The organism is Kosakonia sp. MH5, assembly GCF_009935945.1.
GTDB classification, from domain to species: domain Bacteria; phylum Pseudomonadota; class Gammaproteobacteria; order Enterobacterales; family Enterobacteriaceae; genus Kosakonia; species Kosakonia radicincitans.
In genome coordinates this window covers 420,421-478,091 of record NZ_QODH01000004.1, presented here as the reverse complement: position 1 = coordinate 478,091, position 57,671 = coordinate 420,421, and the positions used below count along the sequence as shown (strand labels likewise).

At 53.1% G+C, this 57,671-nt stretch carries 53 protein-coding genes (2 of these 53 only partly in view); 34 read left to right on the top strand and 19 right to left on the bottom strand.

The window, feature by feature from the left end:
* The 4 genes from rbsC to kup form a co-directional block, all read right to left on the bottom strand.
* Window positions 1–663 carry the 5' portion of a ribose ABC transporter permease gene (rbsC, locus tag DK872_RS14470; protein ID WP_007369355.1) on the bottom strand. 303 nt of this gene lie to the left of the window's left edge, so the window shows 663 of its 966 coding nt (coding positions 1–663); its start codon is at window positions 661–663; the stop codon falls past the left edge of the window.
* Window positions 664–668: 5 nt separating this feature from the next.
* Complete coding sequence (rbsA, locus tag DK872_RS14465) at window positions 669–2,174, bottom strand: ribose ABC transporter ATP-binding protein RbsA (RefSeq protein ID WP_007369356.1); 1,506 nt, start codon at window positions 2,172–2,174, stop codon at window positions 669–671.
* 7 nt (window positions 2,175–2,181) lie between these two features.
* Window positions 2,182–2,601, bottom strand: coding sequence for a D-ribose pyranase (gene rbsD, locus DK872_RS14460; protein WP_007369357.1), 420 nt, complete (start codon window positions 2,599–2,601; stop codon window positions 2,182–2,184).
* A 204-nt stretch (window positions 2,602–2,805) separates the two neighbouring features.
* Complete coding sequence (gene kup / locus DK872_RS14455) at window positions 2,806–4,674, bottom strand: low affinity potassium transporter Kup (RefSeq protein WP_007369358.1); 1,869 nt, start codon at window positions 4,672–4,674, stop codon at window positions 2,806–2,808.
* A 222-nt stretch (window positions 4,675–4,896) separates the two neighbouring features.
* Here kup and ravA point away from each other — a divergent pair, with 222 nt between their 5' ends.
* Window positions 4,897–6,393, top strand: a complete 1,497-nt coding sequence (gene ravA, locus DK872_RS14450; RefSeq protein ID WP_161518471.1) for an ATPase RavA — start codon at window positions 4,897–4,899, stop codon at window positions 6,391–6,393.
* The gene (gene viaA / locus DK872_RS14445; protein ID WP_007369360.1) at window positions 6,387–7,838 is read left to right on the top strand and encodes an ATPase RavA stimulator ViaA; all 1,452 of its coding nucleotides are present in this window, start codon (window positions 6,387–6,389) and stop codon (window positions 7,836–7,838) included. The genes ravA and viaA overlap by 7 nt, the downstream gene beginning before the upstream one ends.
* Here the strand turns inward: viaA and asnA are convergent.
* Entirely contained in the window at window positions 7,835–8,827 is a 993-nt protein-coding gene (gene asnA / locus DK872_RS14440) for an aspartate--ammonia ligase (protein ID WP_072440502.1), read from the bottom strand. The genes viaA and asnA overlap by 4 nt on opposite strands.
* Window positions 8,828–8,977: 150 nt before the next feature.
* Here asnA and asnC point away from each other — a divergent pair, with 150 nt between their 5' ends.
* From asnC to DK872_RS14375, 13 genes are all read left to right on the top strand, one after another.
* On the top strand, window positions 8,978–9,436 hold the full coding sequence (asnC, locus tag DK872_RS14435; RefSeq protein WP_007369362.1) for a transcriptional regulator AsnC: 459 nt from the start codon (window positions 8,978–8,980) through the stop codon (window positions 9,434–9,436).
* A 119-nt stretch (window positions 9,437–9,555) separates the two neighbouring features.
* Complete coding sequence (mioC, locus tag DK872_RS14430; RefSeq protein WP_007369363.1) at window positions 9,556–10,005, top strand: FMN-binding protein MioC; 450 nt, start codon at window positions 9,556–9,558, stop codon at window positions 10,003–10,005.
* Window positions 10,006–10,377: 372 nt separating this feature from the next.
* Window positions 10,378–12,267 (top strand): tRNA uridine-5-carboxymethylaminomethyl(34) synthesis enzyme MnmG, encoded by a 1,890-nt coding sequence (mnmG, locus tag DK872_RS14425; protein WP_007369364.1) that lies wholly within the window; start codon window positions 10,378–10,380, stop codon window positions 12,265–12,267.
* A 94-nt stretch (window positions 12,268–12,361) separates the two neighbouring features.
* Window positions 12,362–12,985 (top strand): 16S rRNA (guanine(527)-N(7))-methyltransferase RsmG, encoded by a 624-nt coding sequence (rsmG, locus tag DK872_RS14420; protein ID WP_144134644.1) that lies wholly within the window; start codon window positions 12,362–12,364, stop codon window positions 12,983–12,985.
* Between the two features lie 617 nt (window positions 12,986–13,602).
* A complete protein-coding gene (gene atpI, locus DK872_RS14415; RefSeq protein WP_035941962.1) occupies window positions 13,603–13,983 on the top strand; it encodes a F0F1 ATP synthase subunit I in 381 nt (126 codons plus the stop codon).
* A gap of 8 nt (window positions 13,984–13,991) precedes the next feature.
* The gene (gene atpB, locus DK872_RS14410) at window positions 13,992–14,810 is read left to right on the top strand and encodes a F0F1 ATP synthase subunit A (protein WP_007369367.1); all 819 of its coding nucleotides are present in this window, start codon (window positions 13,992–13,994) and stop codon (window positions 14,808–14,810) included.
* Between the two features lie 48 nt (window positions 14,811–14,858).
* Window positions 14,859–15,098: a F0F1 ATP synthase subunit C gene (gene atpE / locus DK872_RS14405; RefSeq protein WP_007369368.1), complete on the top strand. Its 240-nt coding sequence runs from the start codon at window positions 14,859–14,861 to the stop codon at window positions 15,096–15,098.
* Between the two features lie 58 nt (window positions 15,099–15,156).
* A complete protein-coding gene (gene atpF, locus DK872_RS14400) occupies window positions 15,157–15,627 on the top strand; it encodes a F0F1 ATP synthase subunit B (RefSeq protein ID WP_007369369.1) in 471 nt (156 codons plus the stop codon).
* 13 nt (window positions 15,628–15,640) lie between these two features.
* Window positions 15,641–16,174 carry a F0F1 ATP synthase subunit delta gene (gene atpH / locus DK872_RS14395; protein WP_007369370.1) on the top strand — a complete coding sequence of 178 codons (534 nt, stop codon included), beginning with the start codon at window positions 15,641–15,643 and terminating at the stop codon, window positions 16,172–16,174.
* Window positions 16,175–16,186: 12 nt separating this feature from the next.
* Window positions 16,187–17,728 (top strand): F0F1 ATP synthase subunit alpha, encoded by a 1,542-nt coding sequence (gene atpA, locus DK872_RS14390; RefSeq protein WP_007369371.1) that lies wholly within the window; start codon window positions 16,187–16,189, stop codon window positions 17,726–17,728.
* Window positions 17,729–17,778: 50 nt separating this feature from the next.
* Window positions 17,779–18,642: a F0F1 ATP synthase subunit gamma gene (gene atpG / locus DK872_RS14385; protein WP_007369372.1), complete on the top strand. Its 864-nt coding sequence runs from the start codon at window positions 17,779–17,781 to the stop codon at window positions 18,640–18,642.
* Window positions 18,643–18,668: 26 nt separating this feature from the next.
* Window positions 18,669–20,051: a F0F1 ATP synthase subunit beta gene (gene atpD, locus DK872_RS14380; protein WP_007369373.1), complete on the top strand. Its 1,383-nt coding sequence runs from the start codon at window positions 18,669–18,671 to the stop codon at window positions 20,049–20,051.
* A gap of 20 nt (window positions 20,052–20,071) precedes the next feature.
* Window positions 20,072–20,491: a F0F1 ATP synthase subunit epsilon gene (locus tag DK872_RS14375; RefSeq protein WP_035886837.1), complete on the top strand. Its 420-nt coding sequence runs from the start codon at window positions 20,072–20,074 to the stop codon at window positions 20,489–20,491.
* Window positions 20,492–20,827: 336 nt separating this feature from the next.
* Here the strand turns inward: DK872_RS14375 and DK872_RS14370 are convergent, their stop codons facing one another.
* Window positions 20,828–22,936, bottom strand: coding sequence for a right-handed parallel beta-helix repeat-containing protein (locus tag DK872_RS14370; RefSeq protein ID WP_161518470.1), 2,109 nt, complete (start codon window positions 22,934–22,936; stop codon window positions 20,828–20,830).
* 344 nt (window positions 22,937–23,280) lie between these two features.
* Between DK872_RS14370 and glmU the strand changes: the two genes are divergently transcribed.
* The 7 genes from glmU to phoU all read left to right on the top strand — a co-directional run bounded on the left by glmU (window position 23,281) and on the right by phoU (window position 31,592).
* Window positions 23,281–24,651, top strand: coding sequence for a bifunctional UDP-N-acetylglucosamine diphosphorylase/glucosamine-1-phosphate N-acetyltransferase GlmU (gene glmU, locus DK872_RS14365; RefSeq protein WP_035886834.1), 1,371 nt, complete (start codon window positions 23,281–23,283; stop codon window positions 24,649–24,651).
* 179 nt (window positions 24,652–24,830) lie between these two features.
* Window positions 24,831–26,660, top strand: a complete 1,830-nt coding sequence (glmS, locus tag DK872_RS14360; protein WP_007369381.1) for a glutamine--fructose-6-phosphate transaminase (isomerizing) — start codon at window positions 24,831–24,833, stop codon at window positions 26,658–26,660.
* A 303-nt stretch (window positions 26,661–26,963) separates the two neighbouring features.
* A complete protein-coding gene (pstS, locus tag DK872_RS14355; protein ID WP_007369383.1) occupies window positions 26,964–28,004 on the top strand; it encodes a phosphate ABC transporter substrate-binding protein PstS in 1,041 nt (346 codons plus the stop codon).
* A 123-nt stretch (window positions 28,005–28,127) separates the two neighbouring features.
* Entirely contained in the window at window positions 28,128–29,087 is a 960-nt protein-coding gene (gene pstC / locus DK872_RS14350) for a phosphate ABC transporter permease PstC (protein ID WP_007369384.1), read from the top strand.
* Window positions 29,087–29,977, top strand: a complete 891-nt coding sequence (gene pstA, locus DK872_RS14345) for a phosphate ABC transporter permease PstA (RefSeq protein WP_007369385.1) — start codon at window positions 29,087–29,089, stop codon at window positions 29,975–29,977. The genes pstC and pstA overlap by 1 nt, the downstream gene beginning before the upstream one ends.
* Before the next feature lie 46 nt (window positions 29,978–30,023).
* Window positions 30,024–30,797, top strand: a complete 774-nt coding sequence (gene pstB / locus DK872_RS14340) for a phosphate ABC transporter ATP-binding protein PstB (RefSeq protein WP_007369386.1) — start codon at window positions 30,024–30,026, stop codon at window positions 30,795–30,797.
* Window positions 30,798–30,866: 69 nt separating this feature from the next.
* Window positions 30,867–31,592, top strand: coding sequence for a phosphate signaling complex protein PhoU (gene phoU / locus DK872_RS14335; protein WP_007369387.1), 726 nt, complete (start codon window positions 30,867–30,869; stop codon window positions 31,590–31,592).
* Window positions 31,593–31,636: 44 nt separating this feature from the next.
* Here phoU and DK872_RS14330 read toward each other — a convergent pair whose 3' ends face one another.
* From DK872_RS14330 to yieH, 3 genes are read right to left on the bottom strand one after another with little or no spacing between them, the layout of a single operon-like run.
* A complete protein-coding gene (locus DK872_RS14330) occupies window positions 31,637–32,533 on the bottom strand; it encodes an ADP-ribosylglycohydrolase family protein (protein ID WP_007369388.1) in 897 nt (298 codons plus the stop codon).
* Window positions 32,534–32,560: 27 nt separating this feature from the next.
* A complete protein-coding gene (gene cbrC, locus DK872_RS14325; RefSeq protein ID WP_035886833.1) occupies window positions 32,561–33,148 on the bottom strand; it encodes a PF03691 family colicin E2 tolerance protein CbrC in 588 nt (195 codons plus the stop codon).
* Between the two features lie 26 nt (window positions 33,149–33,174).
* Window positions 33,175–33,840, bottom strand: coding sequence for a 6-phosphogluconate phosphatase (gene yieH, locus DK872_RS14320; RefSeq protein ID WP_071921734.1), 666 nt, complete (start codon window positions 33,838–33,840; stop codon window positions 33,175–33,177).
* Window positions 33,841–34,007: 167 nt separating this feature from the next.
* On the opposite strand from yieH, the gene DK872_RS14315 reads away from it, so the two are divergent.
* Window positions 34,008–35,345, top strand: coding sequence for an NCS2 family permease (locus DK872_RS14315; RefSeq protein WP_035886832.1), 1,338 nt, complete (start codon window positions 34,008–34,010; stop codon window positions 35,343–35,345).
* A gap of 36 nt (window positions 35,346–35,381) precedes the next feature.
* Here the strand turns inward: DK872_RS14315 and DK872_RS14310 are convergent, their stop codons facing one another.
* The 7 genes from DK872_RS14310 to rpmH all read right to left on the bottom strand — a co-directional run bounded on the left by DK872_RS14310 (window position 35,382) and on the right by rpmH (window position 40,763).
* A complete protein-coding gene (locus DK872_RS14310) occupies window positions 35,382–35,948 on the bottom strand; it encodes an NADPH-dependent FMN reductase (RefSeq protein WP_007369392.1) in 567 nt (188 codons plus the stop codon).
* A 20-nt stretch (window positions 35,949–35,968) separates the two neighbouring features.
* Entirely contained in the window at window positions 35,969–36,712 is a 744-nt protein-coding gene (locus tag DK872_RS14305; RefSeq protein ID WP_007369393.1) for a 4'-phosphopantetheinyl transferase superfamily protein, read from the bottom strand.
* 197 nt (window positions 36,713–36,909) lie between these two features.
* Entirely contained in the window at window positions 36,910–38,274 is a 1,365-nt protein-coding gene (gene mnmE / locus DK872_RS14300; protein ID WP_007369394.1) for a tRNA uridine-5-carboxymethylaminomethyl(34) synthesis GTPase MnmE, read from the bottom strand.
* Window positions 38,275–38,376: 102 nt separating this feature from the next.
* The gene (gene yidC / locus DK872_RS14295; protein ID WP_007369395.1) at window positions 38,377–40,023 is read right to left on the bottom strand and encodes a membrane protein insertase YidC; all 1,647 of its coding nucleotides are present in this window, start codon (window positions 40,021–40,023) and stop codon (window positions 38,377–38,379) included.
* 2 nt (window positions 40,024–40,025) lie between these two features.
* Window positions 40,026–40,283 carry a membrane protein insertion efficiency factor YidD gene (gene yidD, locus DK872_RS14290; RefSeq protein ID WP_071531959.1) on the bottom strand — a complete coding sequence of 86 codons (258 nt, stop codon included), beginning with the start codon at window positions 40,281–40,283 and terminating at the stop codon, window positions 40,026–40,028.
* Window positions 40,247–40,606: a ribonuclease P protein component gene (gene rnpA / locus DK872_RS14285; protein WP_035886831.1), complete on the bottom strand. Its 360-nt coding sequence runs from the start codon at window positions 40,604–40,606 to the stop codon at window positions 40,247–40,249. Before rnpA ends, yidD begins: the two co-directional genes overlap by 37 nt.
* 16 nt (window positions 40,607–40,622) lie before the next feature.
* On the bottom strand, window positions 40,623–40,763 hold the full coding sequence (gene rpmH, locus DK872_RS14280) for a 50S ribosomal protein L34 (protein ID WP_000831330.1): 141 nt from the start codon (window positions 40,761–40,763) through the stop codon (window positions 40,623–40,625).
* A gap of 604 nt (window positions 40,764–41,367) precedes the next feature.
* Here rpmH and dnaA point away from each other — a divergent pair.
* From dnaA to DK872_RS14250, 6 genes are all read left to right on the top strand, one after another.
* On the top strand, window positions 41,368–42,765 hold the full coding sequence (gene dnaA, locus DK872_RS14275) for a chromosomal replication initiator protein DnaA (protein WP_007369397.1): 1,398 nt from the start codon (window positions 41,368–41,370) through the stop codon (window positions 42,763–42,765).
* 4 nt (window positions 42,766–42,769) lie between these two features.
* On the top strand, window positions 42,770–43,870 hold the full coding sequence (gene dnaN, locus DK872_RS14270; RefSeq protein WP_007369398.1) for a DNA polymerase III subunit beta: 1,101 nt from the start codon (window positions 42,770–42,772) through the stop codon (window positions 43,868–43,870).
* A gap of 140 nt (window positions 43,871–44,010) precedes the next feature.
* The gene (recF, locus tag DK872_RS14265) at window positions 44,011–45,084 is read left to right on the top strand and encodes a DNA replication/repair protein RecF (protein ID WP_007369399.1); all 1,074 of its coding nucleotides are present in this window, start codon (window positions 44,011–44,013) and stop codon (window positions 45,082–45,084) included.
* A 28-nt stretch (window positions 45,085–45,112) separates the two neighbouring features.
* The gene (gyrB, locus tag DK872_RS14260) at window positions 45,113–47,527 is read left to right on the top strand and encodes a DNA topoisomerase (ATP-hydrolyzing) subunit B (protein ID WP_007369400.1); all 2,415 of its coding nucleotides are present in this window, start codon (window positions 45,113–45,115) and stop codon (window positions 47,525–47,527) included.
* Window positions 47,528–47,750: 223 nt separating this feature from the next.
* The gene (gene yidA, locus DK872_RS14255; RefSeq protein ID WP_144134632.1) at window positions 47,751–48,563 is read left to right on the top strand and encodes a sugar-phosphatase; all 813 of its coding nucleotides are present in this window, start codon (window positions 47,751–47,753) and stop codon (window positions 48,561–48,563) included.
* Between the two features lie 115 nt (window positions 48,564–48,678).
* The gene (locus DK872_RS14250) at window positions 48,679–49,905 is read left to right on the top strand and encodes a DUF3748 domain-containing protein (RefSeq protein ID WP_007369402.1); all 1,227 of its coding nucleotides are present in this window, start codon (window positions 48,679–48,681) and stop codon (window positions 49,903–49,905) included.
* 1 nt (window position 49,906) lies between these two features.
* On the opposite strand, the gene DK872_RS14245 is transcribed toward DK872_RS14250, so the two are convergent.
* Entirely contained in the window at window positions 49,907–50,236 is a 330-nt protein-coding gene (locus DK872_RS14245; RefSeq protein ID WP_007369403.1) for a YceK/YidQ family lipoprotein, read from the bottom strand.
* Between the two features lie 311 nt (window positions 50,237–50,547).
* Here DK872_RS14245 and ibpA point away from each other — a divergent pair, with 311 nt between their 5' ends.
* Together ibpA and ibpB are read left to right on the top strand one after the other, a co-directional pair.
* The gene (ibpA, locus tag DK872_RS14240; protein ID WP_007369404.1) at window positions 50,548–50,961 is read left to right on the top strand and encodes a small heat shock chaperone IbpA; all 414 of its coding nucleotides are present in this window, start codon (window positions 50,548–50,550) and stop codon (window positions 50,959–50,961) included.
* A 111-nt stretch (window positions 50,962–51,072) separates the two neighbouring features.
* On the top strand, window positions 51,073–51,501 hold the full coding sequence (gene ibpB, locus DK872_RS14235; protein ID WP_071921730.1) for a small heat shock chaperone IbpB: 429 nt from the start codon (window positions 51,073–51,075) through the stop codon (window positions 51,499–51,501).
* A gap of 42 nt (window positions 51,502–51,543) precedes the next feature.
* Here ibpB and oxlT read toward each other — a convergent pair whose 3' ends face one another.
* Window positions 51,544–52,806 (bottom strand): oxalate/formate MFS antiporter, encoded by a 1,263-nt coding sequence (gene oxlT, locus DK872_RS14230; RefSeq protein ID WP_071921729.1) that lies wholly within the window; start codon window positions 52,804–52,806, stop codon window positions 51,544–51,546.
* A gap of 276 nt (window positions 52,807–53,082) precedes the next feature.
* Here oxlT and DK872_RS14225 point away from each other — a divergent pair, with 276 nt between their 5' ends.
* Complete coding sequence (locus DK872_RS14225) at window positions 53,083–54,744, top strand: putative transporter (protein ID WP_007369408.1); 1,662 nt, start codon at window positions 53,083–53,085, stop codon at window positions 54,742–54,744.
* Here DK872_RS14225 and DK872_RS14220 read toward each other — a convergent pair.
* On the bottom strand, window positions 54,691–55,458 hold the full coding sequence (locus DK872_RS14220) for a GntR family transcriptional regulator (RefSeq protein ID WP_072440492.1): 768 nt from the start codon (window positions 55,456–55,458) through the stop codon (window positions 54,691–54,693). The two genes, DK872_RS14225 and DK872_RS14220, sit on opposite strands and share 54 nt — an antisense overlap.
* A gap of 222 nt (window positions 55,459–55,680) precedes the next feature.
* Between DK872_RS14220 and DK872_RS14215 the strand changes: the two genes are divergently transcribed.
* Both DK872_RS14215 and DK872_RS14210 read left to right on the top strand, forming a co-directional pair.
* Entirely contained in the window at window positions 55,681–57,297 is a 1,617-nt protein-coding gene (locus DK872_RS14215) for an alpha-glucoside-specific PTS transporter subunit IIBC (RefSeq protein WP_161518474.1), read from the top strand.
* Window positions 57,294–57,671: the start of a 6-phospho-alpha-glucosidase gene (locus DK872_RS14210; protein WP_161518469.1), read on the top strand. The gene runs 945 nt beyond the window's last position; only the first 378 of its 1,323 coding nucleotides appear in the window; the start codon lies at window positions 57,294–57,296; its stop codon lies off the right edge, out of view. The genes DK872_RS14215 and DK872_RS14210 overlap by 4 nt, the downstream gene beginning before the upstream one ends.

Genomic DNA, 57,671 nt, shown 5'->3' with positions numbered 1-57,671 from the left:
AATTTTCACTTTATCGACGGAGATGCCGGACAAGCGCGTCGCCGCTTCGTTACCGCCCAAAGCATAGATATAGCGACCCAGGCGAGTTTGATGCAATAAATACCAGGCGGCGATAAAGACCACAGCCATCAGCCACACTGGCGTCGGGATCCCGAGCGGACGGCCAATACCAAACCAGCCAAAAATATCTGCGTTAGCGGTAAATCCGGTATTGATTGGGCTGCCATTGGTATAAACCAGCGTTACGCCGCGCAGCAGCAACATCATTACCAACGTAGCGATAAACGCCTGCACGCGGCCTTTCGCGACAATCGCCCCGGTAACGGCGCCGATAGCCGCCCCCAGCGCCAGCGCGCCAGCAACGGCCACCAGCGCATTCACTTCCACGCCAATCATCGATGCCGCAACCGCGCCGGTGAGCGCCAGCAGGGAACCGACGGACAGATCAATTCCCGAGGTCAGGATAACCAGCGTCATCCCCACCGCCATAATGGCGTTTACCGAGGTTTGTTGCAGGATATTCAGCAGGTTATTGACGGTAAAAAAGTTCGGACTCATGGTCGAAACAATCGCAATCAACACCAGCAAAGCAATTAACGATTTTTGTTCCATTAGCCATGCTTTGCTGAAATAACGGCGACCAGAAACAGCCTGGGTAGTCATCTTTTTTACTCCTGATTCACACGATTAAGCTTGCCCACAGCGGCAGCCATCAACACTTCCTGAGTGGCCTGCTCGCGCGTGAATTCACCGCCGAGATGCCCTTCATGCATCACCATAATGCGATCGCTCATTCCCAGCACTTCCGGCATTTCAGAGGAGACCAGGATGATGCTCAGCCCGTCTGCCTTGAACTGGTTAATAAGCTGATAAATCTCTTTTTTCGCCCCAACATCGACGCCACGCGTCGGTTCGTCGAGGATCAGCACTTTTGGCCGCGTCATCAGACCACGGGCAATCGCCACTTTTTGCTGATTACCGCCGGAGAGCAAACCAATCGCCTGTTCCATCGATGGCGTTTTCACATTGAACAGACGGATAAAATCATTCACCGCCTGCTGTTCATCTTTATGCTTCAGCGAACCGCCCGCACGGCTGAAGTAACGCAGTGCCGTCAGCGACATATTCTCTTTCACCGACATGCCGAGCACTAAGCCGTCGCGCTTACGGTCTTCTGAAATATAGACGATGCCGTTCGCCAGCCCGTCCTGCGGAGAGCGGGTGATCACTTCATGGCCGTCGAGTGTCACATAACCGCTGGTGCGCGGCAGTGCGCCATACAGCACTTTCATCAGTTCGGTGCGGCCAGCGCCCATCAACCCGGCGACGCCAAGGATCTCGCCTTTGCGCAGGGTGAAACTGACGTTTTCCACGCCGGGACCACACAGATTATTGACAGTAAGGCGCACTTCGCCCGGCGCTTGATCCAGACGCGGGTATTGGTCTTCCAGCTTGCGGCCAACCATCATTTCGATCAGCGTATCTTCGGTGAGCGTCGCCACTTCACGCTCGGCGATAAACTGCCCGTCACGGAAAACCGTCACATCATCGCAAATCTCGAAGATCTCTTTCAGACGATGGGAGATATAGACAATGCCGCGCCCCTGCGATTTCAACTCGCGGATCACGCGGAACAGCGATTCAGTTTCGGTGTCCGTCAGGGCATCGGTGGGTTCATCCATAATGATGACCTGTGATTCGTAGCTCATCACTTTGGCGATTTCGACCATTTGCTGATCGCCAATGGAGAGTTCGCCTACAAGCCGATCGCTCTTAAAGCGCAGATTCAGTTTGGCCAGCAGCTTGTCGGCTTCAGCAAACATCTTTTTCCAGTCGATTTTACCGAAACGATTGACGAACTCACGTCCGAGAAAAATGTTCTCAGCAATGGTGAGCTGCGGGATCAGGTTCAATTCCTGGTGGATGATGCCGATACCGGCTTCCTGCGATGATTTTGGGCCGTTAAAGGTGGTCTCTTTTCCCAGCCACAGCAGCGAACCAGCGTCACGGGTATAGATGCCCGTAAGCACTTTCATCATCGTGGATTTACCGGCACCATTTTCGCCCACCAGCGCCATCACACGGCCAGGATAGACGTTCAGCGCCGCGCCGGAAAGCGCTTTAACGCCGGGGAATGCTTTATCGATCCCCTTGAGTTGCAGTAACGCGTCCATGATGGCCTCAGAAAGTGACGCCAGCACAGAGAATGATATTCGCAAACGGGGAACACTCCCCGCTGCGAATCACCGCATGACTGTCCGCGGTGTGTTTTTTAAACTGCTCGTGCGTAACGTACCGCACTTCTATGGTGTTTCCCTGGTGTTGTTGCAGTTGCTCAAGAGACTTAAGCAACGTTTCGTGGAGCTGCGGATTATGTTCTTTGATTTCCAGCGCCAGGATAGCGGATTCAACTTGCATTTCGGTTGTCACCACATCCAGCACCTGCATAAAGGACGGTACGCCCTGCGTTAGCGCCATATCGATTCGTTGCGTATTACGCGGCACCGGCAACCCGGCATCACATACCACCAGCGTATCGGTATGACCAAGACGAGAGATAACTGACGAAATGTCAGTGTTCAATACACGACCTTTTTTCATTTTTTATGCTCCACTAGCGAAACGTTTCGCTGAACGCAGTGTAGTACAAAGAATAATCTTATAACTATGTCTCAGTTACAGAAGTGTGATCGATATCGAAACGTTTCGCGTCTGAATGTGATGAAAAAAACAGCTTGATTATCTTAAATGAAATTAACAGGCATAAATAACAAAAACCCCTCATAAGGAGGGGTTTGATAAACGCTAAATTTCGACCTGTGTTCCCAGCTCGATAACCCGGTTTGGCGGGATTTCAAACTGGTCCGGCGCGCGCAGCGCGTTGCGCTGTAATACCAGGTAGAGCTTACCGCGCAGCCGCAAATACCATGGTCGTTTACCGAGAATCAACGACTCATGCGACATAAAGAAGGAGGTTTCCATCATCCGGCAATTGAGCCCCTCCAGACCACAGCGGTGGAACACCTCTTCAACGTTCGGCGTTTCGCGCCAGCCGTAACTTGCCACCACGCGCCAGAAAGTTGGCGACAACTGTTCAATTTGCACCCGACGCACATTGTGGACGTAAGGTGCATCTTCAGTACGCAGCGTCAGCAGAATCACGCGTTCATGCAACACCTTGTTGTGCTTCAGGTTATGCATCATGGCAAACGGAATGACATTCAGCGCGCGGGACATGTACACCGCCGTACCCGGTACACGAACCGGCGGCGATTTCTCCAGCGACGCAATCATCGCCTCCAGAGAGTTGCCGTGTTCGTGCATACGGCGCAGCAGGCGGAACCGTTCGCTTTTCCAGGTAGTCATCACCAGGAACATCACCATGCCGAGCGTTAACGGCAACCAGCCGCCGGAGACGATTTTATCGAGGTTCGCCGAGAACAGCGGCACATCAATACTCAGGAATAAAATCAGAATCAGCCCCACCAGCACTTTATTCCAGTGCCAGTTTTTGCGTGCCACGGTCGTGGAAAGAATTGAGGTCAGCACCATCGTCCCGGTAACGGCAATACCGTAAGCCGCCGCCAGATTGCTGGAGTGCTCAAAGCTGACAATCACCAGTACCACCGCAAAATAGAGCAGCCAGTTAATGAAAGGGATATAGATCTGCCCGGATTCCATCTCCGAGGTATGAATAATACGCATCGGCGCCAGATAACCCAGACGCACGGCCTGGCGAGTCAGGGAGAAGACGCCTGAAATAACCGCCTGCGACGCAATGACCGTCGCCAGCGTGGCGATAATCAGCATCGGGATCAGCGCCCACTCCGGTGCCAGCAGGAAGAAGGGGTTCTTAATCGCTTCCGGCGTTTTCAGCAATAATGCGCCCTGGCCAAAGTAATTCAGCGCCAGCGACGGCAGCACCACAATAAACCACGCCACGCGGATCGGCAGCTTACCGAAGTGTCCCATATCCGCATACAGCGCCTCGACACCGGTGATCGACAGCACCACGGCGCCAAGCGCAACAAAAGAGACCGTCTTGTACTCAAGGAAGAAATTCACCGCCCAAAGCGGATTCAGCGCCTGCAACACTTCAGGGTTTTCGATAATACCGCGCGCGCCGAGCACGGCCAGAATCAAAAACCACGCCAGCATGATCGGTGCAAACAGTTTCCCCACCAATCCGGTACCGTGCTTCTGAATCATAAACAGCAGGGTTAAAACGATAATCGACAGCGGCACAATCCAGCTATCGAGCGAAGGCGCGACAATCTCCAGCCCCTCTATCGCCGACATCACCGAGATCGCGGGAGTAATAACCACCTCACCATAGAAGAAGCTACCGCCAATCAATCCCATGATCACCAGCATCGAAGTCATTCTGGCCGAAGTGTTGCGACCGGCCAGCGACATCAGCGTCAGAATACCGCCTTCACCGGCGTTATCCGCGCGCATGACGAATGTCAGATACTTAATGGAGACCACAAAAACCAGTAGCCAGAAGATCAGTGACAAAAAGCCGAAGACGGCATCGCGCTCAACACCGAAACCAAACTGACCAGACAAACATTCACGAAGTGTATAAAGTGGGCTGGTGCCGATATCACCGTAGACAACCCCAATTGCCGCGAGAGTGACAGCGGGTAACGATTGTTTATTATCAGTGCTCATAGACTAATCTTTTGTTTGAATGACAAATGTGTGCTTAGTCCCTTGGCCCACAAAAAGCGCACAGTATGCACGATTATTTGCAAAATCGTACCCCTAAATGCGGCCACATTAATCTGGCGCAATGAAAATAAAGCCGTTCTTCAGTCTATTACAAGCCCTTTCGGAAACGTCTATACTCGCTTTTGCAAGCCGGATAACACGGCGAAAGGACGCAAATCTATTATGGCTCACTCACATTTATTAGCAGAAAGAATTTCCCGCTTAAGCAGCGCGCTGGAAAAAGGACTCTTTGAGCGTAGCCACGCTATCCGGTTGTGCCTGCTGGCTGCGTTGAGCGGCGAGAGCGTATTTCTTCTTGGCCCGCCAGGCATTGCGAAAAGCCTGATCGCACGTCGCCTGAAATTCGCCTTTAAACATGCCCGCGCCTTTGAATACCTGATGACGCGCTTCTCCACGCCGGAAGAGGTTTTTGGTCCGCTCTCCATTCAGGCGTTAAAAGATGAAGGGCGCTATGAGCGCTTAACTGACGGTTATCTTCCGGAAGCAGAAATCGTGTTTCTGGATGAGATCTGGAAAGCCGGCCCGGCGATCCTCAACACCCTGCTCACCGCCATTAACGAACGTCGCTTCCGTAACGGCGCGAGCGAAGAGAAGATCCCGATGCGTTTGCTGGTGGCCGCCTCGAACGAACTGCCGGAAGCCGACAGCAGCCTCGAAGCGCTGTATGATCGCATGTTAATCCGCCTGTGGCTCGATAAAGTGCAGGAGAAGGGGAATTTCCGCTCCATGCTGGTCAGCCAGCAGGACGAAAACGAAAACCCGGTACCCGCCGAACTGCAAATCACCGACGAGGAATATCAGCGTTGGCAACAGGATATTGGGCTGGTCAAACTGCCCGATCCGGTATTTGAGCTGATCTATACGCTACGCCAGCAGCTCGATGCCTTACCGAATGCGCCGTATGTTTCCGATCGCCGCTGGAAAAAAGCTATCCGCTTATTACAGTCCAGCGCCTTTTTCAGCGGGCGCGATGCGGTTGCCCCCATTGATTTGATCCTGCTGAAAGATTGTCTGTGGCACGATGCCGAAAGCCTGCGTTTGTTGCAGCAGCAACTGGATATTTTGATGACCGGGCACGCATGGCAGCAACAATCGATGCTGACACAGCTCACCAGTATCAATCAGCGTCATATGCAGCTTCAGCAGCAACAAAGCGACAAAACCGCGCTGAAAGTCAGCCGCCAGGGCGGTATGTTCAGCCGCCGTCCGCACTATGATTTACCCGAAGGTCTGAACGAACCGCTGTTAACGCTACTGTTACAGCAGCCGCTAAAATTGCACGATTTACAGGTAATTCACGTCACTATTGAGCGCAATGCGCTGGAGCAGTGGCTGGCGAAAGGCGGTGAAATCCGCGGCAAGCTTAACGGTATCGGTTTTGCGCAACCTTTAAATCTTGAAGTTGATACCTCGCTTCATCTGGTGATCCGCGATGTCAGTTTGCAGGGATCGCGTCTTGCGCAGCCTGGCGCCACTACCGAAAACGTCCCGGAAGAGATAGCCCAACAACTGGAAGCGCTGGATAACACCTGGCACCAGCAGCACACCCGTTTTAGCGAGCAGCAAAAATGCCTGTTCGTCTCTGGCGACTGGTTGGGTCGCATTGAAGCCAGTCTGCAGGACGTCCGCGCACAGATCCAACAGGCGCGTCAATGCTAACGCTGGAAACACTGAATGTGATGCTTACCATCAGCGAAGAGACGCTGGTAGAAGAGCTTATCGTTCTGCTGCTGGCTTCTCCGCAACTGGCGCTGTTTTTTGAAAAATTCCCGCGCTTAAAACATGCGATCACGGAAGATATTCCCCGCTGGCGCGAAGCGCTAAAAAAGCATCTGAAAGAGACCGCTGTGCCGCCGGAACTGGCGGAAGAAGTGCTGAGTTACCAGCAAAGCCAGCTACTCTCAACATCGCAATTTATCGTCCAGTTACCGCAGATCCTGGCATTACTGGAAAAGTTGCATTCGCCTTTTGCCGCCCAGGCACGGCAAATGGTAACGGATAACCCGCAGTTCACACCCGCTTTGCATACCCTCTTTTTGCAGCGCTGGCGTCTGAGCCTTGTCGTGCAAACCACCACCTTTAATCAGCAATTGCTGGAAGAGGAACGCGAGCAGTTGTTGAGTGAGGTGCAGGAGCGCATGACGCTGAGCGGGCAGCTGGAGCCGGTACTGGTCGAAAATGAGAACGCCGCCGGACGCTTGTGGGATATGAGCGCCGGTCAGCTTAAACGCGGCGACTACCAGTTGATCATCAAATATGGCGATTTTCTGAAAGAGCAGCCGGAGCTTCAGCAACTGGCGGAGCAGCTTGGCCGCTCGCGGGAGGCGAAATCAGTGCCGCGTAAAGATGCACCGATGGAAACGTTCCGCATGCTGGTGCGTGAACCGGCAACCGTACCGGAACAGGTCGATGGTTTGCATCAGAGCGATGATATTTTGCGCCTGTTGCCGCCGGAGCTGGCAACGCTCGGCATTACAGAACTGGAATATGAGTTTTACCGGCGGCTGGTGGAAAAGCAGCTGCTCACCTACCGTCTGCACGGCGATGCCTGGCGGGAAAAAGTTACCGAACGCCCGGTGATCCATCAGGATTTTGATGAGCAACCGCGCGGGCCGTTTATCGTCTGCGTTGATACTTCCGGTTCAATGGGCGGGTTTAATGAGCAGTGCGCGAAAGCATTCTGCCTGGCGCTGATGCGCGTGGCGCTGGCGGACAAACGGCGCTGCTTTATTATGCTGTTTTCCAGCGAAGTTGTGCGTTATGAACTGACCAGCGCGCAGGGGCTTGAGCAGGCGATCCGCTTTCTGAGCCAGCGCTTTCGTGGCGGAACCGATCTGGCAAGCTGTTTTCGGGCGATCATTGAACGGATGCAGGGCGGCGAATGGTTTGATGCCGACGCCGTGGTGATCTCGGATTTTATCGCCCAGCGCCTGCCGGACGATATCATTAGCAAAGTGAAAGAGTTGCAGAACGTTCACCAGCACCGCTTCCACGCGGTGGCTATGTCGGTACATGGTAAGCCCGGCATCATGCGTATTTTCGATCACATCTGGCGTTTTGATACCGGGATGCGCAGCCGTCTGCTGCGACGCTGGCGGCGTTAGAGCAGGCCGGAAACCTGCCCGCGAACCATTGCGGGCCACACACCGCACTGTACCTGGCCGATATGCGACAGTTGCAGCAGCAGCATCGTCAGACGCGACTGACCAATACCGCCGCCGATGGTTTGCGGCATCTCACCGCGCAGAAGCGCCTGGTGCCACTCCAGTTGCAACCGATCTTCGTCACCGGTGATCCGCAACTGACGTTTCAATGCCTCCGCATCTACGCGGATCCCCATCGAAGAGAGTTCCAGCGCATCTTCCAGCACCGGGTTCCACACCAGAATATCGCCGTTCAGGCCGCTAAAACCGGCCTCAGCAGGCGTGCTCCAGTCATCATAATCCGGAGCGCGCACATCGTGGCGCTTGCCATCGCTGAGTTTGCCGCCAATCCCCATCAGGAACACAGCGCCCAGTTCTTTCGCAATCGCTTTTTCCCGCCCTTTAGCATCCAGTTCCGGGAAGCGGCTGAGCAGCGTTTCGCTGTGCACAAAATGGATCTGTTCCGGCAGAAACGGTACAAGCCCAAAGGTTTCGCTGACGGCGGCTTCAGTCGCTTTGATCCCGGCCCAGATCGCTTCAACAGTGGATTTCAGCGTTGTAACATGGCGCTCGCCATCGCCCAGCACCCGCTCCCAGTCCCACTGATCAACATAAACGGAGTGAATAGCCGAAAGGCGGTCTTCATCCGGACGCAGGGCTTTCATGTGGGTGTACAAGCCTTCCCCGGCGCTGAAATCATGCTGGCCCAGCGTCTGTCGTTTCCATTTCGCCAGCGAATGCACCACCTCAAAACGGGCATCCGGCAGCGTTTTCACATTAACCTGCACCGCTTTTTCACATCCTGACAGGTTATCCTGCGTGCCATCACCGACGCGGCTGAGGATCGGCGCCTGAACTTCAATCAGACCCAATTTCTCTTCCAGTTGGCGGGAGAAAAAAGATTTCACGAAGGCGATTTGGCGTTGTCTGGCGATGTAAGAGGTTTTCATTATGTTACTCCTGTCTTCTGTTGCTGATAATTAAGCAACAAAATGCCGCCTCAACTCAATAATCCATAATTAAAAAGGCCAGTACGGTTTTAAATCGATAAAATAAGCGGGTAAAATAGAAAGAATCTCTATCCTTCATAAGAAAACCCTATGGAAAATTATCAGATCGATAATCTGGACCGCGGCATCCTCGACGCTTTAATGGCCAATGCGCGCACCGCTTATGCCGAACTGGCCAAACAATTTGGCGTCAGCCCCGGTACCATTCATGTGCGTGTAGAAAAGATGAAGCAAGCCGGGATCATCACCGGCGCGCGTATCGATGTCAGCCCGAAGCAACTGGGTTACGATGTCTGCTGCTTTATTGGCATCATTTTGAAGAGCGCAAAAGATTACCCTTCAGCGCTGGCGAAACTGGAAAGTCTGGAAGAAGTGACCGAAGCCTATTACACCACCGGCCACTACAGCATCTTTATAAAAGTAATGTGTCGATCCATCGATGCCCTGCAGCAGGTACTTATCAACAAGATCCAAACAATTGATGAAATTCAGTCCACGGAAACATTGATCTCCCTGCAAAACCCTATCATGCGTACGATCCGCCCTTAACAGGGCGTTTTTCTCCTTCCTTAATACCCATATTGTCCACAGGTAGATCCCAGGCCTTTCACAGCGTACAATACGCCTCACTTTGTCGCCGGATGGCGAATAAACGGAGCGGGGTTTTCATGGCGGATATTACTCTTATTAGCGGCAGCACCCTCGGCGGTGCGGAATATGTGGCGGAACATCTGGCTGAAAAGCTGGAAGATGCCGGTTATAGCACCGAGACGCTGCACGGCCCGCTATTAGAGGATCTTTCTCCGCAGGGCATCTGGCTGGTTATCAGTTCCACCCATGGTGCCGGCGATCTGCCTGAGAACCTGCAGCCGTTTTTAGACGATCTACAGGAACAGAAGCCGGATCTCGCGCAGGTGCGCTTTGGCGCGATCGGCATCGGCAGTCGCGAATATGACACCTTCTGCCAGGCAATCGAGAAGATTGAGGACGCGTTGAAGGCAAATGGCGCGAAACAGATCGGTGAAACGCTGAAGATCAACATCCTTGAACACGATATTCCGGAGGATCCAGCAGAAGAATGGCTGGGATCCTGGAAAAATTTACTCAAGAACGATTAAAGATTGCGCGATCAGTTGTGGATAACTGTGCTTAAAAGGCCTTATTAACCGGTAGTTATCCCATGAACAACTCTTGTTTAGTTTTCAGCCTGTGTATAAACAGGCATTCTGATCCCAGCTTATACTGTTCAGGATCACCGATCATTCACAGCTAATGATCCTCTCTAATAAATTGATCTTACAGCGATGATCCGGGTTATCCACAAGGCATCGCGATCCTAATAAGAGATCACAATAGAACAGATCTCTCTATATAAAAGATCTTCTTTTTAATACCCGGGATCCGGATCTTTCTCACTGGGCTAAAGTTGAGTAGAATCCACGGCCCGGGCTTCAATCCAATTTTTAACCGCTTAGGCGAGGCATACCACCATGTTTTATCCGGATCCTTTTGACGTCATTATCATTGGCGGGGGTCATGCAGGTACTGAGGCCGCGATGGCTGCAGCACGTATGGGTCAACAGACTCTGCTTTTGACACACAATATCGACACGCTGGGACAGATGAGCTGCAACCCGGCGATCGGCGGTATTGGGAAAGGACACCTGGTAAAAGAAGTGGATGCGCTCGGCGGGCTGATGGCGAAAGCGATCGATCAGGCGGGCATTCAGTTTAGGATACTAAACGCAAGCAAAGGCCCGGCGGTGCGCGCCACTCGTGCGCAGGCAGACCGTGTGCTTTACCGTCAGGCGGTACGCACCGCTCTGGAAAACCAGCCGAACCTGATGATCTTCCAGCAGGCGGTTGAAGATCTGATCGTGGAAAACGATCGCGTTGTTGGCGCAGTTACCCAGATGGGGCTGAAATTCCGCGCTAAAGCTGTGGTACTGACGGTCGGGACATTCCTTGACGGTAAAATCCACATCGGCCTTGATAACTACAGCGGTGGCCGCGCTGGCGATCCGCCGTCTATTCCGCTCTCGCGTCGCCTGCGTGAACTGCCGTTGCGTGTCAGCCGCCTGAAAACCGGTACGCCGCCGCGTATTGACGCCCGTACCATCGACTTCAGCGTTCTGGCGCAGCAGCACGGGGATAACCCGATGCCGGTATTCTCGTTTATGGGTAACGCCGCGCAGCATCCGCGTCAGGTACCGTGCTATGTCACGCACACCAATGAAAAAACCCATGACGTGATCCGTAATAACCTCGATCGTAGCCCGATGTACGCTGGCGTGATCGAAGGGATCGGCCCGCGTTACTGCCCGTCGATCGAAGACAAAGTGATGCGCTTTGCCGATCGCAACCAGCATCAGATCTTCCTGGAACCGGAAGGGCTGACCTCCAACGAAATTTATCCGAACGGTATCTCCACCAGCTTGCCGTTCGATGTGCAGATGCAAATCGTCCGTTCCATGCAGGGGATGGAAAACGCGAAGATCGTGCGCCCTGGCTATGCCATTGAGTACGATTTCTTTGACCCGCGTGATTTGAAGCCGACGCTGGAAAGCAAATACATCCATGGCCTGTTCTTTGCCGGCCAGATTAACGGTACCACTGGTTACGAAGAAGCTGCTGCGCAAGGGCTGCTGGCCGGTCTGAACGCCGGGCGCTTCTCTGCTGAAAAAGAGGGCTGGGCGCCGCGTCGCGACCAGGCTTACCTCGGTGTGCTGGTGGACGATCTCTGCACGCTCGGCACCAAAGAACCGTACCGCATGTTCACCTCCCGCGCGGAATATCGTCTGATGCTGCGTGAAGATAACGCCGACCTGCGTCTGACCGAAGCTGGTCGAGAGCTGGGTCTGGTGGACGATGAACGCTGGGCGCGCTTTAACGAGAAGCTGGAAACGATTGAACGTGAACGCCAGCGTCTGAAATCGCAGTGGGTTTCACCATCATCGGAACATGCTCCGGCGGTGAATGCGCACCTGACTGCGCCATTATCGCGTGAAGCCAGCGGTGAAGATCTGCTGCGTCGCCCGGAAATGACTTATGAACAACTGGTACAGTTGACACCGTTCGCGCCGGGTCTTGATGACCAGCAGGCGGCTGAACAGGTTGAAATCCAGGTGAAATACGAAGGTTACATTGCACGCCAGCAGGATGAGATCGAAAAACAACAGCGCAATGAAAACACTTTGTTGCCGGCATCGCTGGATTACCGTCAGGTGAATGGCCTGTCCAACGAAGTGATCGCCAAACTTAACGATCACAAACCTTCCTCGATCGGTCAGGCATCCCGTATCTCAGGCATCACGCCAGCGGCTATTTCCATTTTGCTGGTATGGCTGAAAAAACAAGGTATGCTGCGCCGCAGCGCTTAATAGTATTGCCCGGCAGTGCTTGCCGGGCCGATTGAACTTTTAGGACGGGCCGCATCGCGCTGCCTGCCGCTTAGTATCTCAACAGGTATTCACTGTGCTCAATAAACTCTCTCGTCTGCTGGATGAAGCAGGCATTTCGTTGTCGGTTGAACAGCAGAAACAGCTGGTGGCCTATGTCGAACTGCTGCACAAATGGAACAAGGCCTATAACCTGACCTCTGTGCGCGATCCGAACGAGATGCTCATCCGCCATATTCTCGACAGCATTGTCGTTGCGCCGTACCTGCAAGGGACACGTTTTATCGATGTTGGTACTGGGCCGGGCTTGCCGGGGATCCCGCTTTCAATCGTCCGTCCTGAATCCCATTTCACACTGCTCGACAGCCTGGGGAAACGCGTTCGTTTCTTACGCCAGGTGCAGCATGAGCTGAAATTGAGCAATGTTGAGCCGGTTCAGAGCCGCGTTGAAGATTTCCCGGCCGAACCGCCATTTGACGGTGTGATTAGCCGCGCCTTTGCCTCGCTGAATGATATGGTGAACTGGTGTCACCATTTGCCGGGTGAAGAGGGGCGTTTCTACGCGCTTAAAGGTCTGGTGCCGGAAGATGAGATCGCGCTGTTACCTGCGGAGTTAGCCGTTGAAGCTATTGTTAAACTGAATGTTCCGCACCTGGAAGGCGAACGTCATCTGGTGATCGTTAAGCCAAATAAAGTTTAATTTTTATCAAAAAATGTATCTTTCGTGCTGTTGCTTAGATGTTAAAAAACGAAGGAAAAAAGGGCGATACGTTCAGTTACATTTCACCGTCTTGTTACCAGGATTTTTCTGACATTTAACGTCCAGAATTTGATTCATGGAAATAATAGTCAACAGCGAAAATATCAGCCCGCTAAAAGTCGGCAGGTAGAATGAAATACGGATGTAAAATAATTATTATAAATGTCAATGGAAGGTTTTCGATGTATAGGCAGGTGTTTTAAAAAGAGTTGTGATAAATCGTCTTGAATATCATAAAGTTGAAAAGTGGTAATTTCTTTGCGTGATTAACCCTGCAGACGCATAAATGTTTAATTTGTGACCGAGTGCACGCTTTGTTGTTGGGTTTTTGGTGTTATTCGCACTTTTGCCCGACAGTTCACAGTTTCCTCAAAAGTTTAAAAATAGCGCTCGGGAAAAATATTTAAACATTTATTCACCTTTTTGCTACTTATTGTTTGAAATCACGGGGCCGCACCGTATAATTTGACCGCTTTTTGATGCTTGACTCCGGACCATAAAGAACGTTTTATACGACACGCGGCATACCTCAAAGGGAGCAGGAGTTAAGAAACGTCATGTCTGTGTCGCTTTATAGTCGAAACGTTGCTCGCAAGCTTCTGCTTATTCAGTTTCTGGCGGTAATGGCAAGTGGATTGCTGTTTAGCCTCAAAGACCCCTTCTGGGGCATTTCCGCCGTGTGCGGAGGTATGGCAGTCTTACTGCCGAATATGTTTTTTATGATTTTTGCCTGGCGTCATCAGGCGCATACACCTGCTAAAGGCCGCGTGGCCTGGACCTTCGCCTTCGGTGAAGCGCTCAAGGTGTTGGTAACATTCTTGTTACTGGTGGTGGCGCTGGGGGTTTTTAAGGTGGCTTTTTTGCCGCTGATAGTCACGTGGGTTTCGGTGCTGGTTGTTCAGATACTGGCACCCGCTGTAATTAACAACAAAGGGTAAGAGGCATCATGTCTGCAGGAGAAATCTCTACACCACAGGAGTACATAGGTCACCATCTGAATAACCTTCAGATTGATCTTCGTACCTTCTCGATGGTGGATCCGCATAACCCCCCGGCCACCTTCTGGACGCTGAATATCGACTCCATGTTTTTTTCGGTGGTACTGGGTCTGTTGTTCCTGGTGATGTTCCGTAGCGTAGCGAAAAAAGCCACCAGCGGTGTCCCAGGGAAATTCCAGACGGCGATTGAGCTGGTGATTGGTTTTGTTCATGGTAGCGTTAAAGACATGTACCACGGCAAAAGCAAGCTTATCGCGCCACTGGCCCTGACGATTTTCGTTTGGGTATTCCTGATGAACCTGATGGATTTGCTGCCTATCGACCTGCTCCCGTACATCGCTGAACATGTACTGGGTCTGCCTGCGCTGCGCGTGGTGCCGTCTGCTGACGTCAACATCACCCTGTCTATGGCGTTGGGCGTATTTATCCTGATTCTGTTCTACAGCATCAAAATGAAGGGTATTGGCGGTTTCGCTAAAGAGCTGACTCTCCAGCCGTTCAACCATCCGGTATTTATTCCGGTAAACCTTATCCTTGAGGGCGTGAGCCTGCTGTCCAAACCGGTTTCTCTCGGTCTGCGACTGTTCGGCAACATGTACGCGGGTGAGTTGATTTTCATTCTGATCGCAGGTCTTCTGCCGTGGTGGTCACAGTGGATTCTGAATGTGCCATGGGCCATTTTCCACATCCTGATTATTACGCTGCAAGCCTTTATCTTCATGGTTCTGACGATTGTCTATCTGTCGATGGCATCTGAAGAGCATTGATTTTTAACAACACTACTACGTTTTAACTGAAACAAACTGGAGACTGTCATGGAAAACCTGAATATGGATCTGCTGTACTTGGCTGCCGCTGTGATGATGGGTCTGGCGGCAATCGGTGCTGCGATCGGTATCGGCATCCTCGGGGGTAAATTCCTGGAAGGCGCAGCGCGTCAACCGGATCTGATTCCTCTGCTGCGTACTCAGTTCTTTATCGTAATGGGTCTGGTGGATGCTATCCCGATGATCGCTGTAGGTCTGGGTCTGTACGTGATGTTTGCTGTCGCGTAGTAAGGGTTGCTTTACAAGCAATTGTTTAGAACGTTAACCAGATAAGAGGCATTGTGCTGTGAATCTAAACGCAACAATCCTCGGCCAGGCCATCGCGTTTGTCCTGTTCGTTCTGTTCTGCATGAAGTATGTATGGCCGCCGTTAATGGCTGCCATCGAAAAACGTCAGAAAGAAATTGCTGACGGTCTTGCTTCCGCAGAACGAGCTAAAAAGGATTTGGATCTTGCACAGGCCAATGCGACCGACCAGCTGAAAAAAGCGAAAGCTGAAGCTCAGGTTATCATTGAACAGGCGAACAAACGCCGTGCTCAGATCCTGGATGAAGCGAAAGCAGAAGCCGAGCAGGAACGTAACAAAATCGTCGCGCAAGCGCAGGCTGAAATCGATGCCGAGCGTAAACGTGCGCGCGAAGAGCTGCGTAAACAGGTGGCTCTGCTGGCAGTAGCCGGCGCCGAGAAGATCATCGAACGTTCCGTGGATGAAGCTGCTAACAGCGACATCGTGAATAAACTGGTCGCTGAACTGTAAGGAGGAGGGGCTGATGTCTGAATTTGTAACGGTAGCTCGCCCCTACGCCAAAGCAGCTTTTGACTTTGCCGTCGAAAACCAGAGCGTTGACCGCTGGCAGGATATGCTGGCGTTCGCTGCCGAGGTGACGAAAAATGAACACATGGCCGAGCTTCTCTCTGGTGCTTTAGCGCCGGAAACGCTCGCTAAGTCGTTTATCGCAGTCTGTGGGGAGCAACTTGACGACAAAGGTCAGAACCTGATTCGGGTGATGGCTGAAAACGGTCGTATCAAGGTGCTTCCTGATGTTCTTGAGCAGTTTATTCAATTGCGTGCAGCCAGCGAGGCTATTGCAGAAGTCGATGTGACTTCTGCAACTGCACTGAGTGAAGAACAGCTTTCGAAAATCAGCGCCGCGATGGAAAAACGTCTGTCACGCAAAGTGAAGCTGAATTGCAATATCGATAAGTCTGTAATGGCAGGCGTAATCATCCGTGCGGGTGATATGGTCATTGATGGCAGCGTTCGCGGCCGTCTTGAGCGCCTTGCAGACGTCTTGCAGTCTTAAGGGGACTGGAGCATGCAACTGAATTCCACCGAAATCAGCGAACTGATCAAGCAGCGCATTGCTCAGTTCAGTGTTGTGAGTGAAGCTCACAACGAAGGTACTATTGTTTCTGTAAGCGACGGTGTTATCCGTATCCACGGCCTGGCCGATTGTATGCAGGGTGAAATGATCTCCCTGCCGGGTAACCGTTACGCTATCGCACTGAACCTGGAGCGCGACTCCGTGGGTGCAGTTGTGATGGGTCCGTATGCTGACCTCGCCGAAGGCATGAAGGTTAAGTGTACTGGCCGTATTCTCGAAGTTCCGGTTGGCCGTGGCCTGCTGGGTCGCGTGGTGAACACCCTGGGTGCGCCAATCGACGGTAAAGGTCCGGTTGATAATGACGGCTTCGCTGCCGTAGAAGCTATCGCACCGGGCGTTATCGATCGTCAATCCGTTGATCAGCCGGTACAGACCGGTTATAAATCCGTTGACGCCATGATCCCAATCGGTCGTGGTCAGCGTGAATTGATCATCGGCGACCGTCAGACCGGTAAAACTGCGCTGGCAATCGATGCCATCATCAACCAGCGTGATTCCGGCATTAAATGTATCTACGTTGCTATCGGCCAGAAAGCATCCACCATCTCTAACGTGGTGCGTAAGCTGGAAGAGCACGGCGCGCTGTCTAACACCATCGTTGTTGTGGCAACCGCGTCTGAATCCGCAGCACTGCAATACCTGGCTCCGTATGCCGGTTGCGCAATGGGCGAATATTTCCGCGATCGCGGCGAAGATGCGCTGATCATTTATGATGACCTGTCTAAACAGGCAGTCGCATACCGTCAGATCTCCCTGCTGCTCCGTCGTCCGCCTGGACGTGAAGCATTCCCGGGCGACGTATTCTACCTCCACTCCCGTCTGCTGGAACGTGCTGCGCGTGTTAACGTGGAATACGTTGAAAGCTTCACTAAAGGTGAAGTGAAAGGTAAAACCGGTTCTCTGACCGCGTTGCCGATTATCGAAACGCAAGCTGGTGACGTTTCCGCGTTCGTTCCGACTAACGTAATTTCTATTACCGATGGTCAGATCTTCCTGGAATCCAACCTGTTTAACGCCGGTATTCGTCCTGCGGTAAACCCGGGTATTTCCGTATCCCGTGTAGGTGGTGCAGCGCAGACCAAGATCATGAAAAAACTGTCCGGTGGTATTCGTACCGCTCTGGCACAGTATCGTGAGCTGGCAGCGTTCTCTCAGTTTGCTTCCGACCTTGACGATGCAACTCGTAAACAGCTCGACCACGGTCAGAAAGTGACCGAGTTGCTGAAACAGAAACAGTATGCGCCGATGTCTGTCGCGCAGCAGGCTCTGGTTCTGTTCGCGGCTGAACGCGGTTACCTGGCGGATGTTGAACTGGCGAAAATCGGTAGCTTTGAAGCCGCTCTGCTGGCTTACGTTGACCGTGACCACGCTCCGCTGATGCAAGAGATCAACCAGACCGGTGGCTATAACGACGAGATCGAAGGCAAGCTGAAAGGCATCCTCGACTCCTTTAAAGCAACCCAGTCCTGGTAACGTCTGGCGGCTTGCCTTAGGGCAGGCCGCAAGGCATTGAGGAGAAGCTCATGGCCGGCGCAAAAGAGATACGTAGTAAGATCGCAAGCGTCCAGAACACGCAAAAGATCACTAAAGCGATGGAGATGGTCGCCGCTTCCAAAATGCGTAAATCGCAGGACAGAATGGCGGCCAGCCGTCCTTATGCAGATACCATGCGCAAAGTGATTGGTCACCTTGCTCACGGTAATCTGGAATATAAGCACCCTTACCTGGAAGAACGCGACGTTAAACGCGTGGGCTACCTGGTGGTGTCGACCGACCGTGGTCTGTGCGGCGGCTTGAACATTAACCTGTTCAAAAAGCTGCTGGCGGATATGAAAGCATGGTCCGATAAAGGCGTTCAGAGCGAACTCGCAATGATCGGCTCCAAGGGCGTAGCGTTCTTTAATTCCGTCGGTGCGAACGTTGTCGCGCAGGTGACAGGTATGGGGGATAACCCTTCCCTGTCCGAACTGATTGGACCGGTAAAAGTGATGTTGCAGGCCTATGACGAAGGCCGTCTGGACAAGCTTTATATTGTCAGCAACAAATTTATCAACACCATGTCTCAGGTGCCAACCATCACCCAACTGCTGCCGCTGCCGGCTTCAGAGGATGAAGGCTTGAAGCATAAAGCCTGGGATTATCTGTATGAACCAGACCCGAAAGCGCTGCTGGATACCCTGCTGCGTCGTTACGTCGAGTCTCAGGTTTATCAGGGTGTTGTGGAAAACCTGGCCAGCGAGCAGGCCGCACGTATGGTGGCGATGAAAGCCGCAACCGATAATGGTGGCAGCCTGATTAAAGAGCTGCAGTTGGTATACAACAAGGCTCGTCAGGCCAGCATTACTCAGGAACTCACCGAGATCGTCGGTGGTGCATCCGCGGTATAACCAGGTTAATTCGTAGAGGATTCAAGATGGCTACTGGAAAAATTGTCCAGGTAATCGGCGCCGTGGTTGACGTCGAATTCCCTCAGGATGCCGTACCGCGTGTGTACGATGCTCTTGAGGTGCAAAATGGTAATGAGCGTCTGGTGCTGGAAGTTCAGCAGCAGCTCGGCGGCGGTATCGTACGTACCATCGCAATGGGTTCCTCCGACGGTCTGCGTCGCGGTCTGGAAGTTAAAGACCTCGAGCACCCGATCGAAGTCCCGGTAGGTAAAGCAACACTGGGTCGTATCATGAACGTACTGGGTGAACCAGTAGACATGAAAGGCGACATCGGTGAGGAAGAGCGTTGGGCTATCCACCGCGCAGCACCGACCTATGAAGAGTTGTCAAACTCTCAGGAACTGCTGGAAACCGGTATCAAAGTTATCGACCTGATGTGTCCGTTTGCTAAGGGCGGTAAAGTTGGTCTGTTCGGTGGTGCGGGTGTAGGTAAAACCGTAAACATGATGGAGTTGATCCGTAACATCGCGATCGAGCACTCCGGTTACTCTGTGTTTGCGGGCGTGGGTGAACGTACTCGTGAGGGTAACGACTTCTACCACGAAATGACCGACTCCAACGTTATCGACAAAGTATCCCTGGTGTATGGCCAGATGAACGAGCCGCCGGGAAACCGTCTGCGCGTTGCGCTGACCGGTCTGACCATGGCAGAGAAATTCCGTGACGAAGGTCGTGACGTTCTGCTGTTCGTCGACAACATTTACCGTTATACCCTCGCCGGTACTGAAGTATCCGCACTGCTGGGCCGTATGCCTTCAGCGGTTGGTTACCAGCCGACGCTGGCAGAAGAGATGGGCGTGCTGCAGGAGCGTATTACCTCCACCAAAACCGGCTCCATCACCTCTGTTCAGGCGGTATACGTACCTGCGGATGACTTGACTGACCCGTCTCCGGCAACCACCTTTGCGCACCTTGACGCAACCGTGGTACTGAGCCGTCAGATCGCGTCTCTGGGTATCTACCCGGCCGTTGACCCGCTGGATTCCACCAGCCGTCAGCTGGATCCGCTGGTTGTTGGCCAGGAACACTATGATGTTGCGCGTGGCGTTCAGTCTCTGCTGCAACGTTATCAGGAACTGAAAGACATCATCGCCATCCTGGGTATGGATGAACTGTCTGAAGACGACAAACTGGTGGTAGCTCGCGCGCGTAAGATCCAGCGCTTCCTGTCCCAGCCGTTCTTCGTAGCGGAAGTATTCACCGGTTCTCCGGGTAAATACGTTTCCCTGAAAGACACCATCCGTGGCTTTAAAGGCATCATGGAAGGCGAATACGATCACCTGCCGGAGCAGGCGTTCTACATGGTCGGTTCCATCGACGAAGTCGTGGAAAAAGCCAAAAAACTTTAACGCCTTAATCGGAGGGTGATATGGCAATGACTTACCACCTGGACGTCGTCAGCGCAGAGTTACAAATGTTCTCTGGTCTGGTCGAAAAAATCCAGGTAACGGGTAGCGAAGGTGAACTGGGGATTTACCCGGGTCACGCGCCGCTGCTCACCGCCATTAAGCCTGGTATGATCCGCATCGTGAAACAGCACGGTCATGAAGAGTTTATCTATCTGTCCGGCGGCATTCTTGAAGTGCAGCCTGGCACAGTGACCGTTCTGGCTGATACTGCTATTCGTGGTCAGGATCTCGACGAAGCGCGAGCCCTGGAATCGAAACGCAAAGCAGAAGAGCACATTAAAGCTTCTCACGGTGACGTGGATTACGCTCAGGCGTCTGCGGAACTGGCGAAAGCTATCGCGAAACTGCGTGTTATCGAGTTGACCAAAAAAGCGATGTAACACCGGCTTGAACCTAAAAGGCCAGTCTGATTTCCAGGCTGGCTTTTTTTATGGCTGCGTTTCAGAAAAATCAGAACTGAAAATGCGTTTTATTATTTTGTGATATGAGTCACAAAAATGTTGATCGGTTAAAAAATGAGGGGTAGACTTCTTTTTGTGATGTAAATCACAAAAAACACTCTCACTTATCAGGACGCCATCATGAAACTGATCAATAAAATCATCGCTCTTTTCAGCAACATGAACATTTCTTTCGGTACGTTCAACCACTAATGTGCTGATACGCTGAGTGGCGCCGCGCTTACCGTTGTGTGATAAGCGAAGCGCTATCTGGCATCACTGGCTGAGTTGCACCAGATACGGTTTACTATCCAGTTCTTTTTGCGCCAGATTTACGCTTTTACCGTCGATGATAAAGTAGTTCGTCTCATCCACATTCCCCACCACTGAATCATCATATTTTCCCGGCTTACTGCGCACAGATATGTTGCCGCTAAACACGCCTTGCGTTGACGCATCGCCATACGGGGCCGGACGAAAGATGAAATTAAAGCGTTGGTTATCGACAGCAATATTGTTTTCAACCCGCAGTTTCCCCGGATTGAAGTTATCGGTAAAACCATCCAGATAATTACCTATCGCCTTACTGTTACGAACCTGATGCGCGACCGGTTGCCCTTCGCCCCCCAGTTTGAAACCGTTACTGGTATTGTTGCTGGCAATAGAATCCTCGATCACCACAACGCCATTTGCGCCATCCTCGATTTTGTTAAACAGGTCAAAACCATCATCAATATTGTCATGTGAATAGCAGCGTTTCAGGTGATTGCCTTCGCCAACGCGCATCTTCACGGCAAAACCATCAGCGTTAATTTTCCCCGGATCTTCATTACCCCAGGATTCCGAATCGATAACGAGGTTGTTGCTCGCCCACAGGGCGCGGCCCACTTTTTCCGGCGATGAAATCTGAATACCGGTATCGTCATTACGCCAGGCGACCACTTTTTCGATGACGTTATGGCTGCCCTGAATACGCAAGCTTTTCTCGGTCACTTCTATACCTTTAATGTGCCAGTAGCTGGCGTCAATCAGCAAGCCGTGGATCACGGCTTTTCCATCCGCTTGCAGGATTTTCTGTTTATCGCGCACTCCACTGGCGGAAAGAGGGATCTCCGTTTGTGCATAATCCCCGGCCTGCAACACAATTTTGCCGCCTGGCGGCAGTAAGCGAATCGCGCTGGTCAGATCCAGAGGGGATGCAGCCGTACCTTTACCTTCGCTTTTACCCTGGGGGGCGACATACAACGTTGCTGCTGTCGGGCCGGCAATTTTCTCTACCTTAATCTGCTGGCTGACAGGCGTATTGTCGCTGGCGCTGGAGGGCATAAATGTCACTGCAAACGTGGCATTGCCACTCAGTGTGGCGGGCAGGGTATACATTTCCCCCGCTTTAACCGGTTTTTCATTACCGATCACCACTTCGTCCTGCCGGGTACTGAACAGGCCATCATAATTGGCTCGTGCCTGTAATGTGTATTTGTCGCTGCTGCTTTGCGCAGGAGAGGCAATTTGCACCACGACTGGTAGCGGTTTAGCCTGCCAGGGTTTTGTCACAGCGGTATGCGCCGTTGAAGTGGTCAACGAAGCATCGCTGATGGTGATTTTGGCATTACGCGAGGCAAAGAAACCGACGTAATAATGATCCTTATACTGTATGGAGATAAGATCTGCGCGCGGTACGCTGCGGCTAACCCATTGGTCGCTGCCTTGCGGCGCCCAGGCCGTGATAAAACCGTCGTTGGTGCGCTCCAGTTTCAGGCGAAAGGTCGGCGTCTGGCGCAGATCAATCTCTTCCTGATAGCTCTGTTTCACTATTGCCGCACCAGCATTACCCCAGGGCTGCGTGATCCCTTCACGGGAGATCGCCTGCATCTTCACGCGAAAATTGTCTTTTTTATCCTGCGTCATGATGGCATTCATCACCATATTCGACGCCGCAGGAAACTCCTCATAACCTTCTTTAAGCGGCTGCTGACGCGGATTGCCAATCACGTCACGCACCAGCAATCCGGCACCCTCCTGTGCCGCGGGTTTCGCGCCGTTTTCCGGGCCGAACTGCTCAACGGTCACGGTGGCCTGTAAAACGAAGTTTTCACTGCCAGGCAAAGTGGTATAAAAGAACGTCAGGCCGTCATGAGCGTTGGCGATTTTACCGCCTCGGCTTTCGAGGGTAACGGGCCTGGAGAGATCGGCACTGTCCGTTACGGAGAGTTTTTTGCCGTCAATGGTGACATCATTCACGCCAATCTTTTCCGGCAGAACATTCGATGAAAAGTTCACGTCGGTCGATTGGCCAAAAGCGATTGCTTTCCAGACCGTTGCTGATGATGGAAAAGCGATAAGCGAGCTACAAACCGTTAAAGCCAGAGGTATTTTATAATTCATTTTATTCTCCTGATTGATTATTGCCCGCCATTATCTTCAAGATGAAACGCTGTTTCTTTTTTATGCGTCACAATCTCCAATGATCAAAACGACGTTTTGTTTTTGCACGATCTTTATTCAGGATGAAAAAAAACAGCTAACCCATTGTATGAATTAGCGGCAAACAGAAATGGAGATATTTTTTAGCGGCAAACCTGGTTGCTTTGTCGGTAAAATAGCCCGCAAAAGCGCAGTAACTGTGGATGTTGGGCGTTTCACCAGCATTCCATTTCATGCTACAAAATATGTAGAATTTTCAATATGAAAGAGGTTAACTTCTTTCTCCAATGACAGTCAGGACGCGTATGTTGAATACAAAAATGAGTGTGGTGATCCTTGCCGCAGGTAAAGGCACACGCATGTACTCCGATATTCCCAAAGTGCTGCATACCCTTGCAGGGAAAGCGATGGTTCAGCATGTCATTGATACTGCTAATCTTCTCGGCGCCGATAATGTTCATCTGGTTTATGGCCACGGTGGCGATTTGCTCAAACAACATCTCGCTGATATCAAGCTTAACTGGGTCCTGCAGGCAGAACAGTTGGGCACCGGCCATGCGATGCAGCAGGCTGCGCCGTTCTTTGCAGACGATGAAGATATTTTAATGCTCTACGGCGATGTGCCGCTGATCTCGCTGGAGACGTTGCAGCGTCTGCGCGATGCGAAACCGCAGGGCGGCATCGGTCTGTTAACGGTGGTGCTCGACGACCCGACGGGTTACGGGCGTATCACGCGTGAAAACGGCGCGGTGACAGGCATTGTTGAACAGAAAGATGCCACTGAAGAACAGCGTAAGATCACCGAGATCAACACCGGCATTCTGATTGCCAACGGCGGCGATCTGAAACGCTGGTTGAGCAAACTGACTAACAATAATGCGCAGGGTGAATATTACATCACGGATATCATCAGCCTTGCCTGGCATGAAGGCCGTGAGATTACTACCGTGCATCCGCAGCGCCTGAGCGAAGTAGAAGGTGTGAATAACCGACTTCAGCTATCCCGGCTGGAGCGTGCGTATCAGGCTGAACAGGCTGAAAAGCTGCTGCTGGCTGGTGTTATGCTGCGCGATCCTGCGCGCTTCGACCTGCGCGGTACGCTGGAGCACGGGCGGGATGTTGAGATCGATGCTAACGTCATCATTGAAGGCAACGTAAAACTGGGCGATCGTGTGAAGATTGGCGCAGGTTGCGTGCTGAAAAACAGCGACATCGGCGACGACTGCGAAATCAGCCCCTACAGCGTGGTGGAAGATGCGCGTCTCGAAGCTGATTGCACTATCGGGCCATTTGCGCGTTTGCGTCCTGGCGCTGAACTGCTTGCCGGTGCGCACGTGGGCAACTTCGTGGAAATGAAAAAAGCGCGTCTGGGCAAAGGCTCGAAAGCGGGCCATCTGACTTACCTGGGCGATGCGGAAATCGGCGACAACGTGAATGTTGGCGCGGGTGTTATCACCTGTAATTACGATGGTGCAAACAAGCACAAAACCATTATTGGCGATGATGTGTTTGTTGGTTCCGATACACAGCTGGTGGCGCCGGTTACCGTTGCCAAAGGTGCGACTATCGCCGCCGGGACTACAGTAACGCGCAATGTTGCGGAAAATGAACTGGTTATCAGCCGTGTACCGCAAATCAATAAACAAGGCTGGATACGTCCGGTTAAGAAGAAGTAGCCCGGATAAGCGCAGCGCCATCCGGCAATGTATTCATAATGAATTTAGGGTGAGGGGAAAGATAATTCCTCCGCCCGGCAGGCAGTACCTATAAAAATAACCCCACTCTCTACAAGGCTCGGGGCGATACAGGTTGACCGACAACAAAAGGCATAACGCCTAAATCGGAATCGAAAAATATGTGTGGAATTGTTGGCGCAGTCGCGCAACGTGATGTTGCAGAAATCCTTCTCGAGGGATTACGTCGTCTGGAATACCGTGGCTATGACTCTGCTGGTCTGGCCGTTGTAGATGCAGAAGGTCATATGACCCGTCTGCGTCGTCTTGGAAAAGTCCAGATGCTGGCCCAGGCCGCAGAAGAGCATCCGCTGCATGGTGGAACTGGTATTGCTCACACCCGTTGGGCAACACACGGTGAACCGTCAGAAGGTAACGCGCATCCGCATGTTTCTGATCATATTGCGGTTGTACATAACGGTATTATTGAAAACTACGAGCCGCTGCGGGAAGTGTTAAAAGAGCGTGGCTATGTATTTGTTTCGGAAACGGATACCGAGGTTATCGCACATCTCGTTCACTGGGAGCTTGAGCAGGGCGGCACGCTGCGTGAAGCGGTTATGCGCGCTATCCCGCAATTACGTGGCGCTTATGGCACAGTGATTATGGATACCCGTGACAGCGGTACTCTGCTGGCGGCACGCTCTGGCAGCCCGCTGGTTATCGGTCTTGGCATGGGGGAAAACTTTATTGCCTCCGATCAGCTGGCGTTACTGCCGGTGACGCGTCGCTTTATCTTCCTTGAAGAGGGCGATATTGCGGAAGTGACTCGCCGCAGCGTGACCGTGTTTGATAAATCCGGCGCGCAGGTAAAACGGCCTGATATCGAATCCAGCCTGCAATATGACGCGGGCGATAAAGGTATCTACCGTCACTACATGCAAAAAGAGATCTACGAACAGCCGAACGCGATTAAAAATACGCTGACCGGCCGTATCAACCACGGTGAAGTGGATCTGAGCGAACTGGGTCCGAATGCCAACGCGCTATTATCGCAAGTTGAGCATATTCAGATCGTTGCCTGTGGCACTTCTTACAACTCCGGTATGGTTTCCCGTTACTGGTTTGAGGCGCTGGCTGGTGTGCCGTGTGATGTGGAAATCGCCTCGGAATTCCGTTACCGCAAATCTGCTGTGCGTCATAACAGCCTGATGATCACCCTGTCGCAATCCGGTGAAACGGCGGATACGCTGGCGGCGCTGCGCTTGTCCAAAGAGCTGGGTTATCTGGGTTCGCTGGCGATTTGTAACGTGCCGGGCTCCTCGCTGGTGCGTGAATCCGATCTGGCGATGATGACTAAAGCCGGTACTGAAATCGGTGTTGCCTCCACTAAAGCGTTCACCACTCAGCTTACCGTTCTGCTGATGCTGGTGGCGAAACTGAGCCGCCTGAAAGGGCTGGATGCGTCCATTGAGCACGATATCGTTCACGGTTTGCAGGCATTGCCGAGCCGTATTGAACAGATGCTGTCGCAGGATAAACGCATCGAAGCGCTGGCCGAAGATTTCTCCGACAAACACCATGCGTTGTTCCTGGGGCGTGGCGATCAGTATCCGATCGCGCTGGAAGGCGCGCTGAAACTGAAAGAGATCTCCTACATTCACGCCGAAGCCTATGCGGCAGGTGAGCTGAAGCATGGCCCGTTGGCGCTGATTGATGCGGATATGCCGGTGATTGTCGTTGCGCCTAACAACGAACTGCTGGAAAAACTGAAATCCAACATCGAAGAAGTGCGTGCCCGTGGCGGCGTACTGTATGTGTTCGCCGATCAGGATGCGGGTTTCACCAGCAACGACAATATGCACATTATTGATATGCCGCACGTCGAAGAGGTGATTGCACCGATTTTCTATACCGTGCCACTGCAATTGCTGGCTTATCACGTTGCGCTGATAAAAGGCACCGATGTTGACCAGCCGCGTAACCTGGCGAAATCAGTAACGGTAGAGTAAACATTTATTGCCATAAAATGCGAAAGAGGTTGCCGGCGGGCAACCTCTTTTTTTTACTTTATTTTGTGAATTCTCATTCGTTTCAACTACTTTTTTATTGTCACAAAAATAAAATATGACTGAAATATTACTGTGATGTTTTTTATTAAGAGTTTGATTTTTATCTTTTTTATATCATGCGATAACGATATTTTTCCGCTGTCATCAAACAGTAACAATGATTGCATATAACTGTCATCAAAGTGTCCTATTTTGCTCGTCGTAGCCACTAAACAACGATTTACGATCCTTGCAGGAGACATTATGAACGTTATGCGTACCACTGTCGCAACTGTTGTCGCCGCGACCTTTTCTCTGAGTGCTTTTGCTGTTAATGCAGCAGCCAGCCTGACTGGTGCGGGTGCAACTTTCCCGGCGCCGGTGTATGCCAAGTGGGCTGATACTTACCAGAAAGAAACAGGTAACAAGATCAACTACCAGGGTATTGGTTCTTCTGGTGGAGTAAAACAAATTACTGCTAAAACTGTGGATTTCGGTGCATCCGATGCCCCTCTGGCTGACGATAAACTGGCTCAGGAAGGCCTGTTCCAGTTTCCGACCGTAATCGGCGGTATCGTGCTGGCTATCAACGTCCCGGGTATAAAATCCGGTGAGCTGGTGCTGGACGGAAAAACCCTGGGTGACATCTACCTGGGTAATATCAAAAAATGGGATGACGCAGCGATCGCTAAACTCAACCCAGGCCTGAAACTGCCTTCGCAGAACATCGCCGTAGTTCGCCGTGCTGACGGTTCCGGTACGTCATTCGTCTTCACCAACTACCTGGCAAAAGTGAACGAAGAGTGGAAATCGAAAGTCGGTTCTGGCTCTACCGTTAACTGGCCGACCGGTCTGGGCGGTAAAGGCAACGACGGAATCGCGGCATTCGTTCAGCGTCTTCCGGGTTCAATCGGTTATGTTGAATATGCTTACGCTAAGCAGAACAACCTGACCTACACCAAGCTGCTGTCTGCGGATGGTAAGGCTGTAAGCCCGACTGAGCAGAGCTTCTCCAATGCGGCTAAAAATATCGACTGGAGCAAATCCTTCGCGCAGGATCTGACCAACCAGAAAGGTGCTGACGTATGGCCGATCACCTCAACTACCTTTATCCTGGTACACAAAGAGCAGGCTAAGCCGGAGCAAGGTGCTGAAGTCCTGAAATTCTTTGACTGGGCCTATAAAAAAGGCGGCAAACAGGCTAACGACCTTGATTACGCAACCCTGCCGGATAGCGTAGTTGAACAAGTTCGTGCTGCATGGAAAACCAATGTGAAAGACAGCAGCGGTAAAGCACTGTACTAACAGCTGGTTTTTTTAGAACATGGCGGATGGCGCTTACACCATCCGCCTTACAGATCCTCTGTAGGCCTGGCCGCGTAAGCATTACCGGGCAAATTCGTAAGACGTTAAACTGAAGAGTAATTTATGGCTGCAACCAAGCCGGCATTTAATCCTCCGGGTAAAAAAGGTGACATGATTTTCAGCGCGCTGGTAAGACTGGCTGCGCTGATTGTGCTATTGCTGTTGAGTGGCATCATCGTGTCGCTGATTTTCTCCTCATGGCCAAGCATTCAGAAGTTTGGTTTTTCATTCCTGTGGACCAAAGAGTGGGATGCGCCCAATGATATTTACGGTGCGCTGGTGCCCATTTACGGGACAATTGTTACCTCTGTCATCGCCTTGCTGATCGCCGTTCCGGTGAGTTTCGGCATTGCGCTGTTTCTGACGGAACTGTCGCCGAACTGGCTGAAGCGTCCACTGGGTATCGCCATTGAATTACTGGCTGCGATTCCAAGTATTGTGTACGGCATGTGGGGGCTGTTCATTTTTGCTCCGCTGTTCGCGACTTACTTTCAGGAACCGGTGGGCAACGTGCTTTCTAACATCCCGTTTGTTGGCGCACTGTTCTCTGGCCCGGCATTTGGTATTGGGATCCTGGCGGCCGGGGTTATTCTCGCCATTATGATTATTCCTTACATTGCGGCGGTAATGCGCGATGTATTCGAACAAACGCCGGTGATGATGAAAGAGTCGGCCTACGGCATTGGCTGCACCACCTGGGAAGTTATCTGGCGCATTGTGCTGCCATTTACCAAAAACGGGGTGATTGGCGGCGTGATGTTGGGTCTGGGACGCGCACTGGGTGAAACCATGGCGGTGACCTTTATCATCGGTAACACCTACCAACTCGACAGCGCTTCGTTGTTTATGCCGGGTAACAGTATCACCTCTGCGCTGGCGAACGAATTTGCCGAAGCGGAGTCCGGCCTGCATGTTGCGGCATTGATGGAGTTGGGGCTGATTCTGTTTGTGATCACCTTTATCGTACTGGCTATATCTAAGTTTATGATCATGCGCCTGGCGAAAAATGAGGGGGCTCGCTGATGGCTACGCTCGAAATGCAAAGCATCACAAAGCTGGCTGAATCGCGCCGTAAAATGCAGGCTAAGCGCCGTCTGAAAAACCGCATTGCTCTGACATTATCAATGGCGACCATGGCGTTCGGTCTTTTCTGGCTGGTCTGGATCCTGTTGTCTACCGTAACGCGCGGCTTTGACGGCATGTCGCTGGCGCTGTTTACTGAAATGACGCCACCACCAAATACGGCAGGAGGTGGTCTGGCGAACGCCCTGGCGGGTAGCGGCCTGCTTATCCTGTGGTCGACCATTGTCGGTACGCCGCTCGGCATCATGGCGGGGATTTACCTGGCGGAGTATGGCCGTAAATCGCTACTGGCCGAAGTTATCCGTTTTATCAACGACATTCTGCTTTCCGCGCCATCAATTGTGGTTGGCCTGTTCGTCTACACCATTGTCGTCGCACAGATGCAGCACTTCTCCGGCTGGGCGGGCGTGATTGCGCTGGCGCTGTTGCAGGTGCCAATTGTCATCCGCACCACGGAAAACATGCTGAAACTGGTGCCGGACAGCCTGCGCGAAGCGGCTTATGCGCTGGGTACACCGAAGTGGAAGATGATTGCTTCCATTACGCTGAAAGCGTCTGTTTCCGGGATTATGACCGGGGTGCTGCTGGCCGTGGCGCGTATCGCCGGGGAAACGGCACCACTGCTGTTTACCGCGCTCTCTAACCAGTTCTGGAGCACCGATATGATGCAGCCTATCGCTAACCTGCCAGTGACCATTTTCAAATTCGCCATGAGCCCGTTTGCCGAATGGCAGCAACTGGCCTGGGCCGGGGTGCTGATTATCACGCTCTGCGTACTGCTGCTGAATATTCTGGCGCGCGTCATTTTCGCGAAGAGTAAACACGGTTAATTTTTGCGACGCGGCGAAAGCGGCGTCGAGTTGAGGAAAGAGATAAATGAGTATGGTTGATACGACGCCGGGCAAAATTCAGGTTCGTGATTTGAACTTCTATTACGGCAAATTCCATGCACTGAAAAACATCAGCCTGGATATTGCCAAAAATCAGGTAACGGCGTTTATCGGGCCGTCAGGCTGCGGTAAATCCACGCTGCTGCGTACTTTTAACAAAATGTTTGAGCTCTACCCTGAGCAGCGAGCCGAAGGCGAGATCCTGCTGGATGGCGACAACATTCTTACCAATACGCAGGATATCGCGCTGCTGCGCGCGAAAGTGGGGATGGTATTCCAGAAACCAACGCCGTTCCCGATGTCGATTTACGACAACATCGCCTTTGGCGTGCGCCTGTTTGAAAAGCTGTCGCGTCCGGATATGGACGAGCGTGTACAGTGGGCTTTGACCAAGGCCGCATTATGGAACGAAACCAAGGATAAACTGCACCAGAGCGGATACTCTCTCTCCGGTGGTCAGCAGCAACGTCTGTGCATCGCCCGTGGTATCGCGATTCGCCCGGAAGTGCTGTTGCTCGATGAACCCTGTTCAGCCCTTGACCCGATCTCTACCGGTCGTATCGAAGAACTGATCACGGAACTGAAACAGGATTACACCGTGGTTATTGTGACGCACAACATGCAGCAGGCTGCACGTTGTTCCGATCACACGGCGTTTATGTATCTCGGTGAGTTGATTGAGTTCAGCAACACAGATGATCTGTTCACGAAGCCGAAGAAGAAGCAAACGGAAGACTATATTACCGGGCGCTATGGTTGATTTGCTGCACCCTGAGGGTATAAGCGACCTTGTTACCACGTGAAATCTGTCGGGCATTTGGAGTGCACCATGGACAATCTCAACCTTAACAAACATATTTCCGGGCAGTTCAACGCTGAGCTGGAAAGTATCCGCACTCAGGTAATGACCATGGGTGGGATGGTGGAGCAGCAGCTTTCTGATGCGATCACCGCCATGCACAATCAGGACAGCGAGCTGGCCAGGCGCGTTGTTGAAGGCGACAAACAGGTTAATATGATGGAAGTCGCCATCGATGAAGCCTGCGTGCGCATCATTGCAAAACGCCAGCCAACGGCGAGCGATTTGCGTCTGGTGATGGCGATCATCAAAACAATTGCCGAGCTGGAACGTATTGGCGATGTGGCAGACAAAATCTGCCGTACTGCGCTGGAGAAGTTCTCTCAGCAGCACCAGCCGCTGCTGGTGAGCCTGGAATCGTTGGGCCGTCACACCGTGCAGATGCTGCATGATGTGCTGGACGCTTTCGCCCGTATGGATCTGGACGAAGCAGTGCGGATCTATCGCGAAGATAAAAAAGTGGATCAGGAGTACGAAGGCATCGTACGTCAGCTAATGACTTACATGATGGAAGATTCCCGCACCATTCCGAGCGTCCTGACCGCCCTGTTCTGTGCCCGTTCTATCGAACGTATCGGTGACCGCTGCCAGAATATCTGCGAATACATCTTCTACTTCGTGAAGGGACAAGATTTCCGTCATGTTGGCGGCGACGAGCTGGATAAACTGCTCGCCGGAAAAGATGTTAAAGAGTGATATAACGATAACCCCCTCGCTGTGAGGGGGTTTTTGTTGCAGGGTTATTTGGCCAGTAACTTTCTCGCCAGAGTATCAATATCCCCGTACTGCCACAGTTTTTCCTGCCACTGCTGCGGGATTCCATTAATACCGTAATACGCGCCAGCCAGTTGCCCGGCGATAGCGGCGGTGGTGTCCGCATCGTCACCGAGATTGGTGGCCAGCAGGATAGTTTCTTTAAAGTTTTTACCCTGCGCAAAGCACCACAATGCCGCTTCCAGACTCTGCACGCAGTAACCCGTACCGAAGATCTCCGCTCGCGTTTTCTTCAGGTAGTTCCCTTCAGCTATGCGACGCAGATTCTCCTGTTCCGGTAGCTGCGGGATAGCTGTCAGCGTTTCCCGCTTACTTTTACCGCTCAGGGCGTTCATCAGCATTTGTGCAAACAGGCGACAGCAGGCGAGCGCTTCTGGTGCTGCATGCGTGGTTCGCGATGAGGCTTCGGCATACTCCAGCGCCAATAACTCATCGGGGAAATACCACAGCACCACCGGCGCGAGGCGCATTAACGAACCGTTTCCTGCCGTTCTGGGATGGCTGGAACCGGCAAACGGATCGCCGTCATTCGCATATTTTTGCAATGCGTGTGCGACTGTCGTACCAATATCAAAACAGTGGCCGGTGGCGCTTAAGTAACCCCATTGCCACCAGTTCATATACCGGTTCATCTGATCCTTTGCATCAAACCCCTGGCGAGCGATCAGGCTTTCCGCAAGGCACAGCGCCATAGAGGTGTCGTCTGTCCATTGCCCCGCCTGCAGATGAAACGGCCCGCCTCCCACCATGTCGGTGATGGGCGGAAAGGAATCTTTTGCACTGAATTCCACCGCCGTGCCGACGGCATCACCGATGGCTAGGCCGAGCAAACAGCCCTGATAACGTTCGAGTAATTCCGACATCTGTTGTTCCTTATTCCGTGGAACTGCTCAGGAAAAATCCGCCCATAACCGTAATTTGCCGCAGTGTAAGCAGCGGAAGAGATATCCCTGGCAGTCGCCACCATCGAGCAGGTATTCCGGTAATTTCTCATAATCCATGCCGAAGGCATCGCAATCGGCCTGAATATCCACGAACTGGTCGAGTTTGTCAGCAATATCTTGCCAGCCAACGTAGCCGATAAACGCGCAGAAATCATTACAGTGCGCCAGCCAGTACTCCTGCTGCCAGCCACAATATCCCGGTGTTCTCTGAGTCAATTCCTGCAAACTGGCTTCCGGCCACGGATTTTTGAAACCGGTAAATTCACCCTCATCATCGAACAGGCTGTCCACACCTTCAATGCTGGACTTATCGTGAAAGCTGCCGCCAAATTTTTGCGCGGCGGAACCATCCGCGATGCACCACGGGCAAAGGGTATCGACATCCGCTGTGGTGTAAAACGGGTTGGTGTAATACACGTCCGTTAGCTGTTCACAGCAGGCGCAAGTCACAGTTTTTCTTTGTGAAAAGACGCCCGTGTCCAGGGGCTGAGGGTGGTACTTAAATACCGGGAGAGAACGGTTTGTCTGAGCCATAAAAACATCCTGTTTAGTGGTTTAGATTAACGCGTAACATGCCACCCACGCGCACGCCAGAGTTCCGGCAGCTGCGCTAAATCAGTGAACGTCGTCACTTTAGGGTGATCAATGGGTTTGTTATGCGGATCGGCGCAGAAGTAATACACTTCCATCCCTGCCGCGATTCCTGATTGTGCCCCAGCGGAGGAGTCGTCCACCAGAATACAGTTCACAGGATCAACATTCAGCGCTCTGGCTGCATGGTACATTAACGCCGGATCGGGCTTCCAGCGTTGGATGTCATAACCGCTAAACAGTTTTCCAGGAAAGTGATGTAGCATGCCTAATTTGCCCAATGAGTGTTGCATTTTGCTGACCGGGCCATTAGAAACCACACACATCGGTACACTCACTGCATCCAGCAATGCGTTCGCACCGGCAATTACTTCCAGTTCGCTGTCGAACAGGCGCGCCACTTCCGCACGATAAATGGGTTCAAGCGCCTCTTTCTCCAGGCTTACACCGCGCTCTCCGGCGATGACATCAATAATTTCGTATAACTTCATGCCTTTAAAGCGTTTAAAGACCTCTTCCAGATCCAGTGTGATGCCAAAAGCCTGAAACATATGCACATAGGCGCGGGAACAAATAACTTCACTATCGACCAGGGTGCCGTCACAGTCGAAAAATATTGCATCAATGTGGGACATGCCATTTCCTGTTATTGCGAGTTTAACGTTTACTTAACGCAGATAGCGAAACGCAATCGTTGCCGTATAAGCAAATTCAATGAAAAAAAGTGTGTGATAACCGTCAATATTGTCTCATTTTGGTATAGGATAGCGACGAATTTTCCCCCCTATTCCGGAAATTGATAATGAGCCAACAACACACTACCCAGGCTTCGGGCCAGGGGTTGCTTGACCGCGTGTTTAAATTACGCGAGCACGGCACATCGGCACGCACCGAAGTGATCGCCGGTTTCACGACGTTTTTGACGATGGTGTATATCGTTTTTGTTAACCCCCAGATTCTGGGCGTCGCCGGGATGGATACCAGCGCAGTATTTGTGACCACCTGCCTGATTGCTGCGTTCGGCAGCATCCTGATGGGGCTGGTAGCTAACCTGCCGGTTGCGCTGGCACCGGCAATGGGTCTGAACGCCTTCTTTGCGTTTGTGGTTGTTGGCGCCATGGGGCTTTCCTGGCAGATCGGCATGGGCGCAATCTTCTGGGGCGCGGTGGGTCTGTTGCTGCTTACCTTGTTCCGCGTTCGTTACTGGATGATCGCCAATATTCCGGTCAGTCTGCGCGTGGGTATCACCAGCGGTATTGGGCTGTTTATTGGCATGATGGGGCTGAAAAACGCTGGCGTAATCGTGCCGAACAAAGAGACGCTGGTGAGCATCGGTAACCTGACTTCCCACAGCGTTCTGCTGGGCGTTCTTGGTTTCTTTATCATCGCTATTCTGGCGTCGCGCAACATTCACGCCGCTGTGCTGGTGTCGATTGTTGTTACTACACTGCTGGGCTGGCTGCTGGGCGATGTGCAGTATCACGGTATTGTTTCTGCGCCGCCGAGCGTGGCAAGCGTTGTCGGTAATGTGGATCTGGCCGGTTCCTTTAATATTGGCCTGGCGGGTGTGATCTTCTCGTTTATGCTGGTGAACCTGTTTGACTCCTCCGGTACGCTGATCGGCGTGACCGATAAAGCCGGGCTGGTGGATGAAAGTGGTAAGTTCCCGCGCATGAAGCAGGCGCTGTTTGTCGACAGCGTCTCTTCGGTGACTGGTGCCTTTATCGGTACCTCTTCTGTTACCGCGTATATCGAGTCTTCTTCTGGTGTTTCTGTTGGCGGCCGTACCGGTCTGACTGCGGTGGTGGTTGGCCTGCTGTTCCTGCTGGTGATCTTCCTGTCGCCGTTAGCGGGTATGGTACCAGGCTATGCTGCTGCGGGTGCGCTGATCTATGTGGGCGTGCTGATGACATCCAGCCTGGCGCGTGTGAATTGGCATGATCTGACAGAAGCCGTGCCGGCGTTTATCACTGCGGTAATGATGCCGTTCAGCTTCTCGATTACCGAAGGTATCGCGCTGGGCTTTATCTCTTACTGCGTGATGAAAATCGGTACTGGCCGCCTGCGCGATCTCAGCCCATGCGTGATTGTGGTTGCGGTGCTGTTCCTGCTGAAAATCGTCTTTATCGACGCGCATTAATGCTTTTCCCCTCTCGCGCTGCGGGAGGGGGTTCCATTACGGCTTAACGCGCTGAATATACTCGCCGAAAGCCGTAAGCTGGCCAGTCAGATGGTCAAGCGTGCTTTGATCAACCACTTCTCCCGTCTGCTGATCAACCTTGCTTTGAATCACCCCACCCATAAACTCCGGTTTGTTCATGACCATCGCATCAAGGAACACCAGGATCTGGCGCAGATGATACTGGCAACGCGCGCCGCCAATCGCGCCCATTGAGCTGGTCTGAATCAGCACCGGCTTACCCGCCAGCGGCTGCTCTGGTAAGCGAGACAGCCAGTCAATCGCATTCTTCAGGCCGCCCGGCACTGAGTAGTTATATTCCGGCGTCACAATCACCACGCCGTCAGCCGCACGGATATGTTCGGCAAGTTCCTGCACACTTTCCGGGAAACCTTCTTCTTGCTGAATATCGGCATCATACAGCGGGATATTGGCAATCGAAGGCAATGGCGTGATGTCCATGCCCGCTGGCGCAAGCTTAGGCAATGTGCGCGCGACCATGGCATTAAAAGAGCCTTTACGCAGGCTACCGAGCAGGGTCACAACCTTGAGTTCAACAGACATGATGACTCCTCATTATGGGATCAATTAAGGATCAGGGCTTTTTCTGCGGGCAAGCTGGTGAAACGCATTAACCGGGAGGCGGGATCGTTGGCGCGCGTTTGCACATCGGAGAGATAACGCCACCCTGTACGGCTATCGAATTCCCATATTTTCAGGCTTTCGATGGCCGGAGATACCGCTACAGACCAGATCAGCACATCTTCTGCATCAGACATCACTTCAACCCGCGTTAGCGGCGTCAGACGCAGACGTCCGGAGCCAGGCAACAGTTGCAGCAGGCCTTGATCATCGTGCATTTGATGGATCAATTTCATTGCACTCTGGCGCAGCGTGACAAGTTGAGTTTGCGCTTCGTTGGGATCGTTTTGGTTATTGATCCACAGCAGTTCATTATTGCTGAAAAGGGGCTTCTGCGCGTGCACACTGTGAAAACTGCGCGTAGCGCGTTGCAACTCCATATCCAGACCGCATTCGCCTTCAGTCGTAATGGCGACACCCACCATATTCCCGGCATAGGCCAGCGAAAAGTGCGGCAGCCTCACGTCGGCAAACTTCGGCTTGCCGCTGGATTCAATGACTATCTCTGGCAGTTCGCTGGTGCCATACAGCATAAACATCATTTCAGCGAGTAATGCACGGGAAGCAAGAAAACGTGTGCGGCGATGCTCAGGAAGCTGGCGAGCCGTATCGTGACAGGACACCGGTAGTCGCGTGGAGACAAGATGCCCTTCGGAAATTATCCCTCGTGCAAAATGCGTAGCCATTTTTCTCTCCGTGATAATGGTCTGAATGAATCGAATCGATAGTGAATATTATCGCCCATAGTCCATAGGTTTTAATGCGGAAATTGGTTTCTGAAAAGTCCTGGCGGGGATATTTACACTTTGTTTGGCCAATCCCGCACTTTACGAGGCTTCGTCGTTATAACAGGAACGGCCATTTTTATGGCCGTTCGGTACGATTACTTACCAATACAGAAGCTGGAGAAGATACGGCCCAGCAAATCATCGGAGGTAAATTCGCCGGTGATCTCACTCAGGTTCTGCTGCGCGAGGCGCAGCTCTTCGGCCAGCAATTCACCTGCCCAGGCACCCAGCAGTTGCGCTTTACCCTGTTGCAGATGCTCTGCGGCCGCTTCAAGCGCCTGTAAGTGCCGGCGACGCGCCAGGAAACCGCCTTCCATGCTGGTGTCAAACCCCATACTCTGCTTGAGATGCTGACGCAGCACGTCAACGCCTTCGCCGGTACGCGCGGAGAGACGCACAAGTGAGTGATTGTTCACATCGCTGATACCCAGCGGCTCGCCGGTAACATCCGCTTTATTGCGTACCACGGTGATCGGTAATCTGGCGGGCAGACGGGCAATAAAGTCCGGCCAGATTTCTGCCGGATCAACCGCATCGGTGGTGGTGCCATCAACCATAAACAGCACGCGATCGGCCTGCTCAATCTCCTGCCAGGCGCGTTCGATACCGATACGTTCCACTTCGTCGCTGGCTTCGCGCAAACCGGCGGTATCGATAATGTGCAGCGGCATACCGTCGATATGTATGTGCTCGCGCAATACGTCGCGCGTGGTGCCTGCAATATCCGTCACAATAGCGGCTTCACGCCCGGCCAGCGCGTTCAACAGGCTCGATTTCCCTGCATTTGGGCGACCAGCAATGACCACTTTCATTCCTTCACGTAACAGGCTTCCCTGACGCGCTTCAGCTCGTACCGCGTCCAAATCGGCGATAACGTCGTTCAACTGGGCTTCGATTTTGCCGTCTGAAAGGAAGTCGATCTCTTCATCCGGGAAGTCGATAGCCGCTTCCACATAGATTCGCAGGTGAGTAAGTGCTTCCACAAGGTGGTTAACACGGGCAGAGAAAGCGCCCTGCAACGAGTTCAGTGCGGAGCGCGCGGCCTGTTCGGAACTGGCGTCAATTAAATCGGCAATCGCTTCAGCCTGCGCCAGATCGAGCTTATCGTTAAGGAACGCACGCTCGGAGAACTCGCCCGGCCGGGCAATGCGCAGCCCCGGTAAGGTCAGTATGCGTTTTAACAGCAGGTCGAGGATAACCGGGCCGCCGTGCCCTTGTAGCTCCAGTACATCTTCACCGGTAAAGGAGTTCGGGCCCGGGAACCACAGCGCAATGCCTTGATCCAGCGCGCTGCCATCAGCGTCCTGGAATGGCAGATAGTCGGCATAACGCGGTTTCGGCAGCTTGCCCAGCACCGCCTGCGCCACGTCTCGCGCTTTTACGCCCGAAATACGCAGGATCCCCACCCCACCGCGTCCCGGTGGGGTGGCCTGTGCGACGATAGTGTCGTTATGGCTCATGGTATGTTTTCCGAAATCTCAAAATAAAAAAGGCGGTCAACTGACCGCCCTTTGTTTGTTGTTCCTTTTGCCGGGTGGCGCTTCGCTTACCCGGCTCGCGTATCAGGAGCTTTTCTTCTGGCGGCTATGCAGACCGCGCTTCTCCAGACCACGGTAAATCAGCTGCTGCTGAATGATGGTCACCAGGTTGCTGACGATATAGTACAGCACCAGACCTGACGGGAACCACAGGAAGAACACCGTGAAGATGACCGGCATAAAGGTCATGATCTTCTGCTGCATCGGGTCGGTCACGGTGGTCGGCGACATCTTCTGGATGAAGAACATCGTTACGCCCATCAGGATCGGCAGAATGTAGTACGGGTCCTGTGCAGACAAGTCATGGATCCACAGTGCGAACGGCGCATGGCGCAGTTCAACGGAACCCATCAGCATGTAATACAGCGCCAGGAAGATAGGCATCTGAATAATCAGCGGGAAGCAGCCGCCCAGCGGGTTTACTTTCTCCGCTTTGTACAGCGCCATCATCTCCTGACTCATACGCTGTTTGTCGTCACCCAGACGCTCACGCATGGCCTGAATCTTCGGTTGCAGCATGCGCATTTTCGCCATGGAGGTGTACTGCGCTTTGGTCAGCGGGTACATGATGCCACGAACGATGAAGGTGATTGCGATGATGGAGAAGCCCCAGTTACCCAGGAAGCTGTGGATCCACTTCAGCAGTTTGAACAGCGGCTGAGAGATAAACCACAACCAGCCGTAATCCACGGTCAGATCCAGGTGCGGCGCCGCCGCAGCCATTTTGTCCTGAATTTCCGGGCCGACCCACAGGGTGCTGTTCAGCGCGGTAGTCTGACCCGGCTGCACCAGTACCGGCTGGGATTTATAACCGATAGCGGCTACGCCATTACCCAGATTGCTGGTATAGAAGTTATTCGCACCTTCGTTACGAGGGATCCATGCGGTAGCGAAATACTGCTGCAGCATCGCAACCCAGCCGCCATTGGAGCTGACGTTCAGGTTTTCGTTATCGGCGATGGTGTCGAATTTGTATTTTTCATACTTCGCGTCAGGCGTGGAATACGCCGCACCGCGGAAGGTATGCAGCGCAAAGTTGCTGCTGCCGGTATCGCGGTGAGAAGGCAAATTGATGGATTGCTTCAGCTGACCAAACGTTGCTACTTCCAACGGTTTATCACCGGCGTTTTGCACACTGTAGCCTACGTTCACCGCATATTCGCCGCGTTTCAGCGTGAAGGTTTTGGTGAAGGTATTGCCAGCCGCGTCGGTGTAAGTCAGCGGGATCGCCAGTTCGTTCTGACCATCAGCCAGCACAAACGCATCTTTTTCTACGTTATACAGTGGGCGCGGGCCGTTAGCCGGATTATCCGGGCCGTCACGACCGGTCAGGCCGCTTTGTGCCTGATAGATAAACTGCGGCGTAGTTTCCAGTAACTGGAACGGCTCATTGGAGCCCAACTCTTTCGGGTATGTCGGAAGCAGTGCCTGCTCAACATCACCACCACGGGTGTTGATGGTCAGCTCAAGCACATCGGTTTTCACCGTGATCAGTTTCCCCTGGCCACTGGCTGGTACGCCCTGGTCGGCTGCGCTACCCGCTGCGGTGGTCGTAGTCTGCGTGGTCTGCTGCTGCGCCGGAGGAGGATTTTTATCCTTCTCCCACGTTTGCCAGATCATGAAAGACACGAACAACAAAGCGATGATAAAAAGATTGCGTTGCGAATCCATCGTTAGTGTTCTCTGGTTTTAGAAGGTCCTGGCGGGACGGGATCGTCGCCACCCGGGTGTAAAGGGTGGCATTTTAATACGCGTTTCATTGTCAACCAACTGCCTTTTAACATACCAAACCTGCGCAATGCCTCAATTCCATATTGCGAACAGGTGGGGGTGAAACGGCAGTGCGGCCCAAGTAGCGGACTAATCAGGCGTTGATAGACCCTAATCAGGGCTATCAGGACCCGTGAGCCAGGCGACAATGGCGGCGCCATAATTTTTCCAACGCTTCCGAGAGAGCACGGTTATCGAGGTCGGCAACCCCCTTCTTCGCCACCACCACGAAATCCATTGCTGGCAATTCATGCTGGCGTAAACGGAAACTTTCACGCGTCAGACGTTTAATCCGATTGCGTTCATGGGCGCGTTTAACATTTTTCTTGGCGACGGTCAGACCGATACGGGGATGCCCCAGCGAATTCAGGCGGCCGAGGATGGTGATTTGCGGCGTGCCAGCCCGTTGTGGCTGCTGGAAGACGAAAGTGAAATGAGTGGGAGTTAACAAACGTAACTCCCTGGGAAAAGCGAGCTTAACCACTCAGGGGTTAGCTTTATTACTTGGAAACGGTCAGACGTGCGCGGCCTTTAGCGCGACGACGAGCCAGAACCTGGCGACCATTTTTAGTAGCCATACGAGCACGGAAGCCGTGAGAACGGTTGCGCTTCAGTACAGACGGTTGAAAAGTGCGTTTCATGGCGGTTTCTACCTAAACTTGAATAAATTCACTGACTTTTGCGTATGCCTGAACGGATATCGAACGACAGGCGCGCAAGCCATGGGTAATTAAAGAGGCCGGATTGTAATAATTGTACACTCCAGAGTCAATTCTCTTTCCTTATAGCGCACGTATTTTCGCACATAATCGCGCAAAAAATAAGCTGCATTCGACGCCTGAAAACGAGCAAGACGCGCCGGGGGCAGAATTATACGGGGCAAACGGCAAAGCGCAAGGATCCTCCAGGATCTTCATTAGATCGTTTAAGCAAGAAATCATCATTACTCATTAAATTTTCCAATATGCGGACTAAAACGTCCCGCACGCCTGCGCGGATCGATTACACTTAGCCGGTTCCGAATTGCCCTGTGGATAAATCATAAAGAATCTGTGAGAAACAGAAGATCTCTGCGGCGGTTTACGCTATGATCCGCGGTCCCGATCGCGATCCAGGATCGTTCTTAGGGCACAAACCGTAGATAGCGGTTCGCACGTCACCCGGTTGGGTCTTATCGATGTGCGTCAAAAAACTTTAATGTTTCTGTCTTTTTATTTATCGATTTTCGTTCGAGTGGAGTCCGCCGTGTCACTTTCGCTTTGGCAGCAGTGTCTTGCCCGATTGCAGGATGAGTTACCAGCCACAGAATTTAGTATGTGGATACGCCCGTTGCAGGCGGAACTGAGCGATAACACGCTGGCACTGTACGCGCCAAACCGTTTTGTGCTCGATTGGGTAAGAGACAAATATCTTAATAATATCAATGGACTGCTGAATGAGTTCTGCGGCCCGGATGCCCCGCAGCTGCGTTTTGAGGTGGGTTCCCGCCCGGTCAGCCAGTCGCTGAAAGAACCTGCGACAATCGCTGCGCCCGCACAGGCGGCGCAGGTCGTCGTTCAGCGTGCAGCGCCGGCAGCGCGTCCTGGCTGGGACAATGTTCCTGCGCCGGCAGAGCCGACCTATCGTTCCAATGTTAATGTGAAACATACCTTTGATAACTTTGTTGAAGGTAAATCCAACCAGCTGGCTCGCGCGGCGGCTCGCCAGGTTGCGGATAACCCCGGTGGTGCCTATAACCCGCTGTTTTTATATGGCGGTACAGGTCTGGGTAAAACGCACTTGCTGCATGCGGTGGGTAACGGCATTGTGGCGCGAAAGCCGAATGCCAAAGTGGTGTATATGCACTCCGAGCGCTTTGTCCAGGATATGGTAAAAGCCCTGCAAAACAATGCGATCGAAGAGTTTAAACGCTACTACCGCTCCGTTGATGCCCTGCTGATTGACGATATTCAATTCTTTGCCAATAAAGAACGATCCCAGGAAGAGTTTTTCCACACCTTTAACGCGTTGCTGGAAGGCAATCAGCAGATCATTCTTACATCGGATCGCTATCCGAAAGAGATCAATGGCGTTGAGGATCGTTTAAAATCTCGCTTTGGCTGGGGCTTAACGGTAGCGATCGAGCCGCCGGAACTGGAAACCCGCGTTGCGATCCTGATGAAAAAAGCAGATGAAAACGATATTCGTCTGCCGGGCGAAGTGGCCTTCTTTATTGCCAAGCGCCTGCGCTCGAACGTGCGTGAGCTTGAAGGGGCGCTGAACCGCGTGATTGCTAATGCCAACTTCACCGGTCGCGCGATCACCATCGATTTTGTCCGTGAAGCATTGCGCGATCTGCTGGCGCTACAGGAAAAACTGGTCACCATTGATAATATTCAAAAGACAGTGGCCGAGTACTACAAGATCAAGGTTGCGGATCTTCTCTCCAAGCGTCGATCCCGTTCGGTAGCACGTCCGCGCCAGATGGCGATGGCGCTGGCAAAGGAGCTGACTAACCATAGCCTGCCGGAAATCGGTGATGCTTTTGGTGGTCGCGACCATACTACCGTGCTGCATGCCTGCCGTAAGATTGAGCAGTTGCGTGAAGAAAGCCATGATATCAAAGAAGATTTTTCCAATTTAATCAGAACATTATCTTCGTGACGCTATGAAATTTACCGTTGAACGTGAACATTTATTAAAGCCGCTGCAACAGGTTAGCGGCCCATTGGGCGGTCGCCCGACGTTGCCTATTCTCGGTAATCTGCTGCTTCAGGTTACTGAAGGCGCGCTGTCGCTGACCGGCACCGATCTTGAAATGGAGATGGTGGCGCGCGTTGCGCTGGTTCAGCCGCATGAACAGGGCGCAACCACGGTACCGGCGCGTAAATTCTTCGACATCTGTCGCGGTCTGCCGGAAGGGGCGGAAATCGCCGTGCAGCTGGAAGGCGAGCGTATGCTGATCCGTTCCGGGCGCAGCCGTTTCTCGTTATCCACGCTGCCCGCTGCGGACTTCCCGAATCTGGACGACTGGCAAAGCGAAGTGGAGTTCACGCTGCCGCAGGCCACGATGAAGCGCCTGATCGAAGCGACACAGTTCTCCATGGCGCATCAGGACGTACGTTACTACTTAAACGGCATGCTGTTTGAAACCGAAGGCGAAGAGCTGCGTACCGTGGCCACTGACGGCCACCGTCTGGCGGTCTGTTCGATGCCAATTGGCGAATCATTGCCGAACCATTCGGTGATCGTGCCGCGTAAAGGCGTGATTGAGTTGATGCGTATGCTTGATGGTGGCGATACGCCGCTGCGCGTGCAGATTGGCAGCAACAATATTCGTGCGCACGTCGGTGATTTCATCTTCACTTCCAAACTGGTTGATGGCCGTTTTCCGGATTATCGTCGCGTTCTGCCGAAGAATCCTGACAAAACGCTGGAAGCTGGCTGCGATTCGCTCAAGCAGGCATTTGCCCGCGCGGCGATCCTCTCCAACGAGAAGTTCCGTGGTGTGCGTCTGTATGTCAGTGAGAACCAGATCAAAATCACCGCCAACAACCCGGAGCAGGAAGAAGCCGAAGAGTTTCTCGACGTCACCTACGCTGGCAGCGAAATGGAAATCGGCTTTAATGTCAGCTATGTGCTGGACGTACTGAATGCGCTGAAGTGCGAGAACGTACGTATTCTGCTGACGGATTCAGTTTCCAGCGTGCAGATTGAAGATGCGGCCAGTCAAAGCGCGGCCTATGTCGTCATGCCAATGCGTTTGTAGAAAAGTATCGGGCTATCTTACTTGTTATTCTGGCTCCGGGCAGTGCTCGCAATCCTCACGTACTTCAGTACGCTCCGGTTGCTGTGCGCTGGCCGTAACCAGACTAACTGCGACGATAACGCCCTGGTGATGAGTAAATCATGTCGCTAACCCGATTACTGATCAAAGATTTCCGTAACATCGAGAATGCAGATCTCGCGTTATCTCCCGGCTTTAATTTCCTCGTCGGCGCCAACGGCAGCGGTAAAACCAGCGTGCTGGAAGCCATTTACACGCTCGGTCATGGCCGGGCGTTTCGCAGTTTGCAAATCGGCCGCGTGATTCGTCATGAGCAGGAATCCTTTGTTTTACATGGGCGATTGCAGGGCGAAGAGCGCGAAACCTCGATTGGTTTGACCAAAGATAAGCTCGGCGACAGCAAGGTGCGCATTGACGGCACCGACGGTCACAAAGTCGCTGAACTGGCCCTGCTGATGCCGATGCAGCTCATCACCCCTGAGGGGTTTACTTTGCTCAATGGCGGCCCCAAATATCGAAGAGCGTTCCTTGACTGGGGTTGTTTTCACAATGAGAGCGGTTTTTTTACCGCCTGGAGCAATCTCAAGCGCCTGCTGAAGCAGCGCAACGCCGCATTGCGCCAGGTGAGCCACTATGCGCAGCTTCGTCCGTGGGATAAAGAGTTGATCCCGCTGGCGGAACAGCTAAGCCGCTGGCGTGCCGAATACAGTGCCGCCATTGCGGAAGATATGGCTGATACCTGCCGCCAGTTTTTACCGGAGTTCTCCCTCACTTTTTCGTTTCAGCGCGGGTGGGAAAAGGAGACCGATTACAGTGAGGTGCTGGAGCGCAATTTTGAGCGCGACCGCATGCTGACTTACACCGCTCACGGTCCGCATAAAGCGGATTTCCGCATCAGGGCGGACGGTGCGCCGGTTGAAGATACGCTGTCTCGCGGGCAGTTAAAACTCCTGATGTGCGCGCTGCGTCTGGCGCAGGGCGAGTTTTTAACGCGTGAAAGCGGACGACGCTGTTTATACCTGATAGATGATTTTGCCTCCGAACTTGATGACGAGAAGCGCGGCCTGTTAGCCAGCCGGTTAAAAGCCACGCAGTCACAGGTTTTTGTCAGCGCGATCAGCGCCGAGCACGTAATGGACATGTCGGACAAAAATTCGAAGATGTTCACCGTGGAAAAGGGTAAAATAACGGATTAACCCAAGATAAAATGAGCGAGAAACGTTGATGTCGAATTCTTATGACTCCTCCAGTATCAAAGTCCTGAAAGGGCTGGATGCGGTGCGTAAGCGCCCGGGTATGTATATCGGCGATACGGATGACGGCACCGGTCTGCACCATATGGTATTCGAGGTGGTAGATAACGCTATCGACGAAGCGCTCGCAGGGTACTGTAAAGACATTGTCGTCACCATCCACAGCGATAACTCTGTCTCTGTACAGGATGACGGCCGTGGTATCCCGACCGGTATTCACCCGGAAGAGGGCGTTTCCGCAGCGGAAGTGATCATGACCGTTCTGCACGCAGGCGGTAAGTTCGACGATAACTCCTATAAAGTTTCCGGCGGTCTGCATGGCGTAGGTGTTTCCGTGGTTAACGCCCTGTCGCAGAAACTGGAGTTGGTGATCCAGCGCGACAACAAAGTCCATCGTCAGATTTATGAGCACGGCGTGCCGCAGGCTCCGCTGGCGGTCACCGGTGAAACCGAATCGACTGGTACGATGGTGCGTTTCTGGCCAAGCTATGAAACCTTCACCAACGTCACCGAATTCGAATATGAAATTCTGGCGAAACGCCTGCGTGAGTTGTCCTTCCTCAACTCCGGCGTTTCTATTCGCCTGCGCGACAAGCGCGACGGCAAAGAAGACCATTTCCACTATGAAGGCGGCATCAAGGCGTTTGTTGAGTATCTCAACAAGAATAAAACGCCGATCCACCCGAACATTTTCTACTTCTCCACGGAAAAAGACGGTATCGGTGTGGAAGTGGCATTGCAGTGGAATGACGGCTTCCAGGAAAACATCTACTGCTTTACCAACAACATTCCGCAGCGCGACGGCGGTACTCACCTTGCTGGCTTCCGCGCGGCGATGACTCGTACGCTGAATGCCTACATGGATAAAGAGGGCTACAGCAAGAAAGCCAAAGTCAGCGCCACCGGCGACGATGCCCGTGAAGGCCTGATTGCTGTGGTTTCGGTAAAAGTGCCGGATCCGAAATTCTCCTCGCAGACCAAAGATAAACTGGTCTCCTCTGAGGTGAAAACGGCGGTTGAACAGCAGATGAATGAACTGCTGGCTGAGTACCTGCTGGAAAACCCGTCCGACGCGAAAATCGTGGTCGGCAAGATTATTGATGCGGCGCGCGCCCGTGAAGCTGCGCGTAAAGCTCGTGAAATGACCCGCCGTAAAGGCGCGCTGGATCTGGCCGGTCTGCCGGGCAAACTGGCTGATTGCCAGGAGCGTGACCCGGCGCTGTCCGAGCTCTACTTAGTGGAAGGGGACTCGGCGGGCGGTTCTGCGAAGCAGGGCCGTAACCGTAAGAACCAGGCGATTCTGCCGCTGAAAGGTAAGATCCTCAACGTTGAGAAAGCACGCTTCGACAAGATGCTCTCTTCGCAGGAAGTGGCGACGCTTATCACTGCGCTGGGCTGCGGTATTGGCCGCGATGAGTACAACCCGGACAAACTGCGCTATCACAGCATCATCATCATGACCGATGCGGACGTCGATGGCTCGCACATCCGTACGCTGCTGTTGACCTTCTTCTACCGTCAGATGCCGGAAATCGTTGAGCGTGGTCACGTCTACATCGCTCAGCCGCCGCTGTACAAAGTGAAGAAAGGCAAACAGGAACAATACATTAAAGATGACGATGCGATGGATCAGTATCAAATCGCCATTGCGCTGGACGGCGCAACGCTGCACGCCAACGCCAGCGCACCAGCTCTGGCCGGAGAGCCGCTGGAAAAACTGGTTGCCGAGTATAACGCTGCACAGAAAATGATCGGTCGAATGGAGCGCCGCTTCCCGCGTACGCTGCTGAAAGCGCTGGTGTATCAGCCGACGCTGACGGAAGCCGATCTTTCCGACGAACAGAAAGTGTCTCGTTGGGTGAACGCGCTGGTTACCGAGCTGAATGAGAACGAACAGCACGGCAGCCAGTGGAAGTTTGATGTACGTGAAAACAGTGCGCTGAGTCACTTCGAGCCGATCATTCGCGTGCGTACGCACGGCGTCGATACCGACTATCCGCTGGATCACGAGTTTGTTACCGGTGGCGAATATCGTCGTCTGTGCACGCTGGGTGAAAAACTGCGCGGCCTGATTGAAGATGATGCCTTTATTGAACGCGGTGAGCGCCGTCAGCCGGTCACCAGCTTTGAGCAGGCACTGGACTGGCTGGTGAAAGAGTCGCGCCGTGGTCTCGCTATCCAGCGTTATAAAGGTCTGGGCGAGATGAACCCGGAACAGCTGTGGGAAACGACCATGGATCCGGAAAGCCGCCGTATGCTGCGCGTGACCGTGAAAGACGCCATCGCTGCTGATCAGCTGTTCACCACGCTGATGGGCGATGCCGTTGAACCGCGTCGTGCGTTTATCGAAGAGAACGCCCTGAAAGCGGCGAATATCGATATTTAACGGCTTACAGGCCGAATTGTAGGCCGGGTAAACGCAGAGCCACCCGGCGAAAAGCGCCTGATGGCGCTGCGCTTATCAGGCCTGGAGGCTGAATCCTCCGTTTTATGGCGAAAAAGGGGAATCCCGGTTCCCCTTCCTGTCCCCCTTTTCACCCCGTCGCGCTGCTGTTTTTTGAGCGGAATCGCGTTAGCATGGGTCCTGAAAAATCTCATCTGGGGATCTCATGGCTATAAAACTTATTGCAATCGATATGGACGGCACGCTGCTGCTGCCGGATCACACCATCTCTCCCGCCGTTAAAAATGCTATCGCCGCTGCGCGCGAGCGCGGTATTAACGTGGTGCTGACCACGGGCCGACCCTATTCGGGCGTTCACAGCTACATGAAAGAGCTGCATATGGAGCGGGAAGGTGATTATTGCATTACCTACAACGGCGCACTGGTACAGAACGCCATTGACGGCAGCACGGTAGCGCAAACGACGTTGAGCTATGATGATTACCGCTACCTGGAGAAACTCTCCCGCGAAGTTGGTTCTCATTTCCACGCCCTTGATCGCAATACGCTTTACACCGCAAACCGGGACATCAGCCACTACACGGTGCACGAATCTTACGTGGCAACGATTCCGCTGGTGTTCTGCGAGGCAGAAAAGATGGATCCCGCAACGCAGTTCCTCAAAGTGATGATGATTGATGACCCGGTGATCCTCGATCAGGCTATTGCCCGCATCCCGCAGGAAGTGAAAGAGAAGTATACCGTGCTGAAAAGTGCGCCGTACTACCTCGAAATACTGGATAAACGCGTCAATAAAGGCACCGGTGTGAAATCCCTTGCCGAGGCGCTGAATATCAAGCAGGACGAGATCATGGCGATTGGCGATCAGGAAAACGACATCGCAATGATCGAATATGCTGGCGTGGGTGTGGCGATGGATAACGCCATTCCATCGGTGAAAGAAATCGCGAACTTTGTCACCAAATCCAACCTTGAAGACGGCGTTGCTTACGCCATCGAGAAATTTGCCCTGAACTAAGCGATTCTCGCAGGCAGGAGCGCATTGCTCTTGCTTGTGGCTTTCCGAATCGTAGTCATTTCCCCTCGGATCCATTACTCTGAAGCGCTTACTCCGCTTCCGGGTTTATCCGCTAATGAAACAACTCACCTTCGCTGCGCGTCACCATCAACTGACCAATATTCATAGCTGGACACCAGACAGCCAGTGGCTGGTTTTCGATGTTCGCCCTTCCGGCGCATCGTTTACCGGGAAAACCATTGAGCGTGTCAATGTGCACAGTGGTGAGGTTGAAGTGCTGTATACGGCAACGGACGGCGCGCATGTTGGTGTGGTGACGGTCAGTCCACAGGCGGAAAAATATGTTTTTATCCATGGCCCGGAAAACCCTGACGACAACTGGCAGTATGATTTTCACCATCGCCGGGGCGTTATTACGGAAAAGGGCGTAACGCGGAATCTGGATGCGCTGGATATCACCGCGCCTTACACGCCGGGCGCGCTGCGCGGCGGCACGCACGTGCATGTGTTCAGCCCGAATGGTGAAAACGTCAGCTTTACCTATAACGACCACGTTATGCATGCGCTTTCTCCGGCAAAAGATCTGCGTAATGTCGGCGTTGCGGTGCCGTTTGGCCCGGTAACGCCGCCCTGCACACATCCGCGTGAATATGGCGGCAGCCACTGGTGCGTACTGATCAGCCGCACAACATCCACGCCCGTGCCGGGCAGCGACGATATCAATCGTGCTTACGAAGAGGGATGGGTTGGCAACGACAGGCTGGCGTTCATCGGCGATACGCTTTCGACAGGCGGTGAAAAAGTGCCGGAGTTGTTTATTGTCGCGCTGCCTGGCGATGAACAAGGCTGGAAAACCGCAGGTGATGCGCCGCTGGCGGGCAGCGAACAAACTCTGCCCGCGCCGCCAAAAGGCGTGGTGCAAAAGCGTCTGACATTCACTCACCAACGCCGTTATCCTGGCTTAGTAAATGTGCCGCGCCACTGGGTGCGCAGCAATCCGCAGGCCACGCAGATTGCGTTTTTGATGCGTGATGAGCGCGGTATTGTGCAGTTGTGGTTGATAAGCCCGGACGGCGGTGAACCGCGCCAGTTAACTTTTACTGCCGGTGGTATCCAGTCGGCCTTTAACTGGCATCCCTCCGGCGAGGCGCTGGGATTTGTACTGGAAAACCGCATTGCGCTATGCGATGCCGGGCGCGGTGACATCACCTTTTTGACATCCGATCACGTAAATCCACCGTCTGCCGATGCCGTGGTGTTTTCACCAGACGGGAAGCTGATCGCCTGGATGGAAGAGGTGGAAGGCTTCCGCCAGCTGTGGATGACGGAAACCCGACTGTAAATCAGGGAGCAGGCATGGGCGCTGGCGGGATCACCGAGTTGGTCGCCAGGTTTGCCTGTTCGCTCTTTTCAACCCGTGATTTGATGGAATCATCCTTGCGGAAGAGATCCCACGGCAGCAGTAAGGTGTCCATGACAGCGGTAAAAGGCATATCCAGTACCACCAGCGACTTGGTGCCAATGCCAGTTTCATCATCGGAAAGCATGGCCGAACTGGCGCGCGTTCCAGGATAAACCCCTTCTTTGCCGCCCGTATGCGACATGACGCTTGAGCAACCTGACAACATCATTCCGTAGAGCAAAACAGAAACTATAAGCGTTGTTTTCATCATCGATTAATCATCGTTGTTTGTAGTTTGAATGCTACTCAGGCGGTTATAGCCTCCCTTTTGGGAAAGGGATAGCATTCGGGTTCCGCTCTGTGGCGGTACTCGCACTTTGTCCTTTTGTGCTGTGATCCCAGTCTATGCATTGCGCCAGAAAGTGCAAAAAAAAGTCGGTATTCCACCCTTGAAATCAGACCCGTCAGCCATATTTTAGGAATGTAACCAAGAAACACGCCGGAAGGGTGTTGGGTTACGGTAATGGCCTGTTCCTTGTGGAAGGCATGGAAAAATCTCGCTGATTTCAGGAGCTTTTAAGTATGCGTAATTTCGATCTCTCCCCGCTTTATCGTTCGGCTATTGGTTTTGACCGTCTGTTTAATCTGCTGGAAAACAACCAGAACCAGAGCAATGGCGGTTACCCTCCGTACAACGTTGAATTAGTGGATGAAAACCACTACCGCATCGCCATTGCTGTGGCCGGTTTCGCTGAGAGCGAACTGGAAATCACCGCGCAGGACAACCTGCTGGTGGTGAAAGGCTCCCACAGTGACGAGCAAAAAGAGCGTACTTACCTCTATCAGGGCATTGCCGAGCGCAACTTCGAACGCAAATTCCAGCTGGCGGAAAATATTCATGTCAATGGTGCCAACCTGGTGAACGGCCTGCTCTACATCGATCTGGAACGCGTGATCCCGGAAGAGAAAAAACCGCGTCGCATCGAAATTAACTAATTGTTCCGGGTTGCCACTGGCGGCCCGGTCCCGACATGCTCGCCGACAGGGGGCATATGTGAGCCATTGCGCTCGCAGGTATTCACTCGCTTCTTAGAAGGAGAAACACTCATGCGTAACTATGATTTATCCCCGATTTTTCGTCAGTGGATTGGCTTCGACAAACTGGCTAACGCCCTGCAAAGCACCACTGAACAGCAGTCTTTCCCTCCTTACAACATTGAGAAAGGCGACGATAACCACTACCGCATCACCCTTGCGCTGGCCGGTTTCCGCCAGGAAGAGCTGGATATTCAGCTGGAAAATAACCGCCTGACCATTAAAGGCACGCCGGAAAAACCGGCCAACGAGCCGAAATGGTTGCATCAGGGGTTGGTGATACAGCCGTTCAGCCTGAGCTTTACGCTGGCCGACTTTATGGAAGTCTCCGGCGCGACCTTTGCCAACGGTTTGCTGCATATCGATCTACTGCGTAACGTGCCGGAAAGCGCGGCGCCGCAACGGATTGCCATCAGCAATCGACCGGCGTTAAATAGCTAACGGCTGCAGAACAAAAGGCTCCGCATACGGAGCCTTTATTGTTTATGCGTGAACGCGCTGCAAAAAACGCTGCCGCCAGGGTTTGAGCACGAAAAAGGCCAGCAGCGCGCAGAGAATATCAAGCGTGATGGCGCAGCCAAACACCAGATTCCAGCTTCCCGTTTGCTGATACATCAGCGCCGCCAGCGGCCCGCCAAAGATGGAACCAATCCCCTGCGAAATATAGAGCCAGCCGTAGTTCGCTGTCGCATGCTGCGTGCCGAAGGTATCGGTTAGCGTGGCGGGGAAAAGTGAAAAAATCTCGCCCCAGCCGAAAAAAACCACCCCGGAGAGCAAAACAAACAGCAGCGGATCGTCTTTGCACAACAACCACAACGCCATCGCACAGCCTTCCAGGCCAAAAGCGATAAACATCATATTTTCGCGACCGATGCGGTCAGAAATATAGCCGCACACCGGGCGCGTCAGCCCGTTCATAAAGCGGTCGATGGTCATCGCCAGCGGCAGCGCCGCCACGCCCATTACGGTCACTGCGGTAATACCGAAATCTTCGGCGAAAATCGCCATCTGTGAAGTGACCATCAGCCCGGAGGTGGACATCATGGTCATCATCACAAACATCAGCCAGAACAACGGCTTGCGTAGCATCTCTCCTGGAGAAAAACTTTTAGCACTCATCGCCAGGCTACTGTTGCTCTCCTGCGTGTTGAGTGTTTGCGGCGCGCGTAGCCCCTGGCTGGCAATAAAACCAATGACCGCCATGACCAGCCCGAACTGCCAGAGCGTGTTTTCCAGCCCCTTCGCGGCCAGCGATTGTGTGACCGGAAAGGTGGTCAGAATCGCGCCCATGCCATAGCCCGCCGCCACCATCCCTGTGGCAAATCCGCGTTTTTCCGGGAACCAGCGCACCATCAGACCCACCACGCCGATGTAAACAATCCCGGTGCCAAGGCCGCCCAGCACGCCGTAATAGAGATAAAGTTCGCTCAGGCTACTGATGGTTGAGGTCAGCATCCAGCTTACGCCGCTCAGCACAGTACCAATGGCAATTAACCTGCGCGGGCCGAACTTATCGATCAATCGCCCCTGAAAAGGTGAGAAGAAGGTTTGCAAAATGATCAACAGGGAAAAGGTGAGCTGAATTTCCGCCAGCGGAACGTTCAGCTTTGCCATAAAAGGGCGCGTAAACAGCGCCCAGACATATTGCGGGCTGGAGATGGAGATCATACACAGCAAGCCCAGCGCTAACTGGGTCCACTTTTTCTGGCTGGTAACCACTACGTGAGTCAGTGTTGTATTTGTCATGCCGCCCCCTGTTTTTAACAAAAGTGGGCTTTTGCATTAACCATGCCATAACCTATTGTTGTGTCTGACATTCCCGGAATGCTTAGCAGGCGCACGGTTTTTTCCGCCCGTGTCGGTAAAAGGGTGTGCTTTTGTTCAGGGCAACGGTTTTCTGCTGGTGCAATCTTCGCCACATTCTGAGGCAAATAAATTCCATACACTGTGTAAGGGGTAACCTATACAGCTATTACGGGTTCTGCCAAACTCCTTGCAGTCATCATGTACAGGGAAAAGATCATGAGTGATATTGCCTTAACGGTAAGCGTACTGGCGCTGGTGGCCGTTGTCGGATTGTGGATCGGCAATGTGAAGATCCGCGGTGTGGGTTTCGGTATTGGCGGTGTGCTGTTTGGCGGGATAATTGTCGGCCACCTTTTAGATAAACTGGGTATCACTATAAGCGGTCAGATACTGCTTTTTGTGCAGGAATTTGGCCTGATCCTGTTTGTTTATACCATCGGCATCCAGGTGGGCCCGGGGTTCTTCGCTTCTTTACGCGTTTCTGGCCTGCGCCTGAATCTGTTCGCTGTTTTAATCGTTGTTCTCGGCGGTCTTGTCACCACCATTCTGTATAAACTTTTTGCCATTCCGCTGCCGGTGGTGCTGGGGATTTTTTCCGGTGCGGTCACCAATACGCCAGCGCTTGGCGCAGGGCAGCAGATCCTGCGTGATTTAGGCATTCCTGGCCCGCAGCTCGACCAGATGGGGATGAGCTACGCCATGGCGTATCCGTTTGGTATTTGCGGTATTTTGCTCAGTATGTGGCTGCTACGCGTGTTGTTTCGCGTTAATGTCGATGAAGAGGCGCGACAGCACGACGCAACGCTAAGCAATGGCACTTCACTGATCCGCACCATCAATATCCGCGTGGAAAACCCGAATCTCAACAATATGGCGATTCAGGACGTTCCCATTCTTAACAGCGATAAAATCATCTGCTCGCGTCTCAAACGGAATGATTTACTGATGGTGCCCTCGCCGGGCACGCTGATTCAGTCCGGAGATTTGTTGCATCTGGTGGGGCTTCCGAAGGATCTGCATAACGCGCAGTTGGTGATAGGCAAAGAAGTTGATACCTCTTTGTCGACGCGCGGTACGGATTTGCGTGTCGAACGCGTGGTGGTAACCAACGAAAAAGTGCTGGGGAAAAAAATCCGCGATCTGCACTTCAAGGAGCGCTACGACGTCGTGATTTCCCGCCTGAACCGCGCCGGTGTGGAGCTGGTAGCCAGCAGCGATGCCAGCCTGCAATTCGGCGATATCCTTAATCTTGTCGGGCGTCCGGCGGCAATCGAAGCGGTGACTAACGAAGTCGGCAATGCCCAGCACAAGTTGCAGCAGGTACAAATGCTGCCGGTGTTTATTGGTATTGGGCTTGGCGTTCTGCTGGGATCGTTGCCGTTGTATATACCAGGGTTTCCGGCAGCGCTGAAGCTGGGTCTCGCGGGCGGGCCGCTGATTATGGCGTTGATTCTTGGGCGAATTGGTACGATCGGCAAGTTGTACTGGTTTATGCCGCCCAGTGCGAACCTGGCGCTGCGCGAACTGGGCATTGTGCTGTTCTTGTCGGTGGTGGGGCTGAAATCGGGCGGTGATTTTATTGCCACGCTGACCCAGGGCGATGGGTTGAAATGGATGTGTTATGGCATTCTTATCACCGCCATTCCGCTGATCACCGTCGGTTTACTGGCGCGAATGCTGGCGAAGATGAACTATCTGACCCTCTGCGGCATGCTGGCCGGGTCGATGACCGATCCGCCGGCGCTGGCGTTTGCCAACGGCCTGCATGCCACCAGTGGCGCGGCGGCACTCTCGTATGCGACGGTTTATCCGCTGGTGATGTTTTTACGTATTATCACCCCACAGCTTCTGGCGGTACTGTTCTGGGGGATGGGTTAATGGCGTTCCGGCATGAACACGGCGCAGGTGGTAATCCACCTGATACTCGCTGGTGTTGCGGAACATCACTGAGTAGTTAAGAAATTCGCCGCTGTCGCTGTAGGAGAGTGAAGTAATACGCAGCAGCGGCGTTTGTTCCGCCACGTTCAGCAAGCTGGCCACCTGTTTATCGGCCAGCACCGGCGTCAGGCTCTCGTAGTTACCGCTGATGGTGATTCCGCACTCCTTCTCGATATAATCGAATTTCGACCCCTCCAGATGCCCCAGTGACAGCGAACGGAATAGTTTCACCGGCATATAGCTGTCTTCCAGCATCAGCGGCTTTCCCTCTACGTAGCGAACCCTCCGTGAGAAGTAGATCCGTTCGTTAATTTGTATGCGCAACTGGCTGGCAATGGCTGGCGGGGCCGGCATCACTTCGAACTGCAAAACCTGGCTCTGCACCTCTTTGCCCTGTCGGCGCAGCACTTCTACCAGCCCAGTCAGATTGGTGGTTTCATGATGAACGTCTTTGCGTGCGACAAATGTCCCGCTGCCGTGACGGCGTACCACTAATCCCCAGCCCACCAGCAGATCAACCGCCTTGCGAATCGTCATTCGCGCCACGCCAAACTCCAGCGCCAGCGCCTTTTCGCCCGGTAACGGGCTGCCGATATTGTAATCCGATGAATTGAGCCGCAGGCGTAATCGCTCAGCAATAGATTTGTAGATCACCTGTAGACCTCTCTGCCCCCGTCAGCGGGAACATTGCCTCTGAATATGTCCATTTTTTGCCTGAAAAGTAGACCTGAGCGCGTGAAATAAAACCATGAAAGCGATCACGAATCACAGCGGCGCGCCATGTTGGCGCGGCGGCGACTTCTTATGCTGCTCACAGGTCCACAAAAAACCAACAAGGCCTCTACCCCCTACAAGTTGTTACATGAGGATTCTATGATGCTCAGTCAAATACAACGCTTCGGCGGCGCTATGTTCACACCGGTGCTGCTCTTCCCGTTCGCCGGTATGGTGGTGGGTATTGGCATCATGCTGAGTAATCCCCTGTTTGTCGGTGCGACATTAACCGCACCCGACAATCTGTTTGCGCAATGTGTCCATATCATCGAAGAGGGCGGCTGGGCGGTGTTTCGCAATATGCCGCTGATTTTCGCCGTCGGTTTACCGATTGGGCTGGCGAAACAGGCGCAAGGGCGAGCCTGCCTGGCGGTGCTGATCAGTTTTCTGACCTGGAATTACTTCATTAACGCCATGGGAATGACCTGGGGTCACTTTTTTGGCGTCGATTTCAGCATTGAACCCACGGCGGGCAGCGGTTTAACGCTGATTGCCGGGATCAAAACTCTCGACACCAGCATTATCGGGGCGATTGCGATTTCCGGCATTGTCACCGCCATCCATAACCGCTTTTTCGACAAACCGCTGCCCGTGTTTCTCGGCATCTTCCAGGGCACCTCATTTGTGGTGATTATCGCCTTCCTGGTGATGATCCCCTGCGCCTGGCTGACGCTGTTGGGCTGGCCGAAAGTGCAGCTTGGCATTGAATCGTTGCAGACTTTTCTGCGCTCTGCCGGGGCGCTGGGCGTGTGGATTTACACTTTCCTGGAACGCATTCTGATCCCGACCGGGCTGCACCACTTTGTCTACGGCCCCTTTATCTTCGGCCCGGCGGCGGTGGAAGGCGGTATTCAGATGTACTGGGCGCAACATCTACAGGCATTCAGCCAGAGTACCGAACCACTAAAAGTTCTGTTCCCGGAAGGCGGCTTTGCCCTGCATGGTAACTCGAAAGTGTTTGGCTCCATCGGCATCGCGCTGGCGATTTGGTATACCGCCGCGCCGGAAAACCGCGTCAAAGTCGCGGGACTGCTGATCCCCGCAACGCTGACGGCTGTGCTGGTGGGCATTACTGAACCGCTGGAATTCACCTTCCTGTTTATCTCCCCACTGCTGTTTGCCGTTCACGCTGTACTGGCAGCGACGATGGCGACGGTAATGTATAGCTTTGGTGTGGTGGGCAATATGGGCGGTGGGCTGCTCGACCAGTTTCTGCCGCAAAACTGGATCCCGATGTTCCATAACCATGCTGCGACGGTTTTCACCCAGATTGCCATCGGCCTCTGTTTTACCGCGCTCTATTTCGTCGTTTTCCGCACGTTGATCGCCGTCTTAAACCTGAAAACGCCCGGCCGGGAAGAGAGTGAAATCAAACTCTACAGCAAGGCCGATTACAAAGCAGCGCGCGGACAAACCACGGCGGCAGCGAAAGACTCGCTGGGCCAGGCTGCGGGATTTTTGCAGGCGCTGGGCGGTGCGGCAAACATCGAAAGCGTCAATAACTGCGCGACGCGGCTGCGCATCACGCTGGTCGATACGGCGAAAACCCAAAGCGACGACGTCTTTAAAGCGCTGGGTGCGCACGGTGTTGTGCGACGCGGCAACGCCATCCAGGTGATTGTCGGCCTGCATGTTCCCCTGCTGCGCGACCAGCTTGAATCCCTGATGAAAACCCCTTTGACCAATGAACCATCCACCATGACGGAGGCAGTATCATGAAACAGTTTTCAGTGGTTATCGCCGGCGGCGGCAGCACGTTTACCCCCGGTATCGTTTTGATGTTGCTGGCAAACCGCGAACGCTTCCCGCTGCGGGCGCTGAAATTTTATGACAACGATGGCGCGCGCCAGGAAACCATCGCCGAAGCCTGCAAAATTATCCTGCAGGAGCAGGCGCCGGAGATTGAATTCAGCTACACCACCGACCCGCAAAAGGCCTTTACCGATGTCGATTTTGTGATGGCGCATATCCGCGTCGGCAAATACCCGATGCGTGAAAAAGATGAAAAAATCCCGCTGCGCCACGGTGTATTAGGCCAGGAAACCTGCGGGCCTGGCGGTATCGCCTACGGTATGCGTTCTATCGGCGGCGTT

Bases quoted from the DNA above. Each gene is read 5' to 3' on its own strand.
- glmS (WP_007369381.1), top strand. From the start codon at position 24,831: ATGTGTGGAATTGTTGGCGCAGTCGCGCAACGTGATGTTGCAGAAATC.
- atpH (WP_007369370.1), top strand. From the start codon at position 15,641: ATGTCTGAATTTGTAACGGTAGCTCGCCCCTACGCCAAAGCAGCTTTT.
- oxlT (WP_071921729.1), bottom strand. From the start codon at position 52,806: ATGACAAATACAACACTGACTCACGTAGTGGTTACCAGCCAGAAAAAG.
- DK872_RS14315 (WP_035886832.1), top strand. From the start codon at position 34,008: ATGAGCCAACAACACACTACCCAGGCTTCGGGCCAGGGGTTGCTTGAC.
- DK872_RS14305 (WP_007369393.1), bottom strand. From the start codon at position 36,712: ATGGCTACGCATTTTGCACGAGGGATAATTTCCGAAGGGCATCTTGTC.
- ravA (WP_161518471.1), top strand. From the start codon at position 4,897: ATGGCTCACTCACATTTATTAGCAGAAAGAATTTCCCGCTTAAGCAGC.
- atpI (WP_035941962.1), top strand. From the start codon at position 13,603: ATGTCTGTGTCGCTTTATAGTCGAAACGTTGCTCGCAAGCTTCTGCTT.
- glmU (WP_035886834.1), top strand. From the start codon at position 23,281: ATGTTGAATACAAAAATGAGTGTGGTGATCCTTGCCGCAGGTAAAGGC.
- recF (WP_007369399.1), top strand. From the start codon at position 44,011: ATGTCGCTAACCCGATTACTGATCAAAGATTTCCGTAACATCGAGAAT.
- atpE (WP_007369368.1), top strand. From the start codon at position 14,859: ATGGAAAACCTGAATATGGATCTGCTGTACTTGGCTGCCGCTGTGATG.
- DK872_RS14250 (WP_007369402.1), top strand. From the start codon at position 48,679: ATGAAACAACTCACCTTCGCTGCGCGTCACCATCAACTGACCAATATT.
- yidD (WP_071531959.1), bottom strand. From the start codon at position 40,283: ATGGCGCCGCCATTGTCGCCTGGCTCACGGGTCCTGATAGCCCTGATT.
- asnC (WP_007369362.1), top strand. From the start codon at position 8,978: ATGGAAAATTATCAGATCGATAATCTGGACCGCGGCATCCTCGACGCT.
- DK872_RS14330 (WP_007369388.1), bottom strand. From the start codon at position 32,533: ATGTCGGAATTACTCGAACGTTATCAGGGCTGTTTGCTCGGCCTAGCC.
- DK872_RS14310 (WP_007369392.1), bottom strand. From the start codon at position 35,948: ATGTCTGTTGAACTCAAGGTTGTGACCCTGCTCGGTAGCCTGCGTAAA.
- ibpB (WP_071921730.1), top strand. From the start codon at position 51,073: ATGCGTAACTATGATTTATCCCCGATTTTTCGTCAGTGGATTGGCTTC.
- kup (WP_007369358.1), bottom strand. From the start codon at position 4,674: ATGAGCACTGATAATAAACAATCGTTACCCGCTGTCACTCTCGCGGCA.
- DK872_RS14215 (WP_161518474.1), top strand. From the start codon at position 55,681: ATGCTCAGTCAAATACAACGCTTCGGCGGCGCTATGTTCACACCGGTG.
- pstB (WP_007369386.1), top strand. From the start codon at position 30,024: ATGAGTATGGTTGATACGACGCCGGGCAAAATTCAGGTTCGTGATTTG.
- pstS (WP_007369383.1), top strand. From the start codon at position 26,964: ATGAACGTTATGCGTACCACTGTCGCAACTGTTGTCGCCGCGACCTTT.
- rbsD (WP_007369357.1), bottom strand. From the start codon at position 2,601: ATGAAAAAAGGTCGTGTATTGAACACTGACATTTCGTCAGTTATCTCT.
- pstA (WP_007369385.1), top strand. From the start codon at position 29,087: ATGGCTACGCTCGAAATGCAAAGCATCACAAAGCTGGCTGAATCGCGC.
- pstC (WP_007369384.1), top strand. From the start codon at position 28,128: ATGGCTGCAACCAAGCCGGCATTTAATCCTCCGGGTAAAAAAGGTGAC.
- yieH (WP_071921734.1), bottom strand. From the start codon at position 33,840: ATGTCCCACATTGATGCAATATTTTTCGACTGTGACGGCACCCTGGTC.
- atpG (WP_007369372.1), top strand. From the start codon at position 17,779: ATGGCCGGCGCAAAAGAGATACGTAGTAAGATCGCAAGCGTCCAGAAC.
- DK872_RS14245 (WP_007369403.1), bottom strand. From the start codon at position 50,236: ATGATGAAAACAACGCTTATAGTTTCTGTTTTGCTCTACGGAATGATG.
- cbrC (WP_035886833.1), bottom strand. From the start codon at position 33,148: ATGGCTCAGACAAACCGTTCTCTCCCGGTATTTAAGTACCACCCTCAG.
- asnA (WP_072440502.1), bottom strand. From the start codon at position 8,827: ATGAAAACCTCTTACATCGCCAGACAACGCCAAATCGCCTTCGTGAAA.
- yidC (WP_007369395.1), bottom strand. From the start codon at position 40,023: ATGGATTCGCAACGCAATCTTTTTATCATCGCTTTGTTGTTCGTGTCT.
- atpA (WP_007369371.1), top strand. From the start codon at position 16,187: ATGCAACTGAATTCCACCGAAATCAGCGAACTGATCAAGCAGCGCATT.
- mioC (WP_007369363.1), top strand. From the start codon at position 9,556: ATGGCGGATATTACTCTTATTAGCGGCAGCACCCTCGGCGGTGCGGAA.
- yidA (WP_144134632.1), top strand. From the start codon at position 47,751: ATGGCTATAAAACTTATTGCAATCGATATGGACGGCACGCTGCTGCTG.
- ibpA (WP_007369404.1), top strand. From the start codon at position 50,548: ATGCGTAATTTCGATCTCTCCCCGCTTTATCGTTCGGCTATTGGTTTT.
- mnmG (WP_007369364.1), top strand. From the start codon at position 10,378: ATGTTTTATCCGGATCCTTTTGACGTCATTATCATTGGCGGGGGTCAT.
- atpD (WP_007369373.1), top strand. From the start codon at position 18,669: ATGGCTACTGGAAAAATTGTCCAGGTAATCGGCGCCGTGGTTGACGTC.
- phoU (WP_007369387.1), top strand. From the start codon at position 30,867: ATGGACAATCTCAACCTTAACAAACATATTTCCGGGCAGTTCAACGCT.
- viaA (WP_007369360.1), top strand. From the start codon at position 6,387: ATGCTAACGCTGGAAACACTGAATGTGATGCTTACCATCAGCGAAGAG.
- rbsA (WP_007369356.1), bottom strand. From the start codon at position 2,174: ATGGACGCGTTACTGCAACTCAAGGGGATCGATAAAGCATTCCCCGGC.
- rpmH (WP_000831330.1), bottom strand. From the start codon at position 40,763: ATGAAACGCACTTTTCAACCGTCTGTACTGAAGCGCAACCGTTCTCAC.
- DK872_RS14370 (WP_161518470.1), bottom strand. From the start codon at position 22,936: ATGAATTATAAAATACCTCTGGCTTTAACGGTTTGTAGCTCGCTTATC.
- DK872_RS14225 (WP_007369408.1), top strand. From the start codon at position 53,083: ATGAGTGATATTGCCTTAACGGTAAGCGTACTGGCGCTGGTGGCCGTT.
- DK872_RS14375 (WP_035886837.1), top strand. From the start codon at position 20,072: ATGGCAATGACTTACCACCTGGACGTCGTCAGCGCAGAGTTACAAATG.
- atpB (WP_007369367.1), top strand. From the start codon at position 13,992: ATGTCTGCAGGAGAAATCTCTACACCACAGGAGTACATAGGTCACCAT.
- mnmE (WP_007369394.1), bottom strand. From the start codon at position 38,274: ATGAGCCATAACGACACTATCGTCGCACAGGCCACCCCACCGGGACGC.
- gyrB (WP_007369400.1), top strand. From the start codon at position 45,113: ATGTCGAATTCTTATGACTCCTCCAGTATCAAAGTCCTGAAAGGGCTG.
- dnaN (WP_007369398.1), top strand. From the start codon at position 42,770: ATGAAATTTACCGTTGAACGTGAACATTTATTAAAGCCGCTGCAACAG.